Source organism: Variovorax sp. OV700, assembly GCF_900099805.1.
In the GTDB taxonomy this organism is placed as follows: domain Bacteria; phylum Pseudomonadota; class Gammaproteobacteria; order Burkholderiales; family Burkholderiaceae_C; genus Variovorax.
In genome coordinates this window covers 336,077-391,038 of sequence record NZ_FNDR01000002.1, presented here as the reverse complement: position 1 = coordinate 391,038, position 54,962 = coordinate 336,077, and the positions used below count along the sequence as shown (strand labels likewise).

The window sequence follows — 54,962 nt, the reverse complement described above, 5'->3', positions numbered from 1 at the left end:
ACATGATCTCGTTCACCGGCTCGACCCGGGCCGGTGTGCTGGTGGCCCAGGCGGCGGCCCCGACGGTCAAGCGCGTGGCCCAGGAACTCGGCGGCAAGTCGCCCAACCTGATCCTGCCGGATGCGGACCTCTCTGTGGCCGTGCCCAAGGGCGTGGCATCCGCCTTCCGCAACGTCGGCCAATCCTGCAGCGCGCCCACACGCATGATCGTGCCCCGCGCGCGCCTGCCGGAGGTGGAACGGCTCGCGCTCGAAGCGGCATCGGGCTTCGTCGTGGGCGATCCGCGGTCGCAGCAGACCACGCACGGGCCGGTGGCCAACCGCGCGCAGTTCAACCGGGTGCAGGAAATGATCGGCGTCGGCATCGCCGAAGGTGCGCAGCTGCTTTGCGGCGGCCTGGGACGGCCGGAGGGCCTGGAGCGCGGCTTCTACTGCCGGCCAACCATCTTCAGCGCGGTGCACTCCCAGATGCAGATCGCACAGGAGGAGATCTTCGGCCCGGTGCTCGCGATCATTCCCTACGACAGCGTGGACGAGGCGGTGGAGATTGCCAACGACACCGTCTATGGCCTGGGCGCCCATGTGCAAGGCCAGGACCTGGCCGCGGCGCGTGCCGTGGCGGCGCGCATCCGCTCCGGGCAGGTGCACATCAACTACCCGGCCTGGAACCCCAACGCCCCCTTCGGTGGCTACAAGCGCTCGGGCAATGGCCGCGAGTACGGCATCGAAGGTTTCGAGGAGTACCTTGAAACGAAAGCCATTCTCGGCTTTCAGGATGCCTCGGCACCCAGCAACAACTGACCGACTTTCAGTGAAGACATCGCGCATCGCGCAGGAGCAATCATGACCGTGGCCCTAGTACTGCATCGCGCCGATGGCGCGCCCGTTTCAACCGCTTTCCGCAGAGCGCCGTTCGGCAAGGACGATCCCTTTGCGCGGCATCGCGAGATCGCGTGGGAAGGACCGGGCGAGATGAGCGCCGGCCGAACCAGCTTCATTGGTGAGCTGGAAGTCGCGAGCTATCCCCACATCGAAACCATCGTCGTGGTCGAAGGCGAACTGACCCTGACGGCGGCGGGGAAAGCCCCGCTGGTGGTCGGTCCCCAAGCGGGTGCCGTCATCGGAAGCGGCACCTCGCTTCGTATCGAGGCCGGATCCCGTGTGCGCTTCGTGTTCTGCGCGGCCGCCTGCGACAAGCCGACGAAGCGCGGCGTCTTTCCCTTGCACGCCGACGCCAACTTCACGCCTACCGGCACGCTGCCCGCCGAAGTGCTGCTGGGCCCCATGCCGGAGTGCCGCAGCGACAAGGTCTTCACCGATGACGCCGCGCAGTACCTTGCGGGCGCCTGGGATTCGACCCCCTACCACCGGATCGTTCGCGCGCATCGCATGAACGAGTTCATGCATCTCGTGGCGGGCAGCGTGCGCTTCGCCGCCCCCGACGGCGGCGTGCTGTCCGTTGGCACGGGCGATTCGCTCTTCGTGCCCCAGGGCGCATCGATCGGGTGGGAAAGCAGCGATCGCGTGGCGAAGTTCTACGTGTGCCAAACCGTCCCGGCTTGAACAGGCGAGCGAGATTCATCATGTCGCCTCCGCTGCAACACATCAACACCTCTCCCAAACCACCGGCTTCGGCGGACGTCGTCGTCATCGGCGGCGGCATCATCGGCGTCTTCACCGCCTACTACCTGGCCAAGCGCGGCCTTTCGGTGGCGCTGGTGGAAAAGGGCCGGATCGGCGCCGAGCAATCGAGCCGCAATTGGGGCTGGTGCCGGCAGCAGAACCGCGACGCCCGCGAACTGCCATTGGCGAGCAAGAGCCTCGACCTGTGGGAACAATTTGCCGCCGAGAGCGGTGAAGACACGGGCTTTCATCGCTGCGGGCTGCTGTATCTCAGCAATGACGAAGCCGAGATCTCCCGCTGGGCCAGCTGGCGCGATTTTGCGAAGACCGCCGGCGTGACGACCCACATGCTGAGCAGCCGCGAGGCCGCCGAGCGTGGTCAGGCCACCGGCCGCGCCTGGAAAGGCGGCGTCTTCTCGCCCAGCGATGGCACCGCCGATCCTGCCAAGGCTGCGCCGGCCGTGGCCGCTGCGCTCATTAAGCTCGGAGGCAGCGTCCATCAGAACTGCGCCGCCCGCGGCATCGAGACCGAAGGCGGTCGGGTCAGCGCTGTCGTGACCGAAGCCGGCGTCATCAAGACCAAAACGGTCGTGATGGCTGGTGGCGCCTGGGCGTCCTCGTTCTGCCGTCAGCTGGGGATCCGCTTTCCGCAGGCCTCGATTCGCCAATCCATCCTGAGCGTGTCCGCCGTGGAACATCGCTTGCCGGATGCCGTGGTGAGCGCCGGCGTGTCCGCCACGCGCCGCAACGACGGACGCTACGCACTGGCCATCAGCGGCCGTGCGCGCGTGGATCCGACAGGTCAGTTCCTGCGCTTCGCTCCGCAGTTCGTGCCCATGTTCGCCAAGCGCTGGCGCAACCTGCGTCCGGGCGGTTTGGAAGCCATTCGGAGTGGCCATGAAACGCTGGCGCGGTGGCGGCTCGATGCGCCAACGCCCATGGAACGCGTGCGCATCCTCGATCCCAAGCCCGATCCCGTGAGCATCAAGGACACCCACCGCCGCGCGATCGAACTGCTGCCCCAACTTCGCGACGCCAAGATCACGCACGCGTGGGCTGGCTACATCGACAGCACGCCGGACGGTGTTCCCGGCATCGGCGAAGTGCCGGGGCTGCCGGGATTCATTTTGGCCGCAGGCTTTTCCGGCCACGGCTTCGGTATCGGCCCCGGCGCCGGCCACCTGATCGCGGACCTGGCCAGCGGCGGCGAACCGATCGTCGATCCCGTGCCGTACAGGCCGGAGCGGTTCAGTGGCTCGGCATGGGGCAAGGTCGCTGAGTTCTAGCATCGATGTTCTCGAGCGATGTGATCGTGGTCGGCGGCGGCCTGGTCGGCACGGCGGTTGCCTATGGACTGGGCAACTCGGCAAGAAGGTCACAGTCCTGGATGAAGGCGACGATGTGTTTCGCGCATCACGCGGGAACTTCGGCCTGATCTGGGTCCCCGGCAAGGGCCGCGGCTTTCCGCAATATGCCCGCTGGACCCGGCGGGTGCCGAGCTGATCGTTTTCACGTGCTCGTCGACCTCGCCGGCCATCGATATCGCGCGCCAGACGGTGAGTCTGCCGATCCTCAAGATCGACGATCCCCTCTACGCCTGCGTGGCAAGCGCGCCGGGCCGCGTCGGCCTGGTCTGCACGGCCTCGTCGACGGTCGCACCGAGCCAGGCACTGCTGGCTGCGCACGCGAAGGGCGCCGGCCGGGATATTGCAGCGGAGAGCGTCCTGTGCGCGGCCGCCTTCGACGCGCTGGCCAGTGGCCGGCGGGACCTGCACGATCGCCTCGTGTGCGAGGCCGCGGCAGAGTTGGCGCCGCGCGTCGATCGCATCGTCCTGGCGCAAGCCTCGCTGGCGCACCTGGCTGAACCGCTCGCCGCTCAACTGGGGCTGCCGGTGTTCGCGAGTCCGGAATTGTTGGTGCAAGAGGTGGTCTCCCGGGTGCGGGGATTCGGCCTGATTTGCCCGCCACGGCCGAAGCTACCGCCGCCCGCGGATGGCGGCCTGAGACCCGTCGTCATCGCGCGGTTCTTCGTCTCCAGGGTGGCGGCGCAAGAGATTGGCGCAGCATCGTCAGAAAGGCCGTTGCCCGCGCGCTTCGCCCGAAGCGGGTGCCCAGCATGGCGACGACGTCGGCGGGAGGAACCTCCCAGCTCGCAAGCACCCGTTTGAGCCGACCGGCTGCCAGATCGGCGGCGACGTTCCACTCCGACCGGATTGCGACGCCCCGGCCTGCCACCGCCCACTCGCGCACCACCGCGCCGTCATTGCTGCACATGGTGGGACGGATGCGGACGGTCTCCGGCTCGCGCGAAGCGTGCACGAAGCGCCACAGCGTGACGTCCTCGTCGTTCTCTCTCACCACCAGGCACCGATGCCGCAGCAAGTCTGAAGGCGACTGAATCGGCGAAGCACTGGCGAGATAGTCCGGGCTGGCGCAGAGGATGCGTCGGTTGGGTGCCAGCGTCGTGACGATCTGGTTCTGGGCACCAGGCGGTCCGATGTGGACGATGACGTCGCTGCTCTCGAGCAGGTGCGCACCGGGATGGTCGGCAAGGTCCAGGGTGACCGTCACGCCAGGATGCGCTTTTGCAAACGCATCGACCACGGGTGAGACATGCAGCCGCCCGAAACCATGCGGGGCGGCTATGCGTAGATGGCCGCTGACGGCCTTCTTGCGATTGGCCAATGCCTCGGACAGCGCCTCCATCGCGTCGGCCACGATTGTTCCGTGCGATGCGACCAGATCGCCTTCATCGGTCAGGACCATCCTGCGGCCGGAACGGTCGATCAGCCGGATGCCGATTCGTGCTTCCAGCGCTTGCAGGCGCTGGGTGACGGCCGGCGGCGTGACATCCATCTTCCGGGCAGCTTCAGCGAGCGACGCGGACCGGGCCAACACGTTGAAGAAGCGCAGATCCTCAGAGCTGATCATTTAGTTGAACCTTAACTCGCTATGCAGGTTCGATAAATTGTAGGTTCAATCGATCAGGCGCAACATCCGGCTATCTGACTTGGTCGGTGCCGGTCCGCATCCCGCAGGCCGCATCGGACAAGCACAACTCGGAGCCCGACATTGGTCCAGGCCATAGCCATGAAGCAGACGCAAGCCGAACAGATCGTGGTGCTGGTCCCGTTTGCCACGGAACACCTTGAAGGCGCCCTCCAGCTTTCGCAGGAGATGTCCTGGCCCTATCGGCTCGAGGACTGGGCCATCGCGCTCGAGCTCGGCCAGGGCTTCGTGCTCTGCGACCGCGCCGGTCAAGTGATCGCGACCGCGGCCTGGTGGGCCTACGGCGAAGATCATGCGTCATGCGGGATGATCATCGTCTCCAAGGCTGCTCAAGGCCGTGGCTACGGGGCGCGGCTGATGGATGCGCTGCTGGCAGCGGCGCACCCGCGGACCATCACGCTCAACTCGACGGCCGAAGGCCTGGCGCTTTATGAAAGGCGCGGCTTTGTCCGCATCGGCGTCATCCAGCAGCATCAAGGCGTTCCTCACGAGCGCCACCAGGCGCCACCGGCCAGCCTGGTCAGGGCGATGGCGCCATCGGATGTCGAAGCAGTCGCGCATCTGGACCTGAAGGCCTCCGGCTGGGCCAGGCGGCAGATGCTGGATCGGCTCATCCAGGCCGGTAACGGCCACGTGCTCGTGCGTGACGGCGAGCCGCGCGGCTATGCCATTTCACGCCCGTTCGGTCGTGGTCACGTCATCGGTCCCGTGGTCGCCGAAAGTGCGGCCGATGCGCGCGCCTTGATCGAAGCCGCGCTCGCACGTCTCGGCCAGGTTTTCGTCCGCGTCGACACCTCGGCCACCTCGCAGCTCGGGGACTGGCTCGAAAGCATCGGCCTCTGCCAGGTCAGTGACGCCACCACCATGGTCAAGGGGCCGCACATCCCGCCGGCGGGGCCGGCACGCATGTTCGCGCTGGCCAACCAGTCGTTCAACTAGGAGACATCACGATGACGCGCTCGAAGACACCGGAAACGCCGACAACTTGGGAAACGCCGCTATGAAGCTGGCCTCGTATTGGCTCGACACCTCGGAACCCTTCCGCAGTGCCACTGCAGGACCGGTGCAGGGCAGCTGCGACGTGGCGGTGATCGGCGGCGGCCTGACCGGCTGCTCGGCTGCGCTGGCGCTTGCCAAGAAAGGTGCACGCGTCGTGCTCCTGGAAGCCGAGACCATCGGGAACGCCGCCTCGGGTCGCAACGGCGGCATGTGCAACAACGGCTTTGCCCAGGACTACGGGATGATGTCGGCCAAACTCGGCAAGGATGTCGCCGACCGGCTCTACCGGGCCTTCGATGCCGGCGTCGATATGGTCGAGCGCCTGGTGGCCGAGGAGAACATCGACTGCAGCTTCGCGCGCGTCGGCAAGATCAAGCTCGCGGCCAAGCCCGAGCACTACGACAAGCTGGCGCGCAGCCAGGAACTGCTGGCGGCCAACGTCGACCCCGACACGGAAATGGTGAGCCGCGCCGACATAGCCCGCGAGGTCGGGTCGGACCGCTTCTACGGCGGACTGATCTACCGCAAAGGCGCCGGCATGCATGTCGGGCGCTTCGTGCGTGGCCTGGGCGAAGCCGCGGCGCGGCGCGGCGTGGAGATCCACGAGCATGCGCCGATGACCGGCTTGCGACCGGCCCCCGGCGGAGGGCACCAGATCGAAACGCCGAAGGGCCGGCTCCATGCCAAGCAGGTTCTGCTGGCGAGCGGAACCTCGCAGACGGGGCCACTGGGTTGGATCCGACGCCGCATCGTGCCGGTCGGCGCGTTCCTGATCGTCACCGAGCCGCTGCCAACAGAGACGCTCGATCGGCTGTTGCCGCGGCGCCGGATGGCGGTCGATACGAAGAACCTCGTCAACTACTTTCGAACGACGCCCGACAACCGGCTGCTCTTCGGTGGACGCGCCCGCTTCGCCGTCTCCAACCCGAACTCGGACGAGAAGAGTGGCGCGATCCTCAAGGCCGCGCTGCACGAGGTCTTCCCCGAGCTTCGCTCCGCGCGCATCGACTATTGCTGGGGCGGCATGGTCGACATGACGCGTGACCGCCTGCCGCGCGCCGGCGAGCGCAACGGCATCTACTACTCGATGGGCTACAGCGGCCACGGCACCCAGATGTCGACCCTGATGGGGACGATCATGGCCGAGGTCATGGACGGGCGCGCCGAACTCAATCCCTGGAAAGACTTCGACTGGCCGGCGATCCCGGGCCATGTCGGACCCCCGTGGTTCCTGCCGCTGGTAGGGGCCTATTACCGGCTCAAGGACAAGCTCGCCTGAGCCCATCTCTCGCCACTCACAGATCGAGGAGACAACCATGAACGAGCACCAGAATCTCAACCGCCTGATCGGCGCCGAGGAAAGCACGCGTCTGATGGGTCAGCTGCAGCGCGGCGCCAGCCGCCGCGACGTGCTGGCGATGCTGGTGGCCGGCGGCATGCAGGCCACGCTGGCGGGCAGCGTAGCGATGCTGGCCACCACGGCAAATGCGCAGACGCCGCGCAAGGGCGGCCGCATCCGGGTCGCGGGTACCTCTTCGGGCGTGAACGACACGCTCGATCCCGCCAAGCAGGCCAACGGCACCGACTACGCCCGCGGCTTCATGTTCTACAACGGCCTGACTTACCTGGACGGCAGCCTCGCCGCGCAGCCGCAGCTGGCCGAGGAGTTCACAACCAAGGACGCCAAGACATGGGTCTTCAAGCTGCGCAAGGGCGTGAGCTTCCACGACGGCAAGCCGCTGACGCCGGCCGACGTGGTGTTCTCAATCATGCGGCACAAGGACCCCGCGACCGCGTCGAAGGCCAAGGTCCTGGCCGACCAGATCGAACAAGTCACCGCGACCGGCCCCAACGAGGTGACCTTCCGCCTGACCTCGCCCAACGCCGACCTGCCCGTGATCCTGGGCACCTACCACTTCCACATCGTCAAGGAAGGCACGACCGACTTCAGTGCCGGCATCGGCACCGGCCCCTACAAGCTCAAGGAGTTCAAGCCCGGTGTGCGCTCCATCGCCGTGCGCAACGAGAACTACTGGAAGCCGAACCGTCCGTATCTGGACGAGATCGAGTTCCTGGCCATCACCGATGAGTCGGCGCGCGTCAACGCGCTGTTGGGCGGCCAGCTGGACTTGATCAGCGCGGTCGACCCGCGTTCGGTCGAACGCGTGAAGGCCACCGGCCAGCACGCGATCTTCGAGTCCAAGGCGGTCTCGTACACGGACTTGATCATGCGCATCGATCGCAGCCCGGGCTCCAACCCGGATTTCGTGCTGGCCATGAAGCACCTGTTCAATCGCGAGCAGATGCTCAAGACCATCGCGCAGGGCTATGGCGTGGTGGCCAACGACCAACCCATCGGCCCGGCCAGCCGCTTCCACTTCAAGGGCCTGCCGCAGCGTGCGTACGATCCCGAGAAGGCCAAGTGGCACCTTCAAAAGGTCAACCTGGGCAGCACCCCCGTTCCGGTGGTGGTCTCGCCCGCCGCGGTCAACTCGGTGGAAATGACGCTGCTGCTGCAGCAGGCGGCCCAGCAGATCGGACTGAATCTGGAGGTCAAGCGCATGCCTGCCGACGGGTACTGGTCGACGCACTGGATGAAGCACCCGGTGGGTTTCGGCAACGTCAACACGCGCCCCAGCGCCGACCTGGCGTTGACCTTGTTCTTCAAGTCCGAAGCGCCCTGGAACGAAGCGGGCTGGAAGAACGAGAAATTCGACCAGCTGCTGGTGGCCGCGCGCGGCGAAACCGACGCGGCCAAGCGCGCCCAGATGTATGCGGACATGCAGGTGATGATTCACAACGAAGGCGGCATCGGGATCCCGATGTTCATCTCCAGCATCGATGGCCACGTCAGCAAGCTCAAGGGCCTGTCGCAGATTCCGCTCGGCGGGATGATGGGCTCCAGCTTCGCCGAACACGTCTGGCTGGAAGCATGACTTTGCTGGGTTGGCCACATTTGAGCGAATGTCGGTCTCAGGTTTCTCCCGGCTTCCAGTCTGGGCTGAAGCCACCCAGTGTGGGGTGGTACATCTCGTCGCCATCGTGCTGAGTGAACTCGACGTTCAATCGGTCGTCACGTAGGCCCAGCAGCTCGATGCAATGAGCGCACAACGCTTTGGCTACCGCCATCCGAAGTTCGGCTGGCCGGCCCCGGCGGATGTCCAACATCAGCAAGGAAACGGGAACAGGAACCTTGCCCACTTCGGCGATGCGCCAGATACCGCCTGCGCCCAATTCCCGAATTGCTACGGATATCCGCCGAATATCAACGCTCATCATCGAAGCATAGGTCTCGCACATCCGAGCCGCGAGCTGTTGCTTCAAGTCCTCGGGATAGCTGTCGTTGACGTCGAGTTGCAGGTAAGGCACAGGATTTCCTTGGAAAATCTAACGCTCGGCTTTCGAAAGCAGGTCGCGGATATGGGCCTCGAGAGTCGTCGCGCCCCGCAGCGCGTCGTCGGGCATGTCGAAGCCGCCGTCAAGGCTGACCGCTGTCATGCGCGCGTAGGAGTCCGCAGCAGCCTCGGAGAAGCCGAGGCCCTGGAACGCCTCTTTCCACTCGTCGCGCGAGATGACATCGACGCCCACGGGCGCGCCAAGCGCCTGCGAGAAGGCCTTCGCCACGTCCGCCGAGGAATACCGTCTCGGGCCCCCCACATATCGGATGCCGATGTCGTCCGGCGCAGACACCAGTCTCTGCGCTGCGATCTCGCCCAAGTCGAGCGGCGCGACCATCGGAATGAGCAAGTCGGCGGGGTACATCGTCTGCAGCGTTCCAGTCTTGCGAACAGCGTCGAGCTGGCCGTCCCAGTTGCTCATGTAGTACGCGCCACGGTTGATCGCCGCGGGGATCGGTTGCCGCCGCAGCCCTTCTTCGAGTTCCCACAGCACGTTGAGGTCGCCGATGCGATCGCCGGGCTGCGCGCCAGCGGTCGATGCCGCGACGACCTTCTCCAGTCCCGATCCGTCCAGCGCGGAAAGTATGTTCGCGACCGTTCGCCTCTCGACTGCATCGGTGTCCGCAGAGGTATCGGCGTTTGGGTTGAGCAGGAAGGCACGACTACCGCGCCGGAATGCAGCGCGCAGTGACGCCACTTCGTTGACGTTCGCCTCCACGATTTCGGCGCCTTCCCTGAGCCACGCGCCAGCGCGGTTCGCGTCATGCGTGACGATCGCTACCTGTTCGCCGCGCGCAAGCAGAGCCGCCGCTGTCGCCGAGCCGACGTGACCCGTTCCACCCATGATGACGTACATCTGCGCTTCTCCTGTTCGTCGCGTGTATAGGAACGGATAGCTTTGTGGCTAAAGGGCGTCTCGTCTGTAGGCGTGATTCGACAACCGGTGATCTGCTTGCACCGGGGCTCGTTGCGCGCAGCGACGTGATGTCCGGACGCTTACTCGCCGCCATCTGCAGACCCTCGGAGTGAAACTGCCGAGTAGCTTCGGCTTGCTCGAAACGAGGGGCGGTTTTGGAGAATTCTGTACAGCCGCTTTGGGCCCAGAACAGTCCTTTCCTCCGTCCAGTAAGCCGACGCTCAGATCCGCCAGTAGGTTGGCGCTTGGCTCACGGAAGCCTTTTGCCCCTGCGGTAGTGCACCGGCGAGAGCCGTTTGATGGGATCGAACTGCGCCATGTATTCGGAGACCTCCCACAGCCACGCCTCCTGAACTTCATACCTCGAGTCGTACAGGATCCAGACGAGGAAGTCCCATTCGTAGTTTGTCGCCTTTGGCACCCAAGTCACAAAGCTGCCCGGCTTCCCGCTCGGCCGGTTGCCCTTTACTTGATAACGCTTGCCCTGGAAAACGAAATCGTAGCCCTTCTGCACAGCCGTCGCACCATACATGCATGCGGAGTACTGCTCCGGCGTAAGCCCCAACAACATTGCCGCATCGTATTCGGACAGAGTTGAGGTAATCGAGGGCGCATTGCCGAACGCCTGCTCCCACTTGAGAGCCGTCTGGACGAGTTGCTGACGGAGTTGCTGCATAAGCGCCCTACCTAGATTTAGCCATAGGCATTTCAGGGACCTATTCGGAAACCTCAGGCGAACTGAGCACTGGGACGCTCTCAAGGTCGCACATGAGCACGGCGTGATCAGAGATAGAGTTAGCCTGACCGCAAAGGGAGAATTCACCGATGGTTGTCAGCACGACTGGATGCGTCGCCCGACATTGGCGTGTAACCAGCACATGGTCAATCTCGCTGCGCACTCCGTTGTGTCCATGGTACGTTGCCCCTACCGTTGCCACGCGGGTCCACCCGTTTGCCAGGATGGCCTGGAGGTGCCTGCCCTTCTGATACCCAAGAGATTTCAGGGAAACGTTCAGGTCCCCCAGAATGACCGCTGGCTGCTCACAAAGTCGCGCTGCCAGGTCCGAAGCCCACTCCCATGCCGCGAGCAGATGCGCCGCCTCAAGACGGTCGTAAGCCGGGACGCGCATACCCACAAGCGTGATTTCGTCCGTGCGGACGCCAAGGACATTTGTGCGCAGGTGAGGTTCGTGCGTCGGTACCTGCAAGTCGACCTGCTCGATGGGCTTACGAGACGCAATAAGTACCCTGTTCGCATGTACTCCACTCGGGGCTGCAGGTGAGATGAGCTGATGGCAGTACCCCGATTCGAACAGCACTCGCCTAAAGGATTCTTCTTCGCTCTTCGGATAGAACTCGTTCAAGCAGATGAGGTCCGCGTCCAGGGCGCAAGCAGCATGCGCCGCCTCCGGTCTGAAAGTCGTCCGGCCAACCCTATGATTGACATTCCAAGTGGCTATTCGCATGCGGTTCCCGTTCATCATCCCGCCGACCCGGTTGCAGCGAAGCATGTCTCCCGAGCCGAAACTCGGGACAGAACTTTTCTCCTTCGCTACCTCGTATGCACACGATAGTTGAAGCTCACCGTCCCTGGCGAGGGGCATTTGTCATGTCTTCGAACATGGCGACGGCGGCGGGAACACGCTCGGGTACGCGCCTCGAAACTCGGCTCCCAAGCGAATTGGGCCTCGTCGGTGAATGTCGGGTTGTGGCCGATTGTTGCCCGCCGTGTGGTCTGTGCGCACGCGTTCCGGAAATGGCCTACGCGACTTTGCTTAGTCGGAGCTTGCTCGCGGCCGTCCTTGCCCAGAACCGCTAGGTCCCGACCTCCTGGCACAAACGTCAAGCCCTCACAAGCCGGCTGACCGCCAACACGTCCGCAGGGGGGACTGGCCGGCGGATGTTCGTCTCTGCCTCCCAAACATGCGCGTCAGGCCGGACGGTGCGGTGGTATGCGCTCAGAAGCGGTAGCGCCAAGCGCAGCGGGGCCGTCGTCCCGGGTTGCAGGCGCGCTTCAACGACGACCGGGGTCCCAATTAGCCCCAGCTTCAGAGCAATAGTGGGATGGTTTTTCAGCGGCATGAACACGGCCTCCCCACCGAAGTGGTCGAAAAAGACCCGCGTCCCGTTTGCTCGCGCGCTGCATTCAGTCAGGCAAAACCAGAGCATCCCGTTTCGCGCTCGCTCTTGACCGGTACCGACGAAGTAGCTGCTCCACGCGCGGCGCATGTCCTCCTTTTCGCTGTCGGTGAACAGGTGACCCCACTGCGCGAGGAACTCCGCCTGGTGGCTTGCGATGTCGGTCAAGCGAAGATCATGGTTGCTGAAGTAGCCCGGCATCGGCTCGCGTGTGCAGTGGTACCCACGGACGGGCTGAGTCCGCAAGTAGTCTTCCAGGTCGTATTGCAGGCGCCCCGCGAGAGGGTCCTGCGTGAGGGAGTCTATGTACTCGTGCTGCCTAAAGAGGTGCTCCAAAGGCTTCAGGCGCGCGAGGAACGCGGCCGGCATGGCTTCAACATCGTCGAGCCGAATCGGCTTCATCTCGGGCATCTGCTGGCCGAGGCCTGGCGGGACCTCGCTGCCCCAGCGACGGAAGCAATTGCCACGGCTTTGAGCCTGGACGCCGCCTTGGAAAAAGATGCGCCCGAGTTCGCACAGACCGCAAGCTGCTGGAACGAAACGTGAATCTCCGGGGTGATGAACATGTTGAGCGACTGCTTCATGGCGCATTCTGCATCGGCCTCGAAGTTCCGGTGTTGGCCGATATTACCCATTCCCCACTCACACGAACTGATCGAACGTCAGCAGCCATTTCATCTAGAGTAGGCTGAGGAGCCGAAGGGCGTCAACAAGTTGAACACCAGGAGGTGGCAAATGGGGAACCTGCTTATCCGGTCAGGTAACTACATCCGAGACCGAAGAAATTTTCTCAATTTTGCCGTCGTGTGCTTCGGCACAGTTGCTTCTGTTCTCGCACTTATCATTTTTGGCTCCTACGGCGGATGGGTATTGTGGGTCTCACTCATCATTGCCTCATACGCGGGCGGATATCTTTGGGGTGTCGTTTTTTGGGCTGTATTTCTGAAGAATATCTTTCGTCAGAAATGAACAAGAAACGGCGTGCGAGCAGCGACCCGCGTAATTTGCCCGTCGAAGGTGAACCTGTTGTGGACCCTCACCTTTGGGACACCTCGCGAGTGTGCCCATTGATGCGCTGGTCGGTGAATTAGACGGGTGCATCGAAGATCCGCTTTTGGCCGCACCTGCCCGTCACGGCTTTGAGCGGGTGAAGAGACTCAGTTTCTGCTTAGACCTGAGCTGCTGATGTTGCAGTTCATCGACGAACAGCACCCCGACGTCGATGCCGTATGGTTCATGCAGCTCGCTCGCAAGTCGGTCTTCGGCGAGGTACACCTCATCAAGGTCGAAGATTCCTATTGGGCTTATGTTCATTCGATGCCCCGGACCGTCATGGTTCGCGTCGCCCAAGCCTCCCAGCATCTCCACCGCACGGCCTTAGGCGGCCTCCGCGTCATTCGCTGCGAACAACTGCGACGAGATGTAGGAGCGTTCCTCTCGACGAGTAACGTCGTACGGCGGTTGCTCGTTCAGCCAAAGGTTCTCCTGCTTCATGAGGAAGTAGGCAATGTATACAGGCATCAGTGAGGACCTCTCAACCGGAGGGTTGCAATGAACTTTCGGTTTTGGCCGAGAGCAGCATCAGGGGGCTGCAGCCAAAGACACACCTGAACGCTCCAACCGGTAGCTCAAGCGGTCGGGGACCAACTGTGCTCCTAACCGCTCATAAAAATCGATTCCTCTAGCGTTGGAAGATTTGACCGTCCAATCAATTCGGCAGCAACCATGGTCAATTGCGAACCGGGCGACCCATTCCATCAAAGCACGCCCGACCCCTCGGCTACGTTCCTCAGGCGCGACGAAGAGCTCCTTCAACGCGCATTGCAGCCGCTTATCTGGCTCCGGCTCCACCAGCGAAGCAACAAGGTAAACGGCTGCGAATCCGAGCAAGCGGTTGTCCTGGGATGCCGTAACCAGGTGAAGCTGCGAGTCGCCGCTGCACAGGCGCTGTAGATGCGCGTTGAACGTCTCCCGCGCCAAGCGAGAGCCGGGGGGTTGTAGTGGGCGTGCAACTGCGCGAGCAAGTCGACCATCTGGTCATGCTGCTGATGGTGAGTAGGCCGAGATGCAACGTTTCCGCTCCGCTGGTTGGGCTGATGGGCGATTTTGTCTCTTCAGCGCTTATCTTTGAATGTCTGGTTGTGGCCGACTGTAGCCGGTCACGGCCTTGGAGCTTCGGACCCACAAGAGACATAGCAGCATCTCTGAAAAAGTCATTCAAATTGCGGAGACCTCCGCTTGACACTGGCAGCCCACCTGAAGAAGACGGCGATGGCCAGCAATCCTGCAAAGGCAACTCCTTCGAGCCATGCCTCGCCCAAACGGCCATCGAGACATGTCCCTTGCTGTTGGTCAGTGGCGACTACCCAATTTTGGTACTCGTCGTGGTCCGGGAGCCTTTTGTTCTGATCGATGAAAGTCCGTGCGTAACGGGACACGACCTCGATGTGATCTTGATCGGAGGGGCTGATTCGGTGCGTCAGGTGCGTGGCATCAAAACACGCGATGACAAAAATCGGTGCCGCGAGGATCAGAGCGAACCAAGAGATCGCCACGCAAAGGGGCTCCAGCAGGCGTGCCAAGATCGGCGTTCGGTAGCCGTCAACTTGCCGAGTTTGTGCCATTTGGTTTGAGCCTCCGTGCAAAGGGCGAAATTGCTGCCGCAGGCTATCGCGGGTTGGTTCGAGCTTGATGAACTCCGAATGAAATCTTGCGGCGCATCCGGTGAACCGCAAGGTGCCCTGCAGCCTCTAAAAATCAGCCACCTTGCCCCACGCCGACTTGTTGAACCGGTCCGGCCGGAACGGCGCGGCATCGAAGATCGGTGCTGCGCCGGTGACCAGGTCGGCGATCAGGTGGCCGGCGCCTGGACCGATGCCGAAGCCGTGCCCGGAAAAGCCCGCGGCAAGGATGAATCCGGGCACCCCCGGCACTTCTCCGACACCGGGGACGCCGTCGGGCGTGCTGTCGATGTAGCCCGCCCAGGTACTGGCAATGGGAGCCTTGCCAAGTGCAGGCAACAAGTCGACGGCACGGCGGTGGGTCTCGCGCACGCTCGCGGGGTCGGGCTTGGGATCGAGGATGCGCGCCCGCTCCATGGGCGTGGGCGCGTCCAGCTTCCATCGCGCGCGGGTTTCATGACCCCAGCGAATGCCTTCCAGGCCGCCGGGAAACACATTGCGCCAGCGCTTGGCGAACATAGGCAAGAACTGCGGCGCGAAGCGCATCAGCTGCGGCGTCGGGTCCACGCGCCCACGGCCGCTGATGGCCAGGATGTAGCTGTTATCGGGGCGCCGGGTAACGGCGACACGCGGGCCCGCCAGGGCGTCCGGCAGGCGCTGTTCGAGCGGGGACACGCGCACGATGGATTGGCGCACCGTGGCGAGCGGGAACTGCACGCCGAGCTGGTGGCAGAACGATGACGCCCACGCACCCCCTGCGAGAACAGCAGTGCGGGTCTTGATGGTCCCCGCTTCGGTGATCACGCCGCTGACCCGGCCGCCCTCAAGCTCGATGCCCCGTGCTGCGCAGTTTTGGTGGACGCTGCCGCCCAGCTTCATCAACGCAGCTGCCACGGCGGGCGCCGCCTTGGCGGGATCGGCAGTGCCGTCGGTGGGCGAGAACACGCCGCCCCTCCATGCGCGGCCGGTCGCCTGACCCCGCTGCGAGGCCTGCCGGCCGCTCAGCATGTGCGTGGTCACGCCCGCCGTCTTCGCGAAATCGCGCCAGCGGGCCCAGCGGGCGATTTCGTCGTCGTCGTCGCTCAGGTAGAGCAACCCGTGGCGGTTGAAGCCCGTGTCTTCACCCGTATCCGCGGCAAACTGCTCCCACAGCTCCAGGCTCTTCGTGGCCATCGGCAGTTCGCGGGCGTCGCGATTCTGCTGGCGGCACCAGCCCCAGTTGCGGCTCGATTGCTCGGCGCCGATGCGGCCCTTTTCAACCACGGCGACCGACAATCCCCGTCGGGCCAGGTAGTACGCGGTAAACACACCGATGATTCCGCCGCCGATCACGACGACGTCGGCACTGGCCGGCAGGTTGGGCGAAGTCTCGACGAGGCGCAGTGGCTGTGACATGGCTGAAGTCCGATCGTTCAGCAAGTATCGGCGGCAACGCGGCCCAGATGGTTCACGGTCGACAAAAGCACCACTCAAAAATGCCAGCCCCCTGCGGATTGACAAAGAAACTGCTCGGGATCCGCAGCGATATGGCATCTCCTGCAATGGGGGCAGTCCTAGACTTGTTTCACCTCAACGCAGCAGGTCTACCATGATCTTCAAACCCAAATTCATCAGCTTCGATTGCTATGGCACGCTCATCAACTTCGAGATGGGCCCCACGGCAAAAGTCCTGTTCAAGGACCGCGTCTCGGCCGACCGGATGCCGGCGTTCCTGAACAGTTTCAAAGCCTATCGCCTCGATGAGGTGTTGGGCGAATGGAAGCCTTTCTACGACGTGGTGGAGAACGCCATCCAGCGTGCCTGCAAGGCGCACGGCGTCGAATGCCTGGCATCGGATGCAGCCTCTCTGTACAACGCCGTGCCGACCTGGCAGCCGCACCCGAACGTGGTTGAAGTGCTGGAGGCAATCGCGCCGCACGTGCCGCTGGTGATCCTGTCGAACTCGATGGTCGACCTCATCCCTCACAGCGTCGCGCACCTCAAGGCGCCGTTCCACGCGGTCTACACCGCCGAGGAAGCGCGCGCGTACAAGCCGCGCATGCAAGCCTTCGAGTACATGTTCGACCGGCTCGGCTGCAGGCCCGATCAGATGATGCATGTCTCGTCGAGCTTCCGATACGACCTGATGACGGCGTCCGACCTGGGCTTCATGGCCAAGGCCTTCATCGACCGGGGTCACGAGCCTACGTCGACCGAATATGGCGTGAGCCGCCTGACCGACGTTCGTCAGCTTCCCGCACTGCTCGGACTCTGATGTTCAGCCCTGACCCCCGACCGGGACCTCAGAGGGCGATGCCTGACGAACGCCCGAGCGAGGTTGCCGCGCTGAGCACCGCAGCGCCCAACCTCGCGCCAGCCGAGGTGCAGGCACTGGTGGCGCGCCTCTACGGCATCGACGGCCGTGTGAAGTCGCTGGCCAGCGAGCGCGACCAGAATTGCGCTGTGGAGTCCACCGATGGCACGCGCTACGTGTTCAAGATCAGCAACCCGTCAGAGCCGGTGGCGCTGGTCGATTTCCAGATCGCGGCCCTTGAGCACATCGCCCGCACGTCGCCCAGCCAGCCGGTGCCCCGCGTCGTACGGACGCTGGACGGCCGCACGCGCGACACCGTGACGTTGGCTGACGGCGCCTCGACCACCGTGCGCATGCTCACCTACCTGGAGGGCATCCAGATCCGGGAGACACCGCGCACAGCCGCGCAGCGCGTGGCAATGGGCAAGGGACTGGCCGAATTGAACCTGGCCCTGCAGGGCTTCACGCACCCCGCGGCCAAGCACGATCTGCTGTGGAACGTGTCTGCCGCGCACCGCCTCACCGTGCAGCTCGACAGCCTGGTCGAAGGACCGCGCCGCGCACTGGCCCAGTTGTTCATGGCGCGCTTCACTGACCACGTGCTGCCCCGCCTTGCGTCGCTCCGCGCGCAGGTGATTCACAACGACTATCACCTCTACAACGTGCTGGTGGCGCCGGACGACCCGGCGCGCATCACCGGCATCATCGACTTCGGCGACATGCTCCATGCGCCACTGGTCGGCGAGGTGGCGACGGCTGCCGCCTTCCACATGACTGGCAGTGCCGACCCGTTCGAGGGAGCGGCGCAATTCGTCAGCGCCTACCAGGCCGTTCTGCCGCTGACCGATCCGGAGCAGGACATCGTCGCCGACCTGATGGCGACGCGCCACCTCATCACGGCGTTGATCTCGGAGTGGCGCGCCCTGCGCTATCCCGAGAACCGCGCCTACATCATGCGTCACAACCCCGCGGCCTGGGAGGCGCTGTCGCAGCTGGCAGACCTCTCCCGCCACGAAGCGCGCAGCCGCTTGTTGACCCCAAAACGAAACGGAGCTTCCTCATGAAAACCACCGCTGACTTCAACATGGTCAACGCCTACATCCCCGGCCGCGCCAACGTCGGGCCCGCCACCGAGGCCATGATCGCGCGGCGCAATGCGCTGCTCGGCCCGGCCTACCGGCTGATGTACGAACACCCGTTGCACATCGTGCGCGGCGACGGCGTGTGGCTGCTGGACCCCGAAGGCCGCCGCTACCTCGACGTCTACAACAACGTGACCTCGCTCGGCCACTGCCACCCCGCGGTGACCGAGGCGATCTGCCGCCAGGTGCAGACGCTCGCGACCAACACGCGCTACCTCCACGACACCATCCTCGAGCTGGCCGAACGTCTGATCGCCAGCGTGCCCGGCACCGACTTGGCCCACCTGATGCTGACCTGCACCGGCAGCGAGGCCAACGACCTGGCCTATCGCATCGCCAAGGTACGCACCGGCGGCACAGGGGTGATCGTCACCGACACGGCCTACCACGGCATCACCGACGCCGTGTCGCAGTTCTCGCCGTCGCTGGGCGTGACCGTCGACCTCGGCCCGCACGTCCGTCTGGTGCCGGCGCCGCGCCAGTACCACGCCGAAGGCGTCGACCTTGGCGAGCGCTTCACGCGCGACGTGGAAGCAGCGATTGCCGACCTGCAGCGCCACGGCATCAAGCCGGCAGCCTTGATCGTCGATTCGCTTTTCACGAGCGACGGCATCCTGCCCGAGCCTGCGGGCTTCCTGAAGGGGGCGGTCGAAGCGATCAAGCGCGCCGGCGGCCTGTTCATCGCCGACGAGGTGCAGCCCGGCTTCGGCCGCACCGGGGAGCACATGTGGGGCTTCCAGCGCCACGGCCTCGTTCCCGACATCGTCACCCTGGGCAAGCCGATGGGCAACGGCCAGCCGATCGCAGGCCTCCTCGCGACGGCCGACGCCCTGGCGGAATTCGGCAAGCACTCCCGCTACTTCAACACCTTCGCGGGCAATACGGTCTCGTGTGCAGCGGCCCTGGCAGTGCTGGAGACCATCGAGCGGGAACGGTTGGTGCCGCACGCCGCCAAGGTCGGCAAGGTGCTGCTCGACGGCATCGCCGGGCTCGCCGCAAAGCACGAGGCCGTTGGCGATGTGCGGGGGGCCGGGCTCTTCGTCGGCGTGGAGCTCGTGTCGGACCGGACGACACGGGCGCCGGACCGCGGCCTCACCAGCAAGGTGGTCAACCTGATGCGCGACAAGGGCGTGCTGCTCAGCGCCTGCGCCCAGGGGCACAACGTGCTCAAGATCCGTCCGCCGCTGGTGCTGTCGGCGGAGCAGGCCGGCATGGTGATCGAAGCGCTCGATGAATCGCTTGCCGAGGCGCAGCGCATGCCGCGGACTTGACCGTACCATGACGCCATGAGCTCGGCAGTTCCGTTCGACAGGTTTGACCTCAAGATCCTCGTGCATCTACAGCGCGAGGGACGCTGCTCGAACGTCGATCTGGCGGCGTCGCTCGGCCTCAGCCCCAGCCCGTGTCTGCTGCGCACCAAGCGGCTACAGGAGTGCGGGCTGATCCGCGGCTACGGCGCCGACATCGCGCTGGAAAAGCTGGGGGATCACGTCACCGTGTTCTCGGAGGTCACCATCAGCAGCCACCGGCCGCATGATTTCCGCAAGTTCGAGCAGGCCGCCTCGAAGTACGAGGAGATCGTCGAGTGGTACAACGTCAGCGGCGGCTACGACTACCTGCTGAAGATCGTGGCACCCGGCGTTGGCTATTTCCAGGCGCTGATGGAAAAGATGCTGGAAGACGATATCGGCATTGAACGCTTCGCCAGCCGCATCGTCCTGCGCCAGTCGCTGGGACGCCGCGGCTACCCGCTGGGTATCATCGCAGCTCAAAAGCGATGGGAGTGATGGTTGTGTGCCTCAGTCGAGCTTCATCCCGGCACTCTTGATCAGAGGGCCCCACTTGTCACGCTCGCTGCGCGCGAAGCGGTCCAGACTGTCTGGCGTTCCGCCCGCAGCCTCGTGACCGAGGTCCAGGAGACGCTGTCGCGCCTCGGGCAGTGCCAAGATTTTTGCAATCTCTGCGTTGAGCTTTTGAACAATGGCGGGAGGCGTCCCATGGGGCGCATAGAGCCCGTTCCAGGCAATGACCTGGAAGCCCTCCAGTCCTTGAGACGTTGCCGGCTGGGTGCCTGGCAGAAGCGGCGACTCCTTGAGGGACGTCACCGCCAACGCCTTCAGCTTGCCACTGGCAACAAAGGGCCGCGCCGCGCTCGCCGTATCGATGGCCACCAGCACTTGTCCGCCCATGAGATCGGTCATCGAAGTGCCAGAGCCTTTGTACGGCACGGCCCGCATGAGAGCGCCACTTTGCTTCTGGATGAGTTCCTGCACCAGGCGCGAAGTCGTGCTCGGGAGCCCGACATTGATTGCATCAGGCCGCGCCTTCGCATCGGCCAGCAGATCCGCCATGGTCTTGTACGGCGCGTTGGGGTTCGCAAGAATCACCATGGGGAACGTGCTGATCAACGCCACCGGCTCGAAGTCCTTTGCCGGATCGAATGGCATCGAGGGATAGAGGAACTGATTCAGCACATGCGTGCCATTGGTGCCCATGAGCAGGGTGTAGCCATCGGGAGCGGCTCGCGCAACTTCCGCGGTGCCAATGTTGCCGCCCGCGCCCGCACGGTTCTCCACGACCAGAGGCTGCCCCAGCGCGCGACCGAGATGCTCAGCCAGATAGCGCGTTGCGACGTCGGTCCCCTGCCCTGCCTGGTAGGGAACGACGATGCGTATCGGCTTGGTGGGATAGGTCTGAGCCAAAGCAGAATGGCTCGAGAACGCCAGCAGGGCCAGCAAGATTCCAGTGATGCGCTTCATGACATAGTCTCCAGATATTGTTGTGCGGGCTGTTCGCCCTGCCTCGAGGCACTGCTACGGGCAGACGCCGGTTACCTGCAAGTGGTTGATGTGTTCTTCATCAAATCCGGCCTCGCCGAGGACTTCTCTCGCGTGTTGTCCAAAGCGCGGAGGACGCCCGGTTGGCCGGCCGGGTGTTTGCGATAGGCGAACGGGAACACCGATGCCTTGGTAGCCATCGAGCTTCACCTGCATGCTGCGGTGCACGGCATGCGGTTGCGAGAAGGCCTCGAGCACCGTGTGCACCGGTCCCACCGGCACGCCACTTCGCATGAGCGTGCTGCACACCGCCTCTCTCTGCCATCCTGAAAGTACAAGCTCGATGCGGCTTCGCAGCTCGTCGCGGTGCTGCAGCCTCGCAGAGTTGCTCGCGAAGCGCGGGTCTTCGATCAGCTCCTCGAGCCGCATGACGGTACAGAACTTCGCGAACTGACGGTCGTTGAGGATCCCGAGAAAGACCAGTCCGTCCTGGCACTGAAACTTGTCGTAGGGAGCGATGTTCGGGTGCGCGCTGCCCAGCAGGCCCGGAACCTCGTCGGAGTACATCCAGTTTGCCGCGTGCGGCACCAGCAAACTCAGGGCAGTGTCGAACAGCGTGGCTTCGACGCGTTGACCGGAGCCTGTCCGATCACGGTGGTGCAGCGCCAGCAGAATGCCCGTGAGGGCGCTGTAGCCCGTCAAGTGATCGACGATGGGAATTCCCATACGCGTCGGTCCCGACGACGGGTCGCCGTTGACGCTCATGATGCCGCACATCGCCTGCAGCACCGCGTCATAGCCCGGCAATCCACCCAAGGGACCGTCTGCGCCAAAACCCGAGATGGCGCAGTAGATCAGGCCGGGAAAGCGAGGCTTCAATTCGTCCTCGAAATCCAGCCCCCACCGCTGCATCGTGCCGGGGATGAAGTTCTCGACGAGCACATCGGCATCCTTCAGGAGATGCAGCAGCGTCTCGCGGCCTTCGGGATGGGCCAGGTTCATTGCCATACCGCGCTTGCCGCGGTTCACCGCCGTGAAATAGGCCGCGTCGCCCTCCTCGTTGAAAGGCGGGCCGAGTGTGCGGGTCTCGTCGCCCGCTGGCGGTTCGATCTTGATCACTTCGGCGCCATGATCCGAAAGGATCTGGGTGCACAAGGGTCCAGCCAGAACCCTCGACAGGTCGATGACGCGCAGCCCGGCTAGCGCGCCGTGCCCATTGGCACTTCGCTTTGACGAATTTGGCATGGCCGATCTCGAGAGGCACCGCCGTGGTGAACTGACGTGAGCCAGCCGCCAGGGCGATCCCGTTTTGCAAATCATCCGCACCCCGTGCGGGGTGCGATGGCTCAGCCGCGCGTGGGCAGCTCGACCACTCCGGAGCCGAGCACGGAAAGCTCGTCGTCCTGGTTGTGGGCTTCCTGGGAAATCTCCACCAGGTGACGTCCGTTCTCGACGAATTTGCGCTTGACGTGTCCCTTGATGAACAGCATGTCGCCCTCGGGGTTGTGCCGCCGGATCTTGCAATGCGCCTTGCGCAGGAAGCCTTCGTCACCTGCCCAATTGGTCAGGTGGTGCGTGAGCCACGAGGTGCGTTCCGGGCCGTAGTCGTAGGCACCCGGCGCGCCGACTTCCAGTGCGAAGTCCTCTTCCCAGTGCACGCGCTCCGGCACATCGGGAATGCCAAAGCGATTCGTGATGCCCACACCCGGGTGAGCGTCGATCAGCTTCCACGCCAGCTTGTTCGCGCGGATGTACAGCCCGCCCCATCCTTGGGCATACGCGATGAAGCCCGTGACGGTCATCGGTCCCTTGAACATGGTTGGCAGCGCCTCGCCCTCCTTCACGTCCTCCCAGTAGCGCGGCGTGCTGCCGCGCACCTCCTCCTTGGCGTAGAGCCTGTAGGCCTCCTGGATTTCTTCGGTCGAATAGCGGCGCGGCGCCTTCGCACGCACTTCCTTGTACTTGCTTCCCTGCTCGCGCGCATGGTCTCGCTCGGTCCGGAAGCACCAGCTGTCCGCCTCGGCGACCTTGTCGCCGTGCTGATTGAAGAAGTCGACGTGGTAGGTCTGTTGAACCGCCCGGCCGGCGAACTTGGTCTGATGCACGACCAGATCCTTGAGATAGGCTTCGGTACGGATCGTGTCGTTGCGATTGACAGGCTTGTGCCACTCCCAGTCCGCGCCCGACCACATGGCGTGCACACCCGGCAGGCCGCCGACATACCCGGAGACGATCCGGCTTGTTGAGAACAGGAAGCTCGGCAGCGCGATGATGCCGCCGTATTTCGACTTTGCCGCGTAGTCGGGATCGCACCAGAGCGGGTTGTCGTCGCCGATGCCGTGCGCGTAATGCCGGATGTTGTCGCGGGTCGCTTCATAGCACCACGGTTCGGCGGTGGCGCCGATCTTCTGGCCGATGCGCTCGCGCAGCTCGTCCAGGCCGTTTTCAGTGATCTTCGGGAAGGTTCTTTCGGTGGTGGTGGTGGACATGCCGTCTCCTGTTGAATGAAAGGAATGAAGGGGTGGGTCAGGAACTGGTTGCGACGCTGGCGGCTTCTTGCTCGCGCAGCATTTTTCGGTGGATCTTTCCGGCGGGCGTCTTCGGCAGCTCTGTGACGAAGCTCACCTGCCGCGGGTATTCGTGCTGGCTCAGCCGGGTGCGGACCGCGTCCTGGATCTCCTCGACGAATTTCTCTCCGGCTGGACGATCCGAAACAACAAAGGCCTTGACGACCAGGCCGCGAAGGGCATCGGGTACGCCGATGGCCGCAGCCTCCTTGACGTCGGGGTGCTTCAAGATGGCGTCCTCGACCTCGACCGCGCCGATCGTCCAGCCCGCCGAGATGATCACGTCGTCGGCCCGGCCGCCGTGCCAGAAGTAGCCGTCCTCGTCGATCCGGCCCAGGTCCTTCGTCGCGACCCATTCGCCGCGGCGCCAAAGCTTCAGCTCGCCGGTTGCACCGGGCGCGCAAGGCTTGCCTTCGGTGTCCTGCACCTCGACGCGAAGCCCTGGAATAGGCTTTCCGAGCGAGCCGGCCTTGACGGGAAAGTCCGGTGCACCGGGATAGGACACGAGGCACACACCGATCTCGGTCGTGCCGTACATGCTGCAGGCCTTGTGGCCGAAAGTCGCCTCGATGAACGAGGCGGTCTCGCTGTCGATCGGCTCGCCGGTGAAGGACACCTTCTCGAGCAAGTAGCGATACTTCGAGGCCGCGCCCGAGTTGCGCATCATCCGGTAGTGGGTCGCCGCGGCCGACAAGGTGTTGAAGCGATGCGTCTCCAGGGCCTGCAACAGCCGCTCGCCGCTGAACTTGCCGGCATAGGCGCCAATCGTGACACCCATGGCGAGCGGTGCCAAAGTCCCATGCCAGAGGCCATGGCCCCACGCCGGCGACGACGGACACATGAACCGGTCGCCAGGCCTCACGCCCGTGCCATACAGCGCCGCGAGCATCAGCGTCACGATGGCGCGATGCGTGTGCTTGACCGCATCGGGCAACTCCCTCGTGGTCCCGGATGTGTATTGAAAGATGGCGAGGTCGTCCGCTCGCGTATTGACCAGGAAGTTGGGCGAGAAGCGGCCGAGTGAAGCGAGGAATGCGTCGTCTGCCACGAGCACCTTCATGTCGTCGCTGGCGGGAACGACTTCCGACTTTTCGGTGTTGGTTACGACCAGGCGGGGCTTGCAGTCTTGGACCCGCAGGCGAATTCCATCCGGACCAAACAACGTGAACATCGGGACCGCAATGGCTCCCATCTTCATCGCGCCGAAGATCGCCACGTAGAACGCCAGCGAAGGCTCGAGCATCACGGCGACGCGATCACCCGCCTGCACGCCCTCCCCGACAAGAAAGTGAGCGAACCGCGAGGAGGCCTCGGAGATCTGCCGAAAGCTGATCGATTCGTTCTCGCCCGACGCCCGGACGAGCACGACGGCCTCGCCCGCATCGACATGGCGATCGATGCACTCATGCGCAATGTTCATGACCTGCGCGTCTCCATCGAAAAGTTCCCACAAGCCGGCCGCGCTGCAGTGGGCTTGCGCATCCGCGTAGGAGGTGTAGTGCGTCAGGTTCGTCATGGCCGTCTCTCGTCTTGCTTACTGATGAAGAGACTTTGCGCGCCGGTCGATTAATTGTCAATAGCGTCTATGAATTGTCTATGGACAATTGCTGCCAGAAACTCCCCTTGAAGTCATGTCGGAATCGGCGGAATGTTCACCGGGCAAAGCGTCGTATGCTTTGCAAAACTTGTGACCTCTACCCGTATGCCTGCTGCTGTTCCAGTACCTCCCCCTGCCAACAAGGGGCCTCGCGTTCGCCCCGTGCCGGCGGTTTCTCGCGCGCTGGCCATCCTTCAGTTGCTGGCCAGGTCCCCCGAACCGTTGACGCTCAAGTCGATTTCGGAAGGCCTCGACCTGGTAACGAGTACGTGTCTGCACATCCTGCGTGTCCTTGTCGACGAAGGCATGGTCAAGGTCGAGCCGGGAACGAAGCGGTACAGCCTGGACGTCGGGGTGCTCTCGCTGGCACGCAGCATGGCTGAGAACAATCCGTTCCCAGCCCGCATCCAGGCCGCACTCGATCGGCTGTCCGAGGCGTGGAACGTCACCACGATTGGCGTCAAGGTCTCCGGGGTCGACGACCTTGTGGTGCTTTCGCTCGCTCGCTCGCGCGGCCCTTTTCGCCTCTATGTGGAGGTAGGCAGTCGGTTCCCTGCACTCACCAGCGCGACGGGACGACTCGTCTCCGCCTACGCCGATCTGTCGGATGCGGAGTTGGCCCGCCGTTTCAAGACCCTGGCCTGGGAGAACCCTCCCGAGCTTGAAACCTGGAAGAAGGAAGTGCGTGCGGCGCAACGCAAAGGATTCGCCATCGATCGCGGCAACTACATGAGCGGCATCACGGTGATTGCCGTTCCGATCTTCGACGCCCAGAAGCGCATGACGCACGCACTGGTCGCGCTCGGTGTGGCAGATCAGCTGACGAGCGAGCGCACCAAGTCGCTGACCGTGGACCTGGTGCGAGAGGCAAAGGCATTGTCATGACCGGCGCCGAGCCCACAGGCGAGCGCGATGGTGTGATCACCGCATTGCAAGACGCCGGCTGGCGGCAGCGCGCCCTTCGCGGCTTCGCAGAGCGCATGGGGCCCTTGTGGACCCGAAAGGAAGCAGAGGGATGGGCGTACGGCATCCTCGCGACTCCGGACCATTTGAATCCGGGGGGGTTTGTCCATGGGGGCGTGCTCTGCGCCCTCTTCGACCATGTCGTCAGCGCCGTCGCCTGGGAAGCGGTGGACCGCCGCGCATGCGTGACGGTTCACCTCAACACACAGTTCCTCACGGCGGCTCGCGAGGGACAGTTTCTCGAAGCACGCGGTAGCGTTGTACGCGTGACATCCACGCTGGTCTTCGTGGAAGCCGCGCTGAATTGCGGCGACGCGGAGTTGCTACGGGGTTCCAGCGTGCAGAAGATCATGGGCTGAATCCAGCGAGCCTGAACTGGTTCGTTCAGGGCTGAAAGCCCGAGCGCCGCACCACCGGCTCCCACTGCTGGCGAAAGCTCTTGAGCATCTGCGCGGTCTCGGCCTGCGTGCTGACGATGGGCGTGATGTAGGCCGCATTGGCGGCCTTTTGCAGCGCCGGGTCCTGCATGACGTCACGGATCGCGATGGCCAGCTGCTGCACCTTGGCAGGCGGCATCGCGGCCGGGGCGAAGAAGGTGTTCCAGCCGTCGGCATCGATCTTCATGCCGGCCTCGCGGAAGGTGGGAATGGCGGGCGCGAAGCTCACGCGCTTCTTGCCCGAGACGGCCAGGATGCGGATCTTGCCGGCCACGTGCTGCGCGTAGAGCGAATCGAGCGTGTCGATGGCGATCGGCAGGTTGCCGCCGGTCAGGTCGGCCGAAAGCGGCGCCGATCCGCCGTAGCCCTTGATCTGCGGCTGCACGCTGAGCGCGTCGCCCACCATCAGGCCGAAGAAGTGAGGCAGGCTGCCGGTGGCGGGCACGCCGAAGACGGCCTCTTCCGGATGCGCCCAGAGCCGGCCCACGAGGAACATCGCGCGGTCGAGCTGCAGCTTGTTGCCCACGGCCAGCGCGAAGTCGTAGCTGCTGACCTGCGACACCGGCACGAAGTCCTTGTCGGGGTCGTAGCCCAGATCCTTGAACACGAGCGGCGCCACCACCATGACCGCGGGGTTGCCGAGCATCAACACGTTCTGTCCGGCGGGCGCGCGCTTGGTCTCCTTGGCGGCCAGCCGGCCGCCTTCGCCCGGTCGGTTTTCGACCGTCACCGCCACGCCGAGCCTCGGGCCGAGCCGCTCGGCGACCAGGCGGGCGATGCGGTCGGTGCTGCCGCCCGCGGTGTAGCCGACCACCAGCGTGAGCGGACCGTCGAAGATCGGCGTCTGGGCGTGGGCCAGCGGCGCGACGCATGCGGCACACGCGGCGAGCGCGAGGCACCATGTGGTGAGCTTGCGCCGGGAAAAGAATGCGGTCATCGGATCTCCTGCTTGCGGTGGTGGCATCGACACGGGCGCGCGCAGGCCTTCGCGGCGACAATCGCCGGCCTGCGTTTGTTTCATCCCGTGTAATTTGTTACCGTTTATACGCACGCCACAAACAGTTGATCTAATCCATCACTTGCCTGCCGAGGCGCGCGGGCCACACCCTTTTCACCGCTTTCGATTTCCTATTTCCGCTCGCCATGCACGGTCCGCAAGACATGCCCGCTTTTCCCGACGCCAGCGCGGTGCTTGCGCCGAACTCGCTCGACGACCTGCTCCTGTACCGGTTCTCGCGCGCGGTGCGCGCCAGCAACGGCATGGCCACGCGCCTGGTCGAAGGCGGCTTCGGCATCACGCGGCGCGAATGGGGAATGATCGCCACGCTTGCGCAGCAGGGCGAGATCCGCTCCTCGGCGCTGGCCGCGCACCTGCACCTGGACCGCGTGCGCACTTCGCGCGGCCTGCGTGGCCTGGTCGACAAGAAGCTGGTGGTGCGCCGGCAGGACGCCGAGGACCGGCGCGAAGTGCACGTGCGGCTGAGCCCCTCGGGCCGGCAGCTCTTCGACCGCGTGTTTCCGCGCATCGCAGAACTCAACGTCGATCTGCTCGAGGGCATCGCGCCGGCGCACCTCGACATCTTCCTGCAGTGCCTGCAGCACCTCGAACAGCGCGGCAACGCTTTGAGCGCGCAGGGCGTGGTGGCTGAGAAAGCCGACCGGCGATCTGGCGGCACGCGGCACCGGTGGCCGGAATCGCGCCAGGTTTAGCGGTTTAGCGGCACCGCGCTCTCAGCGCAGATCGAACAGCGCAGCCGCGTTGCCCCACGCAATGCGCCGCGCCACGTCGGGCGGCAGTTCGCCAAGCCAGGTGCGATAGCCGCGCATGATCTCGTCGTAGGCGCTCCAGCGCTGGTTCACCCAGGTGTCGGAGCCGATCATGAAGCGCTCCGGATACTTGAGGATCAGCGCGCGCCACTCGGGGCACAGCCTGCCGCCTTCGCAGGTGAGCCCCGGCCGGTACGACAGCTCCCCCATCAGCAGCGGGTAGCGTTCCAGCAGGGCCTGCACCCGCTCGATGGGTGCGCCGCCGATGCCGGTGTGCGCCCAGATGAGCCGAAGGTTCCGGCCCTTCGAAGGCGCGTTGGCCATCAGCAGGTCGATCGCCACGTCGTCGACATGCGCGAGCACCGCGAGCTTCTGCCGCTCCGCGAGCGCGATCAGTTTCCTGGCCACCGGCCCATTGGCATTGGCGCTCTCGTACAAGTGGAACTCGCCGATCCCGCGGTAGGGCCCGCTCGCGGTACCGCGTGCCAGCTCGGCCAGCACCATCTCGTGGATGGTCTCGTCGCGGAACCAGTTGCTGTAATCGTCGCGATTGCGGTACAGCCGCACGAAGGGCACCACGGTCACGCCCGCGGCGCGGGTCTCGCGCGCCGCGGCCAGCGTCTGCGTGCCGGCGTTGGGCCGCGAGTTGGCCACGATCGCCGTCACCTGGTTGCGCTGCATGCGCGCGAGCGCTTCGGCAGGCGGATAGGGCCCGGTGTTGCCGTCCCAGGCTTCCTGGTTGTAGTGCAGGTGCGTGTCGAACAGCGGGCCGTCGTAGGCCTGCGGACCTTGTGCGGCCTGGCCATGGGCTAGGGGCAAGCAGGTGGCCAGGACAAATGCCGCGAAGGGCGCAATGGCTCTCATGTGATTGCTGAAGATGGAACGCATGTCGATCGGTCGGTCGTCTCATTCTGGACCCGTCCTCGATTCAGCGCGAGCGCGCCTGCGGAGCCTCGGTGGGTCAAAACGCCCAGTTCCCTTTTCGGCCGCCCAGCCGTGTAATAGAACCGCGTGACCGGCTCCCGCGTCCGCGCCATGGAACACGATATGGAACCTCTCATCCTCGCCCGCGTCCAGTTCGGCTTCACGATCTCGTTCCACATCATCTTTCCGGCGCTGACCATCGGGCTCGCGAGCTACCTGGCCGTGCTCGAAGGCCTGTGGCTGCGCACCGGCCGCCAGGTGTACATCGACCTGTACCAGTTCTGGATCAAGATCTTTGCCGTGGCCTTTGGCATGGGTGTGGTGTCGGGGCTGGTGATGGCCTACCAGTTCGGCACCAACTGGAGCAACTTCTCGCGCTTTGCCGGCGGCGTGACCGGACCGTTGCTGGCCTACGAGGTGCTGACCGCGTTCTTTCTCGAAGCGGGCTTTCTCGGCGTGATGCTGTTCGGCCGCGAGCGCGTGGGGCCGGGCCTGCACTTCGTCTCGACGCTGGCCGTGGCCGTTGGCACGCTGGTCTCGGCCACCTGGATCCTCGCATCGAACAGCTGGATGCAGACGCCGCAGGGCCACGAGATCATCGACGGGCGCGTGGTGCCGGTCGACTGGTTCAAGGTGATCTTCAATCCGTCCTTCCCCTATCGCCTGGCGCACACCGTCACCGCAGCCTACCTTGCAACGGCGCTGATGGTGGGCGGCGCGGCGGCCTGGCACCTGCTGCGCGGCAACGACAACACGCGCGTGCGCACCATGCTTTCGATGGCCTTGTGGATGCTGCTCGCGGCGGCGCCGCTGCAGGCGCTCATCGGCGACCAGCACGGCCTCAACACGCTCGAGCACCAGCCCGCCAAACTGGCCGCGATCGAAGGCCACTGGGAGCGCACGCCGAAGGGCGAAGGCGTGCCGCTGATTCTTTTCGGCTGGCCCGACATGAAAGCCGAGGTCACGCGCTTCGCGATCGAGATTCCACGCGCGGGCAGCCTCCTGCTAGCGCACAGCTGGGACGGGCAGATTCCGGCGCTCAAGGACTTCGCACCGGAAGACCGGCCGAACTCGGCCATCGTGTTCTGGACCTTCCGCGCGATGGTGGGCCTCGGCGTGCTAATGATCGCACTGGCCTTCTGGGGGCTGTGGCTGCGCCGCGGGCAGAGGCTGTATTCGCAGCGCGCGTTCCTGCGGCTTGCGGTGGCGCTCTCGCCCGCGGGCCTGGTCGCCATCCTGGCCGGCTGGTTCACCACCGAGATCGGCCGCCAGCCCTGGGTCGTCTACGGCCTCATGCGCACGGCCGATGCGGTCTCGCCGCAGCATTCGACCTCGCAGGTCGGGTTCACGCTCGCACTGTTCGTCATCGTGTACTTCGTGGTGTTCGGCGCAGGCACGGCCTACGGGCTGCGCCTGATCGCCAAGGGCCCCACGGGCGACCATGGCGATCCGCCCATGCATGGAGGGCCCGGGGAACCGCGGCAGCCCATGCGCCCGCTTTCAGCAGCACCGGAGTCCGACGATGGGCATTGATCTTCCCCTGATCTGGGCCGTGATCATCCTGTTCGGCATCATGATGTACGTGGTGATGGACGGCTTCGATCTCGGCATCGGTATCCTCTTTCCGTTCTTGCCGGCCAAGGAAGACCGCGACGTCATGATGAACACCGTGGCGCCGGTGTGGGATGGCAACGAGACCTGGCTGGTGCTCGGCGGGGCCGGGCTACTGGCGGCGTTTCCGCTGGCCTATGCGGTGATCCTCAGCGCGTTCTACCTGCCGCTGATCCTCATGCTCGTGGGGCTGGTGTTTCGCGGCGTTGCGTTCGAATTCCGCTTCAAGGCGCGGGCGGGCAAGCGGCGCTGGTGGGATGCGGCCTTCATCGGCGGCTCGTTCACCGCCACCTTTTTCCAGGGCGTGACGCTGGGCGCGTTTCTCAACGGCCTGAAGGTGGTGGACGGCAATTTTGCCGGCGGCTCGTTCGACTGGGTCTCGCCGTTCTCGCTCTTCACGGGACTCGCGCTGGTTGCGGCCTACGCGCTGCTCGGCGCCACCTGGCTCGTGATGAAGACCGAAGGCCGTCTGCAGGTGCGCATGCGCAGCCTGGCGCGGCCCCTGGCGTGGCTCATGCTCGCCGTCATCATCGCGATCAGCATCTGGACACCGCTCGCGCACAAGGCGATTGCAACGCGGTGGTTCAGCCTGCCCAACCTGCTGTACTTCGCGCCGGTGCCGCTGCTTGTGGCGCTCGTGGTGTACAAGCTCTTGCAGGCGCTGCGCGGCGACGGGCACGCGTCACCTTTCGTTCTCACGCTGGCCCTGCTCTTTCTCGGCTACACGGGGCTGGGCATCAGCCTGTGGCCGAACGTCATTCCGCCGGACATCTCGATCTGGCAGGCGGCAGGGCCCGCGCAGAGCCTGGGCTTTGCGCTGGTGGGAGCGCTCCTGATCATTCCCATCATCCTGATGTACACGGCTTGGAGCTACTGGGTCTTTCGCGGCAAGGTGCGGCATGGCGATGGCTACCATTGAAGACCCAGGCCCAGGCAGGCGCAAGTGGTTGCGCCGCCTCGGCTGGCTCGCGGCCATCTGGCTTGCAAGCGTGGTTTCGCTTTACCTTCTTTCCCTGGTGCTTCGCTTTGTCATGAACGCCGTCGGTCTCGGCCGCTGAACGAGGGCGACCCCCTGCCGCCTACCCAAGGCGTCGGCGCCGTCCGACAGGGGGTGTCCCGCCCAGGCGCACGCTGGGGACATGGAGAAGTGCGCCACCATGATTCGCAGCCAGGTAGAACGCAGCGGTTCCAAACAAGCCAAGGACCATGAAAAACCAGACGGCTCATGACCCGACCGTCACCCTGAAGTTGCCGTCGAGCGTGATGGGCCGTGCGCTGGTCCAGGCGCTTCGAAACGCCGGCATTCCCGTCGATGCGATTGGCAGCGTGACCTCGGGCTATCTCTTCGTACGGACGACGGGCCGCTTCGGCAAGCGGGCAAATACCTTTCGATGGTTTGCCGCCGGCAGCAGCGAAGCGTCGGTGGCTGTGTTCGCTTTGCCACATACGGAAGAGGAGGCCGAGAACCATCCCGCGGCGGACGGCAGGCATGGCTTCGTTCTTCCGGTCACGCAGCGGCGCGTGCCCACGACCGTGACTTACCTGCGCGTTTGGAAGGAACTTGAGCAACATGCGCGCCGCGCCGAGTACGACCTGCATGCAAAACGGATTGCTTACTTTCGTGGTCTCGGACCGCCGCCCGATGCCCTCGACCGGGAGCTGGTGAACCGCGCATGGGCCACCGCGAACCAGTGTCTCGCGGCCGCGACCGACGAGATGAGCCAACGGGCTTCAACGAGCGGACCGCCCGCCGGTCCTCTTGGATCTTCGGCAGGCGATTCCGCTGCTACCGGTAGCGATTCGTACTGACCCACGTCCGACCCGCGCCTCGCTATAGAACTTTTCATGTAAACACTTGCGCGACTCGCGCGAGACCATCGGTTTGCTGCAGGGATATCCCGCATGGAATGAGTCGGCGGCGACAATCCATCGAGGGTCTAATGAGCTTCACGGCTCAGTCCGAACAAACCGTTTGGCATGAAAAAATCACTCCTGAGGCTTGTCGCGGCATGGGGCTTTGCAGCGCTCGCACCGGCGGCGCATGCCGAGCCCGTCGTGTTGTCGCTGGTGCACGCCGCAACCACCACGCACCCGGCGCATCTGGCGGCACTCCAGTTTGCGAAGCGCGTCGAAGAGCGCACGCGCGGGCAGGTAAGCGTGGAGATCTTTCCCGCGTCTCAACTCGGCAGCGAGAACGAACTGCTGCAGAAGGTCAGGCTCGGCGCCGTCGACATGGACGTGACCTCGATGAACTATCTCATCAAGTACGAGAAAACGTTCTCCGTTGTCATTCTTCCGTATCTGTTCGACAGTTATTCGCACGCCCACCGCGTGCTCGATGGCCCGGCGATGAAATGGCTCGCACCGCTTGCCGAGAAGCAGGGCTTCATCATCTTGTCCAACTGGGAATGGGGATTCCGCAATCTCACCAACAACAAGCGCCCGGTCAACGTGCCTGAAGACGTGCGGGGCCTCCGGGTGCGCGTTCCGCCCGTCGCCGAGCTCGAGGCCACCATGGAAGCGCTGGGTGCCCAGGTCAGCAAGGTGGGCTTCAAAGAACTTCCCCAGGCGCTGTCGCAGGGCGTGGTCGACGGCCAGGAGAACCCGATCAACGTCATCTACTACAACAAGTTGTACGAGGCCCAGAAGCACCTCGCCTTGACGCGCCATGTGTACTACAACACGCTTCACCTCATGAGCGCCACGAGTTGGGCAAAGCTCACGCCGGCGCAGCAAGCCATCGTGCGGGAAGAAAGCAAGGCGGCAGGCGACGGCATGCGCAAGAAAATCATCGCCGAGGAGGAGCAGCTCATCGCCAGGATGGCCGCCGCCGGCGTGAAGGTCACGCGGCCCGACCCCGCGCCGTTTCGCGCCGCCACGCAAAGCGCCCGCGCGGAGATCGCGCGCTTTGCCGGCGAAGAGAACGTGCGCACTTTTCTGAAGATGGTCGATGCAGAGCGAAAGCGGTGAGGCGCCTCGCCAGCGAGGACCGCGGAGTCGGCCGCATTTGAGCCAATTGCTGGCCGGCTTCTCGTGGCGGAAACGATCGCTCAGCCTGCGGGTAGAGATCGCTCTGGGGTTCGGCGTCGTCATCGCGCTGATGCTCGCACTGGGCGTTGCCTTCTATCTGAGCGAACAGCGGTCCTCGGCCGCCATCGACAAGTTGTTGAACAGTGACAACCGGATGGCGGACCTGAGCTTGCGCAGTTCGCTGGCGATGTACAAGGCGCGCGAAGCCGAAAGCGAGCTCCTGCTGTCGGCGGATCGGCTCGGCGTGGCGGAGGCCAGCACGCGTTCGCTGCCCGCCATGCAGAACCATTTGCTGGATATGCGCGAGTACCTGGCCAGCCTGCGAATCGTCTCGACCGATCCGCGGTTTCGGGACCAGGTCGATCGGATCGAGGCCCAGACCCTGCAATACGAGAACGGGTTTCTCGCGTTCATCAAGCAGCATGGCAAGGAGGGCAATCTCGGCGCGGCACGCGCGTCGCGCCAAGGCTACGTCGATGCGGCGGTTGCCATCGAGTCCTCCGTGGAGGCGCTGCACACCGCGGCAAGCAAGCGAGCGCTTCAAACGCGAAGCGACGTCGCACGTGCAGCCAGTTTCTCGCGCTGGGCCGCCATTGCCATGATTGCGATGGCCGCTGTCATGGGCGTCGTGATCGCAAGGATCGTCTCGCTGCGCATCACGGGCTCCATCACGCAGCTCATCGCCTTCTCCCGGCGCGTTGCCTCGGGAGACTTCAGCGCAAGGGCGCAGCAAGGCCGCGACGATGAGTTCGGCATCCTGGCAAGGGCCATGAACCAGATGGCCGAGTCGATCGAGAATTCCAACGTGCTGCTGGAAAGCAGCGCCGACACCCTGAAGCACCAGGCCACCCACGATGCGTTGACTGGGCTCCCGAACCGCGCGCTGCTGGAAGATCGGCTCAAGCAGGCCATTTCGTATGCCGATCGATACGGGCGGCTGATGACGGTGGTGTTCATCAACCTCGATGGTTTCAAGCTGGTCAACGACAGCCTGGGCCGCAAAGCCGGGGACGATTTGCTGAAGGTCATGGCCGGACGCATGAGCCAGTGCCTGCGCAGCGTGGACACGGTGGTGCGAACGGGCGGCGACGAGTTCGTGATCGTGCTGTACGACCAGCCGGGCGACGGGGCAGAGATCGCTCCGGCACTGCGAAGGCTGCTCGAGGCCATCGCGTGGCCGATCCAGATCGGCAGCCAGGCGGTCCAGGTCACGGCCAGCATGGGCGTGGCCACCTATCCCGCGGATGGCGCCGACGCCGACGCCTTGGTCATGAATGCCGATGCCGCGATGTCGCGTGCCAAGGCCTCGGGGCGCAACACCTTCCGGTTCTATGCGTCCGAGATGAACGACACGGTCCGCGACAAACTCGCCATGCGCGAAGGGCTGCGCAATGCCATCGCCCGGGGCGAGTTTCACCTCGTGTACCAGCCCCAACTGGAGATGAGTTCGGGTCAGGTGATTGGCGCGGAGGCATTGATCCGTTGGAACCACCCCGAGCGTGGCTTGATACCGCCGGCAGACTTCATCCCCCTGGCCGAAGAGACGGGGCTCATCGTTCCCATCGGCGAATGGGTGCTGCGCGCCGCTTGCTTCCAGAACAAGGCCTGGCAGCATGCGGGCCTGCCCGCATTCGCCGTTTCGGTCAATGTGTCCGCACGGCAGTTCAGGGAGAGGACCCTGATCGAGCAGGTCGCCCGGGCGCTCGCGGAAAGCGGGCTCGAAGCCCGGTTTCTCGAACTCGAGCTGACCGAAAGCCTGGTGATGGAAGATCTCGACAGCGCCCTGCTGTCGATGAAGGCGCTGCAGGGGATGGGCGTGCAGCTCTCCATGGACGATTTCGGAACCGGCTATTCCAGCCTGAGCGCCATCAAGCGCTTTCCGATCGCCCGGCTGAAGATCGATCGAGCCTTCGTGCGCGACATTCCGGATGACGAAGAAGACAAGGCGATCGCCAAGGCCATCATCTCGCTGGGGCACGAACTCAGTCTGAAGGTCATCGCGGAAGGCGTCGAGACCGAGCAGCAGCTGCAGTTCCTGCTCGCCAACGGCTGCGACGAGATGCAGGGCTACCTCTTCAGCCCCCCTGTCTCACCCACCGAACTCGCCGCCCTGGTCAGAACACGTTTCGCCACTGCACACGCGCCGAGCGCGCTGCCTCGGTCGATGCGCGGCTAGCCGCCGAAGCGCCGCAGCTCTACAACCCGGGCCGCCAGCTCCCGTGAAAACCGAACGGCACGCGGTGGGGCAAGCGGGCGACCGCAACGGGTCCCGCGGGCAGGTTCCTGGCATCGAACACCAGCAGGTCGCTGCGCTTTTCGTGTTCGCGCCAAGCCACGGCGAGCAGCCATCCATCGCCCTCGGCCGCATCCGTGGCGCGCGGAACGAACACCGGTTCGGACACGACGTCGCCATGCGGGAGCGTGTGCATGCTGCGCTCGCCGGTATCGAAATCGAAACGGGCCAGACTGTCGTAGAGCACGCTCTCCGAATCGTCCCTCGCGCGCGCGGTCGCATGGCAGGTGTAGAAGCCGTAGCGATTGCGCCGGCCGGTGTACCGCTCGTCGATGCGAGGGAACTCGGCAACCAGGTCGTCCAAATACTCGCGCTGGAACCCGGTGCCCTTGCCGGCCATGTCGAAGGTCCAGCGGCACAGGCGCGCGGCCATGGCCTGGGGGTCGCCGGGGCGGCCTTCGGCATCGGGCAAACCGGGCGCCGTGTCCGACTGCATCACAAGGGCCACGATGGTGTCGCCCTCGTCCCAGGCATTCATCACGTGGAACACATGGCAGGCGTCGGTGTCGAACCAGCGCAGGGTGTCGGCGGCGCTGCCGCGGCGCATCACGCCCACGTGCGTGCGCTTGGCGGCATCCCATGCGAGCAGCGGCTTGCCACGCATGGCGCGCTCCACGCTGAGCGTCAGCGGCGTGACTGGAAAGAGCACGTGTCCGCGGGTCAGCATGAAGTCGTGCGCCATGCTGGCATACGGCGCCATGAACGACTGGAGTTGCGTGACCTCGCAGTGCTTGTCCATCACGCCATAGAGCATGGTCGGCGAACAGGGGCCGTCGGGTGAGTACGCAAAGAAATGCAGTTCGCCGCTCTCGGGGTCGAGCTTCGGGTGCGCGGTACAGCGCGAGGTCAGGCGGTCGCCAAAGCTCTGGTGTCCCTTGGAAGCCAGCGTGAGGGCATCGAGCTCGAAGGGCTGGTGCGACTCTTCGAGAGCGAACAGACGGTCGCCGTGCCACAGCATGCTGGTGTTGGCCGTGCCGCCGTTTCGGCCCTGCGTCAGGGGGTCGCTGGTGGCGGGGTTGCCGAAGGTGCCGAACAGCGCGCGTCCGGCTTCATGCTCGAGCTGCCACTTCGGCGTGCGCACCCAGCGATTGCTGTACGACACCTTGCCCAGGCCGATGTGGAAGGCATGCACCATGCCGTCGCCGGAGAACCAGTGGTAGTTGTTGTCGCGCGGCGCGTACTGCGGGCTCGGGCCGACGCGGTACAGGCTACCCGACAGCCCGCGCGGCAGCGTGCCTTCGATGTCGAGCGCCGCAATGTCGTGCTCCTCGGTCAGAGGCGCGTAGTTGCCGGTGAAGAAATGCGCGTTCGTCTGTGTTGCTGCGTTCACGTGGAGCCTCGGTTCATTCAGGAGGACGACGTGGCGTTCAGGTGCGCGACGGCCTGCCCGACATAGGTGGCCAACGCCTCGTCGATGCCCGAACCGACCCGCAAAGCCACGTCCTGGCGGAACGCTTGCTGCAGCTTCGCGTGCAAGGTGGCATCGCCGCCGACCTTGGCCAGCGATAGCGCCTGCCAACGCATCGCCAGCGCGCGCATGGCAGCGCCATCCGTGGGTGCGGGCGCCAGCATCCGCTGCCGAACTTCGGCGATGAGCGGCGGCCACGCGTCGGTCTGGGCGACGTAGTTCTGGCGCAGCGTGGCCATGTCGTCAGCGCTGCAGTACGGCGTGTAGAGCTGCAGGCGCGCGAACGCCATTGCGTGCGAGATGAACCGGATGCCGACGCGGTCCACGCCTGTCAGCGCGTGCAGCGATGGCTCGTTCCAGTGCATGGTGTAGAGCTTGATCAGCAGGCCTTCGTCGCCGCCGGCTTCTTCGAGCAGCATCGCAATCCAGCGCCGTGCCAGGGACTGCGCCTGCGGGCTCTCGGGCGATGCGCCGGCCGCGACGAGGCTGTGCAGCCACGTCGACAATTCGGCGCGCTCAGGCGCCATCGCATCGGTGAATCCGTCACGCCGAGTGTTGAGCGTGCGCTGTTCGTCGTCGCTGAAGTACTTCGCGCCCGCGACCATGTTTTCGAGCGCCAGCAGCCAGTCGTCGATCTCGGGCTCTTTGCTGGCCTGCAACTGGCCTTGCACTGAAAGCAGATGGGTTCGCAGTGCCGATGCCTGCATGATTTCGCGGTCGAGTTGCGCGACCTGTCGGGCCACGACTTCGGACATATCGCCGGCCGGGTTGTCCAGGAGGCCTTGTATGTCCGCCAGCGGCAGATCGAGCCGGCGCAGTGCCTGGATGCGGTAGAGCCGCGCCACATCCTTCCGGCCGTACAGCCGGTAGCCGCCACTGGATCTTTCGGAAGGCACCAGCAGTGCGATGTCGTCATAGTGGCGCAATGCGCGCACTGTCAGCCCGGTGCGCCGGGCAAGTTCACCAATCTTCAAAAACATGCCTTCCCTCTCAAGTTGAAGGCATCCTAGACTCTGCCGCCACGAGAGGGTCAAGCCCTGCAGCAGAGAATTTGCAAGCAGGGAATGGAATGGATTTCGTCAGGCCGGCGCGCGCTTGGCCAGTTCGAGCTTGGCGATCGCGTTGCGGTGCACTTCGTCGGGCCCGTCGACGATGCGCACGGTGCGCTGGTGCGCATAGGCTTCGGCAAGCCAGAAGTCCTGGCTCACGCCGGCCGCACCATGCGCCTGGATGGCCCAGTCGACCACCTTGCACGACATGTTGGGCGCCACCACCTTGATCATCGCGATCTCGGCGCGCGCTTCCTTGTTGCCCACGGTGTCCATCTTGTAGGCCGCATTGAGCGTGAGCAGGCGGGCCTGGTCGATGAGGCAGCGCGACTCGGCGATGCGCTCGTGCCAGATCGATTGCTCCGCCAGCGGACGGCCGAAGGCCACGCGGCTGCGCAGCCGGTCGCACATCAGTTCGAGCGCGCGCTCGGCCGCGCCGATGGAGCGCATGCAATGGTGAATGCGCCCCGGGCCGAGCCGGCCCTGTGCGATCTCGAAGCCGCGACCTTCGCCCAGCAGGATATTGGCCACCGGCACGCGCACGTCTTCCAGCAGCACTTCCATGTGGCCGTGCGGTGCGTCGTCGTAGCCGAACACCGAGAGATGGCGCAGCACGGTGATGCCCTTGGTGTCGCGCGGCACCAGCACCATCGACTGCTGCGCATGGCGCGGTGCGTCGGGGTCGGTCTTGCCCATCACGATGAAGATCTTGCAGCGCGGGCTGCCCGCGCCCGAAGAGAACCACTTGCGGCCGTTGATCACGTACTCGTCGCCTTCGCGGCGGATGGTGCACTGGATGTTGGTGGCGTCCGACGATGCGACAGCGGGCTCGGTCATCAGGAAGCCCGAGCGGATCTCGCCGGCCAGCAGCGGTGCCAGCCATTCGTCCTTGTGCGCCTCGGTGCCGTAGCGCTCGATGGTTTCCATGTTGCCGGTGTCAGGCGCCGAGCAGTTGAACACCTCGCCCGACCACGAGACGCGGCCCATCACTTCGCACAGCGGCGCGTAGTCGAGATTGGAGATGGCCGGCACATCGCGGTGCGGGTGGGGCAGGAACATGTTCCAGAGGCCGGCCGCGCGCGCAACGGGCTTCAGCTCCTCGATCAGCGGCGAGACCTGCCAGGCATTGCCCTGGCGGCGGAAGGCGTCCATCTCGTGGTGGTAGCGCGCTTCGTTCGGATAGATGTGCTGGTCGAAGAACTTGTTCAGGCGTTCGAGCAGATCGCGGGTCTTGGTGGAGGGTTCGGCAAACATGAAGCGTCCTTTTTGCGGGGTTTGGACAATTCAAACACCGCGGACCGTTGCGAGCCGTCTCGAAAGTGACGCTAGAACAAGTGCGCGCGGCTACCGCTGCATGCCTCTTGCATGCATCGCGGTACCCTTTTCTCTCAACGCCCAGTCGCGCCCTGCGGCAGCAGCACGATCTTGCCGAGCGTGCTTCCGCTGTCGAGCAGTTCGTGCACGCGGCGCGCATCCGCGAGCGCAAAGCAGGTGGCCGGCGGCGCATGCACGCGGCCTTCGGCCATGAGGGCGATGGCGGCCTGCATGAGCCCGCGCCGCTGCGGCACGTCGTCGTCCACCGAATGGATCGAGAAGGTGCGCACGGCCAGGCTCCGGCTCAAGAGCTTGCGCAACTCTGCGAACACATCACCGGCCGGCGGGCCGTTCACGATGTTGTAGGAGACCACCATTCCGAACGGCGCCAGCGCGCGCAGGCAGGCAATGAAGAGCTCGCCGCCAAGATGATCGAAGGCCAGGTCGACACCGCGCCCGTTGGTGAGCTGCATGACCTTTTCGGCCAGGCCGGACACGTCGCTCTCGACGATCTCGTGCGCGCCGTTGGCCAGCGCGAAGTCGCGCTTCTGCGGCGTGGAGGCGGTGCCGAATACGCGCAGGCCGCGGTCGCGCGCCACCTGCGCCAGCGCCGTGGCCACGCCGCCCGCCGCACCGGGCACCAGGATCGATTGCGCGGGCAGGTTGCCGTTGCTCGACAGCATGGCCAGCGCCAGCTGGAAGTTGCCGAGGCTCACCGCATCCTCGAAGCGGATCGCATCGGGAAGGATGAAAGGCGCGGCTTCGGGCACGCAGATGGCTTCGGCGTAGCAGCCGCCGCGCTGCTTCAGTTCACGCGCGCTCACCAGCACGCGCTGGCCGACCTGCAGAGCCGTGACGCCGGCACCGACCGCATCGACGATCCCGGCCATCTCGTTGCCGGGAATCGCCGGCATCGGCGGCATCCACTTGTAGGTGCCGTTGCGGATCAGCACGTCCGGGCCGCCGGCACCGATGGCCATGGCCTTGACACGCACTTCGCCCGCCTGCGGCCGCGGCAGCGGGAGTTCCACCAATTGCAGAACCTCGGGGCCGCCGGGCGCCTGGAGCTGGATCGCCTTCATCGTGGTGTGCGTCATCAGCGCTGCCCGTCGTGCACGGACACCTTGTCCTTGGTGAGCCCACCCAGGCGCGCATGCACCCGCCCGCCCGTGCCCATGACCAACGCGAACAAAATCTCGTTCGGCCGCGGCGCGTCCTGGATGCCGATCTCCATCGAGTTGTAGTGGCTGCGCACGTACGCGGCATGGATGTAGTGCAGCGGCACCATGAGCCGGTAGCCCGTGGCGGCCACGGCCTTGGCCGAAGGCACGATCGCCTTCGGTTCGCCGAGCACCTCGCGCATGGCCCAGCCGCCGGCCTCGTGCCAGACCGCGCCGTGCTCCAGCTCTCCGTTCACGCCGACGATCGCGGCCTTGCTGTAGACCTCGACGTTATCGCGCCCGAGCACCTCGATCAGTTCGGTCGCCAGCAGCGTGCCGAGCGAGCGCAGCTCGGCCATGAAGGGCATCAGGTCCGGCTCGTAGCGGCCTGCGTAGGGGTTGTGGATGACCGCGCAGGCGGCGGCCAGCCTGAGCGGCGTGGCGGCCGGCGGACCGCCCTCGTGGTAGATGGTCTCGATGGAAAGGCTGCGCTTGCGGATCTCGATCAGCGACATGGATGGGTCCTCACTGTTTGGGTATGCGTGCATCGTTCACCACGGTGGTCCACCGCTTGAGCTCGGTGGCCACCATGGTGGTCATTTCTTCGGGTGTGCTGCCGCGCGCTTCGCCGCCCATTTCTTCGAGCCGCGCGCGCACGGCCGGCACCTGCAGGGCCTTGAGCGTCTCGGCATGCAAGCGGTCGACGATGGGGCGCGGCGTGCCCGCGGGCGCCATGAAGCCGGCCCAGGAGCGCACGTCGTAGCCGGGCACGCCCTGCTCGGCCACTGTTGGCAGCTCGGGCATCTGGCTCCAGCGCTGCGCGCCGGTGGTGGCCAGCGCGCGGAGCTTGCCGGCCTTGATGTTGGCCAGCACGGCCGTCGGCGGCGCGATGATCATCGGCACCTCGCCGCCGAGCAGCGCCGCGACCGACGCCGCATCGCCGCGGTACGGAACGTGCAGCAGTTCGACGTTGGCGCTCTTCACCAGAAGCTCGCCGGCCAGGTGGTGCGTGGAGCCGATGCCGGCCGATCCGTACGACACGCCGCGCGCATCGGCACGCGCAGCCGCCAACATCTCGGAAAGCCCGCGGTAGGGCGAATCGGCGCGCACCACCAGCAGGAACGGAAAGTAGGTGATCGTCGAGACCATCTGGAAGTCCGTCACCGTCTGGTAGCTGAGCTTGTTGTAGAGCGCGCCGGCCACCGCATGGCCGCCCGTGGCCAGCAGCAGCGTGTAGCCGTCGGGCTTGGCACGCGCCACCGTGCCCGAGGCAATGGTGCCACCGGCACCGGTCTGCGCCTCGACCACGAAGGGCTGGCCCAGCCCCTTGGCCATCTCCGTGCTGACCACGCGCGCGATGGTGTCGGCGTTGCCGCCGGCGGCAAAGCCCTGGTAGATCTTGATCGGCTTGTCCGGGAAGCCCTGGGCCAAGCCGTGTAAGGGTGCCGCGCAGGCCAGGGTCAGGCCTGCGGCAACGAGCAATCGTCTGTGCCACATGGTTTTGTCTCCAATGGTTGTGGATGAAGGCCGCGGCTTGTGCCGCCGCGGTCCGGTCCGGGAGCTTCAGTCCTGCTGGACGATGGGATTGCGCAGCACGCCGATGCCTTCGATCTCGACCTCGCACACGTCGCCCGGCTTCATGAATCGCGGCGGCTTCTTGCTCCAGCCCACGCCGGCCGGCGTGCCGGTGGCGATGACGTCGCCGGGGGCGAGCGTGAAGATGGTCGACGAGTAGCTGATGAGCTTCGGAATGCTGAAGATCATGTGGCCCGTGTGGCTGCTCTGCACCACTTCGCCGTTGAGCCGAGTCTCGAGTTTGAGTTCGCGGCCGGGCGCGATCTCGTCGGCCGTCACCATCCAGGGACCGAAGCCGCCGGTCGATTCGAAGTTTTTCCCCGAGGCGATCTGCTTGGCATGGAACTGCCATTCGCGCACGCTGCCGTCGTTGTAGCAGGAGTAGCCCGCCACGTGGTCGAAGGCATCCGCCTCGGCGATATTGCGGCCGCCCTTGCCGATGATCACGGCAAGCTCGCCTTCCCAGTCCAGCGATTCCGACACGTGCGGCCGCACGATGGGCTGGTTGTGCGCGCACTGCGAGCGCCACACGCGCAGAAAGATCGGCGGCTGCTCCGACAGTTCGCGGTGCATGCCGGCGGCCAGCACCTCCTGGTGGTGGTCCATGTAGTTGCGCACCGCGCAGACGATCTTCTCGGATTTCGGGATCGGCGGAAGAAAAGTGATGTCGGCCAGCTTGGCCGCGATGGGCAATCCTTCCACATGCTGCGCCGCCTGCAGGTACTCGCCCGTGGCGATGTAGTCGACCAGGCCCGCATGCTGCGGACGCGCCTTTCCGAGATCGACCACGCCGTCGCCGACGACGGCGCCCCAGGTTTCGCGGCCTTGATGGACATATGACAAAAGCTTCATGGGAACTCCGGTTGGGATGTGAGGGTGGAAAAAATGGTGGCCGGGTCAGGCGGCAGGTGTCACTGGCGTCACTGCGTCACTGGCGCGCGCGATTCGAACTGCGCCTGCCACTGCGCGAGCGGCATGAAAGTGGGGTCCTTGCGGCAGGCCTCCTCGGTCTCGCGCATCAGTGTCTCGTCGTCCTTCGAAAGATCGAGCGGATCGCCATGCGGCTGCGCGATGTAGAACGGCGTGTCGATGTAGATCTCGACCGTGTTGCCTTCCGGGTCGAGCATGTAGACCGAGAGCGCATTGCCGTGGTTCAGGCCGCGGATACTGGTCGCGCCCCGAGCCTCGGCCCGCGCCGAGATGTCGCGCAGGTGCTGGATGCTCGGCACCACGAAGGAGATCTGCATCACGGTGCTGAACTTCGCCTCCGGCGGCCGCCCCGAGGCCAGCACCAGCTGGTGGTGCTGGTCCGGGCTCGCGCTGGTGAACACCAGCTGGTTCTTGAAGGTGCGGCCTTCGCCGCGATCGGTGATCGTGAGGTCGAAGGACTCGGTGTAGAAGGCCACCATCCGTTCCAGGTCGGTGACGAAAATGCCGAAATGCGAAGGCGTGGGTCGGGCGACCTTGAGCATGCTGTCTCCAGGGTGAGGGGGTGGGGCTTCGCGCCCCTAGGTTTGCGCGGCCTCGGCGGCCCTGAGCGCGGCCAGCACGTTGCGTTGCGTGCTGAGGATGTGTTCCTCGAGCAGCGCACAAGCCGTGTCCGTGTCGCGGCGCAAGGTGGCGTCCATGATCTTTCGATGCTCGTTCGACTTGCGGCGTGCGGTCTTCCTGTGGCGGGCAGAAAACCGCCGGTAGCGTTCGGCCTGGTCGAACAGGCTCGCGCCCCACACGCGCTGGCGGAGCGACGGGCACGCGGCCAGCAGCGACAGGTGAAAGGCGCGATGAAGCTGCGACCAGTCGTTGTCCAGAATGACGGGGCCATCGCTCAGGCGCGACTCCACCTTCTCGAGCCGGTGGAAAGCGGCCAGGATGGCGGCCTCCCAAGCGTCGTCGCCGTGGGCAATAGCTTCGCACAGCGCGGGCACGTCGAGCATCACGCGCATGCGTGTGATGTCGGCCAGGTCGTCTTCCGAAATGGGCGCCACGCGAAAGCCGCGACGCTCGTCGGCGCGCACGAGCCCTTCTTGCGCCAGACGGCTGAGCGCCTCGCGCAGCGGGCTGCTCGAATAGCCGTAGGCGGTCTGTAGCTCGTCGAGCTTGAGCTTGGCGCCGGCCTCGAAGGTGCCGGCGAGCACGTCCTGCCGCAGGCGGGTGAAGGCCTGCTCGACCAGCGGCGGTTCGTAGGCGGGGGAGATTTCTTGTTTATGCATGGAAATCATTTTATGCATCGCCTCTTCATGCGCCGTCGCCTGCTCGCCTGGCGCCCACGAGCACGAACAGCATGGTCGCGTGCTTGTCGCCGAGGTTGCGCCATGCGTGCCGGTTGCCGTGCTGCACGGCCACGTCGTGCCGGCGCAGCAGCACCTGCGCGCCGTCGTCCAGCTCCAGCGTGATCTCGCCTTCGAGCACGATGTCGTAGTCGATGCTGTCGGTGGTGTGCATGCCCGGGTGATCGGGCTCGAAGGTCTCGGCCAGGCCCGGCACGAGGCGCCCGGCCTCGGCGCCGAAGGCGGCCGCATCGAAGTCGGCGCGCATCATGACCGCGTCGGGCGGGAAGGTGACCATCATGACGCGGGTGCCGCCCGCAGCCGGCGCGAACCCTGCCTCGCCCGTGCGGTCGCTTGCAGTACCCGCGCCCACGGTGTCGGCGGCCTCCGTCGCCCACAGCAGCGCTGCGCCATGGCCGGGCAGGGTCGTGAACTCCACGCTGCGCGGCGCAACGCCATCCGAGAGCACCCGGGCCTTGCCATCGGCGCCCGTGCCTGCCACCACGCGTCTGATTTTCATGGCGTGCCTCAGGGGTTGATGACGAAGTTGCTGAAGCCGCCGTTGCGGCTCGCGATGCCCGAGATCGCCTCGTTGATGCGGTCGAGCGGATAGCACACATGCTCGAACACCGAGAGGTCGAGCGTGCCGGCCTCGGCCATGTCGGCCATGTCCTGGCCTTCGCCGGCGGTGAACCAGGCCGAGCCTTCGATGCTCTGCTGCTCGTCCATCATGGTGTGCAGGTCCATGCCCACCATGCCGGCGATGGCGCCGATGTTGAAGGCGCGGCCGCCGCGCTTCAATGCGCGCACGCCCTGCTGGAAGGTTTCATGCGGCGCGCCGGGGCCCAGTGCGTCGATGAAGGTGTCTACGCCGAGGCCGTCGGTGCGGGCCTTGGCCCATGCGTCGATCGCCTCGCCGTCGGCATTGGAAAAGACCTCGATCCGGTCGGGCGCGAGCGCCTTGACGCGCTCCAGCAGTTCGCGGTTGCGCCCGGTGCCCAGGATGCGCGTGGCGCCCATGGCCAGCCCGAAGAGCGCGCCGCCGATGCCCAGCGTGCCGCTGATGCCGTTGATCAGCACGCTGCGGCCGGGGCCGACCTTCGCCTTGCGCATTGCGGAGTACATGGTGCCCAGGTAACCGAAGCGCGCCGCCTGGTTGAAGCTCACGTTGTCCGGCAGCTTCACCAGCGCGTATTGCGGCGCGATCATGTATTCGCACAGGCCGCCGTAGGGGTAGTTCTTGTACAGCTTGAGCGAGTTCTGCGAGAAACCGAAGTAGCCGCTGAACGCGTAGTGCGTGCAGTTGATGAGATCGCCGTTGCGGCATGCGCGGCAGCCGCCGCAGTAGAGGCTGGGGTTCACGTAGACGCGGTCGCCCGGCTTCCACGTGTGCACGTGCGAGCCGACCGCCGTCACCTCGCCGGCCGGGTCCAGCCCGAAGACCGCGGGCAGCGGCGGAAGCGGCAGCTCCGGAAACCAGGTCGTCCAGTTGGCCAGGATGTTGCCCAGGTTGGGCACGATGCCGCAGGCACGCACCCGCACCTGCACGTCATTGGCGGAAGGCTGCGGAATCGGCAGTTGCTCGACTTCCATCGGGGCGCCGACCTTGTGCAGTCGGGCGGCTTTCATCGTCGTCATGGTGTGTGTCTCCTTGCTGGGGTTGTCTGGAATTTCTAATGCACAAATCGCGTTTTATGCATTCTTTTCGACCCAGTGGCACGACGCCATCGGGGACAACCATTGGTGCACGGAAGTATGTTTTATGCACAATTCTATGTTCATGCATTTGAAAGATACCATGCTTCAACAAGATCCCGAATCCGTCGACGTGGCCGTCATCGGCTTCGGTCCCGTCGGCGCCACGCTCGCCGCATTGCTGGGCCGGCGCGGCCTGCGTGTCGCGGTCTGCGACAAGTCGGATCAGATCTATCCGCTGCCGCGCGCCTTTGCGCTCGACCACGAGGCGCTGCGCGTGTTCCAGGAAATCGGCATCGCCGGCACGCTGGCGCCGCACATGACGCCCTACCGCCCGACGATCTACCAGGGCAGCGACCGCGAACCCATCCAGCATTTCGACATGGGGCCCTCGCCCTACCCGCTCGCGTGGGCGCCGTCGTACACCTTCAACCAGCCGGCGCTCGAAGCCTCGCTGCGTGAAGCGGTCGGCAAGCTCCCCAGCGTGTCGGTCCATCTCGGGCACGAAGTGCTGCAGCTGAGCCAGTCGCCGGACCATGCGCTGCTCGGCGTTCGCCGGCCCGACGGCACCGGGGCGCAGCTGCGCGCGCGCTACGTCGTGGGCTGCGACGGCGGCACCAGCCCCACGCGCAAGCAGATGGGCCTGAAGCTCAAGAGCCTCGACTTCGACGAGCCCTGGATCGTCGTCGACATGCACGTGGATGAAGACAAGCTCGACCGCCTGCCCGCCACCAACGTCCAGTACTGCCATCCGTCGCGGCCCTGCACCTACGTGGTGGGCCCGGGCACGCATCGGCGCTGGGAGTTCCTGCTGCTGCCCGACGAGGCCGAGCAGCGCGAGATGCCGCACGAGTCGATCTGGAAGCTGCTCGCTCCCTGGCTCACGCCCGCGGATGCACGCATCTGGCGCGCCGCGACCTACCGTTTCCACGCAGTGGTGCTCGAGCAGTGGCGCAACGGGCGCGTGCTGCTCGCGGGCGACAGCGCGCACCAGATGCCGCCCTTCCTGGCCCAGGGCATGTGCCAGGGTTTGCGCGATGCGATCAACCTGGCGTGGAAGCTTCAGTGGGTGCTCGAGGAGCGCGTGCCCGAGAGCCTGCTGGACAGCTACGGCGACGAGCGCGGCCCGCAGGTCGAGGAGGTGACGGCAACCGTCAAGCGCCTGGGACAGATCATCTGCGAGCGCGATCCGGTGCGCGCGGCGGAGCGCGACCGCCGCCTGCGCGACGAGCAAGGTGGACAGGTGCGCATGCAGCTGCGCCAAAGCCTGCTGCCCGGCGTACACCACGGATTGATCGACCGCGACGAGTTGCCCGTGGGCACGCCCTTTCCACAGGCCATCGGATCGATCGAAGCCGGCGCGGCGCCGCAGATGATGGATGACCTGCTGCCGCACGGCTTTCTGCTGGTGCTGCGCCATGCGCCCGATGCGGCGGTGCTGCGTGCCCTGTGCGAGCCGGCGGCAGCCCTTGACGTGCAGCTGCTGTGCATCGATGTCGCAGCCGCATCGTCCGGTGTGGCAACACTGGTGGAAGCCGACGGCATCCTTGCCGCATGGTTCGAGCGCCACCAATGCGAGGCCGCGCTCGTGCGGCCGGATCACCTGGTCTACGGCGTGGCTCGCGACGCCGAAGACATCGAGGCCTTGATGCGGCGCGCCTGCAAAGCACTCGGCGCCACGCTGGGTCGCAGCGCCACCACCCTGCAGGAACCCGCATGACCGAAGCTTGCACCGACACCGAAGCCCTGCTGCTCGAACTGGAGACCGAGCGCTGCGATGCCATGAAGCGCGCCGACTTTGCGCGGCTGCGCGAGATCCTTCATCCCGCGCTCACGCATGTCCATGCCAAGGGTCAGATCGACGACTACGAAAGCTACTTCCGCTCGGGCGGCACGCATGTCGACTACCGGCAGATCGACCGCTCCGAACTGAAAGTGCATGTGCTCGGCAACACCGCGCTCATGACTGGCCGACAGCTGCTGGTGGCCGTGCGCAAGGACGGCAGCGGCACCGTGCGCATCGACTCGCGCGTGATGCAGGTCTGGACCGAGCACGAGGGCCGTTGGCGGCAGCTGGCGTTCCAGACCACGCCGCTTGCGATGAGCGTGAGCTGAACGTCTCGGAAGAAGCGCCCGTCTTCTTCAGGTGCCTGACGGCTGGCGTTGCATCTCGACCAGAGCGCGCAGCGCGGCCAGGTAAGACTGCGGACCCAGCCCTTGAACCGTGCCCCTGACGGCCGGCGAGATGATCGAATGCGCCCGCCAGGCCTCGCGCGCGGCGATGTTCGACATGTGGACCTCTACGGTGGGAAACGGCATCGCCTTGATCGCGTCGTGCAGCGGAACGCCGTGCTGCGTGAGGCCGGCGGGGTTGACCAACGCGCCCTGCGCGTCGTCGATATGGGCATGCAGGAAATCGATCAGGTCGCCTTCGTGGTTCGACTGGATCGTGTCCAGCGTCACGCCGAGTTCGTCCGCGAGCTTTTGCAGCCACGCGTCGATCTCGGCCAGCGTGGTCGTGCCGTAGATGTGGGGTTCGCGGCGGCCGAACAGGTTGAGGTTCGGACCGTGCAGGACGAGGATCTTCATGGGGGGCTCGCGTGGCTGCTGCTCATTTGCGGATGCGTGCGAGCTCGTCGCCGTAAAGCTTGACGATGGCGGGGTCGTAGCTGGCGGCAAAGCGGTCGACCACCGGCTTGGCGATCTGCCGCATGCGCGCCTGTTCGGCTGGCGCGAGCTCATTGAACTGTGCGCCCTTGGCCTGGAGCTCGCCCACCGCCCTTTGCGCGGCGGCGCGGCTCACCTGCCGCTGGTAGCCGCGCGATTCGTCCGCGGCCTCGCGCATCATCCTCTGCTCGGTGGGGCTCAGTGAGTCCCAGAACTTCTTGCTGACCAGCACGATGTTGGCCGCATACACGTGGTTGGTGGCGCTCACGAACTTCTGCACTTCGAAGAACTTGTTCGAAAGGATCACCGAATACGGGTTCTCCTGGCCGTCCACCGCCTTCGACTCGAGTGCGCCATACAGCTCGGCAAACGGCATCGGCACCGGGTTGGCCTTGAAGGACTTGAAGGTCTCCAGGAACACCGGGTTCGGAATCACGCGGATCTTCAATCCTTCGAGGTCCTCGGGCTTCGTGATCGGTCGCTTGCTGTTTGTCACGTTGCGAAAACCCAGGTCCCAGTAGCCGAGCGCGACCAGGCCCTTCTCCGGCAGCCTGGCGATCAGCGCCTGGCCGAGCGGGCCGTCGAGCAGCGCATCGGCCTGTGCAAAGTTGCCGACGGCGAACGGAAAGTCGACCAGGCCGAACTCCTTCACGATGCCCGCAAGCGAGGTGGTGGCCGGCGCCGACATCTGCTGCACGCCGCCCTGCAGCGCCGATTGCTGCTGCATCTCGTTGCCCAGCTGCGAGGCCGGGAACTCCTGCACCTTCATCTTGCCGCCGCTCTTGGCCGCGAGCAGTTCGGCAAAGCGCTTCACGCCAAAGCTCACCGGATGGTCCGCATTGTTGAGGTGGCCGAAGCGGATGACGCGCTCCTGCACGTCTTGCGCAAGCGCGGGAACGGCCAATGCAAAGGCCAGGCCGGCGGCGGCCAGCGAGCGATGAAGCTTTCTCAAGATGATCTCCGGCAGAAGTGGTGCGACGCGATCTTATGAGCAAAGTGGAAACTCTTTCCACTAGTGAAAACACTTGGCAAAAGAGCTAGAGTGGCGTCTGCCCATCCTTCGAACCACATGACCGCCATACTCGAACGCAGCTTCAAGGTGCTTGAGCACCTCGCCGGCCACCCCGAGGGCCGCGCCCTTTCCGCGCTCTCGGCCGAGCTCGACATGCCGCTGAGCGCCACCCATCGCCTGCTGAGCGAGCTGATCCGCTGCGGCTACGTGCGCCAGGACCAGAGCCACGGCGACTACATGCTGACGATCAAGCTCGTGTCCCTGGGCTTGAGCTTCCTGAGCAACAGCGGCATCGTGGACGTGGCGCAGCCGCTGCTCGACCGCCTCGCGGGCGAAGCGGGCGAGCTGGTGCGGCTCGCGGTGGTCGATGGCGACGAGCTCACCTTCGTCGCCAAGGCGCAGGGCGCCATGCGCGGCCTGCGCTACGACCCGGACATGGGCCTCTCGGTGAATCTGTCGTGCAGCTCCGCGGGCCATGCGTGGCTCTCGACCATGACCGACGAGCAGGCGCTGCAGCTCGTCGCCAGGCAGGGTTTCGGCAAGCCCGAAGACTACGGCCCGAGGGCGCCCACCAGCGTCAAGGCGCTACTCGCCTACCTGCGCGCGGCGCGCAAGCGCGGCTTCGCGATGATCACCGAGGTTTTCGCGCCCGGCATGACCGCCATGGCCGCCCCCGTGCACGGCGGCCACGGCGCGGTGATCGGCGTCATCACCATTGCCGGGCCGCTGGTGCGCCTGACGGAAGAGCGCATGCTCGAACTCGGGCCCGCTCTTCTCGCGGCCGCCGAAGATGTGGCACACGCCAGCGGCGCGTCGGCGCTTTTCAGGCGCAGGGCCTGAGGCTAGGACGGGCGGCCAGTGACGAGCGCATCCCGAAGGATCTGCCGAACAAGATGACGGACATGTGGACCGACGGGATGACTTACGCCAAGGCGCAGTAGATCCCCCGATGTCGATGTCGATGTCGATGTCGATGTCGATGCCGTCGCCCACGCCTAAAGCTTCAGGTTCACCTCCACCCGCGAATCGCCCGGCTCGGATTGCGCGACCACCACAATGCGCTCTTCCAGCCGCTGGAAATGCAGGTCCACCCGGGCGTCGCCGACCCGCAGCTGCCGCACGTGCAACTGGTCGATATCGGCCGGCAGCCTCGGGTGCACGATGGTCACCTGGCGCCGGATGCCGTCGACCTGCAGGCCGAGGCAGGCTTGCAGCAGCATGAATGCCGAGCCCGCCGCCCAGGCCTGCGGCAGGCAGGCCACGGGATACGCGATCGGCGATTGGCCGGGCTGGCGGTCGAATCCGCAAAACAGTTCCGGCAGGCGCATGCCGAAGTGCGCGGCCGACTCGAACAGGTTGTCGAGAATTCGCACCACGCCTTCGCGTTCGCCATAGCGCGCCATGCCGGCCGCGCACAACGCGGCGTCGTGCGGCCATACCGATCCGTTGTGGTACGACATCGGGTTGAAGCGCACCGCCTCCACGGGCAAGGTGCGGATGCCCCATCCCGACGCGAAGGCCGGCGATAGCAGCAGGCGGCCCACGGCCATGGCCCGTTCGACGATCGGGAGGCCGGTGAACAGCAGATGTCCCGCGTTGGAGGCGCGCACGCGGCAGGGCTGGTTGCGGCCATCGATGGCCAGCGCATAGAACTGCAGGTCGTCGAGCCAGAAGCGATTCTCGACCGCGGCGCGCATGTCCGCCGCACGCCGACGCCAGTGGCCGGCGCCGGGGTCGACGCGCCACTCGGCAATCGCCGCCATGCCAAGAAAGGCCGCATACACATAGCCTTGCACCTCGACGAGCGCGATCGGCCCTTCGGGCGTGCGGCCGTCGATATGAAAGATGGAGTCGTGGCTGTCCTTCCAGCCCTGGTTGACGAGCCCGCTGGTTTCACCGCGCTGGTAGGCGAGCAGGCCGTCGGGGTGGCGCGCCATGTTGCGCTCCATCCACTCGCAGGCAGCGAGCAGCGCGGGCCAGATCCGGTCAATGGTGGCGTGGTCTGCGGTGCGCTGCGCATAGGCGCCCGCCAGTGCCACAAAGAGCGGCGTGGTGTCGACCCCGCCGTAGTACTGCCCGAAGGGCAGCTCGTCGACCGCGGCCATCTCGCCCTTGCGGGTCTCATGCATGATTTTTCCGGGCTCCGCATCTCGGAAGCTCGAGGTCTGGCGCGACTGCCGCGCTGCAAGGAACTCGAGCACGCCCTGCGCCAGCCTGGGATCGATCCACAGGGTCTGAAAAGCCGTCACGATGGCATCGCGGCCGAAGGGCGTCGAGAACCACGGAATGCCCGCGTACGGATAGGGACCGGTGGGCAGGTCGGTGGTGAGCAACGCCAGGTCGGCGCGCGAGCGATCGAGCCATGCCTGAAACAGGCGGCCCGAACTCTCCAGCCGCGAACCGCGCCGCTGCCGCGCGCGCATGCGCCATCGCGCGAGCACGCCGGCTTCCCTGAACCGTTCGGGGCCGGGCCTCGCGGGCTCGGTTCCCACTTCGACGTAGAGCGTCCACTCGCCGTGCGCCGCGAGCGGCACGCTGAAGTTTGCGGTGCCGGCGTCCAGATGCTGCGGCACCTGCGAGAAGCCGATGCAGGCCCGCCGCAGCACCGTGTCGAGCCCCTCGTAGCTCAGCTCCACGGCCTGCACGCCGACGACCGGCGCATCGAACTCGCCGCGCCGCGCGCGCTGCTGGCCGCGCACCTCGAACATGTCGCGGAAGTCGGCGCCGAACTGCAGCGCGAGCGGTGCCTCTGCGGGCTGGTCGCTGTAGTTCACGAGCCGAAGCCGCTCGAACAGCCGCGCTCCCCAGAGAAAGCGCTTCCGCTCGAGATGGATCACGCCCTGCGGCATCGACGTGGAGCCCAGCACCGGCAGCGGACGGTTGGTGAGGTTTGCGGTGAAGAACACGTTGTCCTGGCTGACGCCGCTGGACAGCATCGACGGCCGCGCGCCGTTCAACCGCAGCACGAAGGTCGACAGCATGCGCGTGTCATGGTGAAAGAGTCCGTCCACGCCCCCGTCCACGTCGCCATGCGCATCCATCACGAAGTAGGTATCCCCCTCCTTGAGCACGAAGGCGTGCTGCACCGCGCGTTCGGTCGCCGGCTCGGCCTGTTCGGTTGCAGGCACTTCCTGGCTCATGCTCACGCCGCCTCGGGGTAGAGCTCGCTCTGCGGCGGAAGCACGCTGCCGCCGATGAGGCGTGCGTACTGTTCGACATAGGCGCTGGCCATCGTATGCGCCGAGAACCGTCTTTCGAACACCTGCCGCACGCGGCCGCGATCGAGCCCGCCGACGGCGTGCACCGCTTCGACGGCCTGCGCCTCGTCTTCGACGATGAGGCCGCTCACGCCGTGCTCGATCACTTCGGGCACCGAGCCGCAGCGCCATCCGATCACCGGCGTTCCGCAGGCCATGGCCTCGATCATCACCAGGCCGAAGGGCTCAGGCCAGTCGATCGGAAAGAGCAATGCCCGCGCACCGCCGAGAAACGCGGCCTTGTCTTCATCGCCGATCTCACCGATGAACTCGACCAGCGGGTTTGCGAGCAGCGGCCGGATCTCCTGCGCGAAATAGCGTGCATCGACCGCATCGACCTTGGCCGCGATCCTGAGCGGCATGCCGGCCCTCGTCGCGATCTGGATGGCACGGTCGGGCCGCTTTTCGGGCGAGATGCGCCCGAGGAAGGCCAGGTAGCTGCCGGGGTTCGGTTCGAAGGCATAGGGCGTCTCGTCGAGCCCGTGCGAAATGGTGGCGAACCAGTTGGCAAAGGGCAGCGGCTTGCGCTGGTGCCGCGAGATCGAAACCAGCGGGTATTGCTTCCAGCGCATGTAGGCACCGGGCAGGTCGGCGATGTCGAGGCGGCCATGGAGCGTAGTGAGCGTTCGGGCGGCCATGTCCTCGAAGAACGGAAAGTGCAGCAAGTCGACATGGAAATGCAGCACGTCGAATTCGTCCGCCCGCCGCCGCACCTCATGCAGCATGTTCAGGTGGCTGGCCAGGTCGGACTTCAGGGGCGCCGGGTCCAGACGCAGGGCCTGTGCCCGCGTGGGCGCCAGCTGGGCCCGGGTCTGCGTGTCCGCGGAGGCGAACAGCGTGACCTCGTGGCCCTGGTCGACCAGCGCGTTGGCCAGGTGGGCGACAACCCGTTCGGTGCCGCCATAGAACCGTGGCGGCACGGCTTCGTACAAGGGGGCGATCTGCGCGATCTTCATCGTCAAGACAGTCTCCTCGAGAGGAAATGAATGAACAGCGAAGAATGGAAGCGTGCAGCTTCCGTGCGCCCATTTTGGACCGCGCGTTCCCGAATGCAAGGGGGATCATGTCAGCCGCCGCCGCAGTTGCGTGCAGCCCGGGGCTTGTTGCGGATTTTCTCTTGCGTGACAGAAGGTTTTTTCGGGACGGCGCGGACCGCAGAAATGCGATCGACGGCCGCAGTCGGGCCACAACCGGGCATTGACGACGCCCGGCTGGGGATCCGGGCTACGTCGGCTTTGATGACGATCAGTCGATCCGTTGCTGGAAGGAAAGCATGGCCACGCTCCACTTGTGGCACTGGCTAATAGTCTTGGTCGTAATCGCGATCATCTTCGCGATGCCAAAGAACTTGCCATGAGCGACGCTTCCGTAGCTGGATTCGACGGCGAAGCCG

At 65.3% G+C, this 54,962-nt stretch carries 55 protein-coding genes and 2 pseudogenes (2 of these 57 running past the window's edge); 26 read left to right on the top strand and 31 right to left on the bottom strand.

Annotation, left to right across the window (positions count from 1 at the left end; all coding sequences use genetic code 11):
• The 5 genes and pseudogenes from BLR24_RS05455 to BLR24_RS30970 form a co-directional block, all read left to right on the top strand.
• Positions 1-800: the 3' portion of an aldehyde dehydrogenase family protein gene (locus BLR24_RS05455; protein WP_093013811.1), read on the top strand. 682 nt of this gene lie to the left of the window's left edge; the window shows 800 of its 1,482 coding nt (coding positions 683-1,482); the start codon falls outside the window, past its left edge; it ends in the stop codon at positions 798-800.
• 42 nt (positions 801-842) lie between these two features.
• Positions 843-1,562 (top strand): cupin domain-containing protein, encoded by a 720-nt coding sequence (locus tag BLR24_RS05450; RefSeq protein WP_093013808.1) that lies wholly within the window; start codon positions 843-845, stop codon positions 1,560-1,562.
• A 20-nt stretch (positions 1,563-1,582) separates the two neighbouring features.
• On the top strand, positions 1,583-2,908 hold the full coding sequence (locus BLR24_RS05445) for an NAD(P)/FAD-dependent oxidoreductase (protein ID WP_093013805.1): 1,326 nt from the start codon (positions 1,583-1,585) through the stop codon (positions 2,906-2,908).
• Positions 2,909-2,913: 5 nt separating this feature from the next.
• Positions 2,914-3,104, top strand: a pseudogene (locus BLR24_RS30975) (FAD-dependent oxidoreductase); the annotation flags it as partial.
• A pseudogene (locus tag BLR24_RS30970) lies at positions 3,035-3,487 on the top strand (aspartate/glutamate racemase family protein); the annotation flags it as partial. The pseudogenes BLR24_RS30975 and BLR24_RS30970, both read left to right, overlap by 70 nt.
• A gap of 148 nt (positions 3,488-3,635) precedes the next feature.
• On the opposite strand, the gene BLR24_RS05430 reads toward BLR24_RS30970, so the two are convergent.
• Entirely contained in the window at positions 3,636-4,553 is a 918-nt protein-coding gene (locus BLR24_RS05430) for a LysR family transcriptional regulator (protein WP_093013802.1), read from the bottom strand.
• Between the two features lie 159 nt (positions 4,554-4,712).
• Here BLR24_RS05430 and BLR24_RS05425 point away from each other — a divergent pair, with 159 nt between their 5' ends.
• From BLR24_RS05425 to BLR24_RS05415, 3 genes are all read left to right on the top strand, one after another.
• On the top strand, positions 4,713-5,570 hold the full coding sequence (locus BLR24_RS05425) for a GNAT family N-acetyltransferase (protein WP_217636288.1): 858 nt from the start codon (positions 4,713-4,715) through the stop codon (positions 5,568-5,570).
• A 61-nt stretch (positions 5,571-5,631) separates the two neighbouring features.
• A complete protein-coding gene (locus BLR24_RS05420) occupies positions 5,632-6,909 on the top strand; it encodes an NAD(P)/FAD-dependent oxidoreductase (protein WP_093013799.1) in 1,278 nt (425 codons plus the stop codon).
• Between the two features lie 37 nt (positions 6,910-6,946).
• Positions 6,947-8,566 carry an ABC transporter substrate-binding protein gene (locus BLR24_RS05415; protein WP_093013796.1) on the top strand — a complete coding sequence of 540 codons (1,620 nt, stop codon included), beginning with the start codon at positions 6,947-6,949 and terminating at the stop codon, positions 8,564-8,566.
• A gap of 37 nt (positions 8,567-8,603) precedes the next feature.
• Here BLR24_RS05415 and BLR24_RS05410 read toward each other — a convergent pair whose 3' ends face one another.
• The 5 genes from BLR24_RS05410 to BLR24_RS05390 all read right to left on the bottom strand — a co-directional run bounded on the left by BLR24_RS05410 (position 8,604) and on the right by BLR24_RS05390 (position 12,251).
• Positions 8,604-8,999: a tautomerase family protein gene (locus BLR24_RS05410; protein ID WP_093013793.1), complete on the bottom strand. Its 396-nt coding sequence runs from the start codon at positions 8,997-8,999 to the stop codon at positions 8,604-8,606.
• An 18-nt stretch (positions 9,000-9,017) separates the two neighbouring features.
• Positions 9,018-9,884: an NmrA family NAD(P)-binding protein gene (locus BLR24_RS05405; protein WP_093013790.1), complete on the bottom strand. Its 867-nt coding sequence runs from the start codon at positions 9,882-9,884 to the stop codon at positions 9,018-9,020.
• A gap of 310 nt (positions 9,885-10,194) precedes the next feature.
• Positions 10,195-10,620, bottom strand: a complete 426-nt coding sequence (locus BLR24_RS05400; RefSeq protein WP_093013787.1) for a hypothetical protein — start codon at positions 10,618-10,620, stop codon at positions 10,195-10,197.
• 40 nt (positions 10,621-10,660) lie between these two features.
• The gene (locus tag BLR24_RS31230) at positions 10,661-11,410 is read right to left on the bottom strand and encodes an endonuclease/exonuclease/phosphatase family protein (RefSeq protein ID WP_175543186.1); all 750 of its coding nucleotides are present in this window, start codon (positions 11,408-11,410) and stop codon (positions 10,661-10,663) included.
• A gap of 376 nt (positions 11,411-11,786) precedes the next feature.
• The gene (locus BLR24_RS05390; protein ID WP_139188721.1) at positions 11,787-12,251 is read right to left on the bottom strand and encodes a hypothetical protein; all 465 of its coding nucleotides are present in this window, start codon (positions 12,249-12,251) and stop codon (positions 11,787-11,789) included.
• 9 nt (positions 12,252-12,260) lie between these two features.
• On the opposite strand from BLR24_RS05390, the gene BLR24_RS30865 reads away from it, so the two are divergent.
• A complete protein-coding gene (locus BLR24_RS30865) occupies positions 12,261-12,629 on the top strand; it encodes a hypothetical protein (RefSeq protein WP_139188720.1) in 369 nt (122 codons plus the stop codon).
• Between the two features lie 639 nt (positions 12,630-13,268).
• Positions 13,269-13,610 (top strand): hypothetical protein, encoded by a 342-nt coding sequence (locus BLR24_RS30285; protein ID WP_139188718.1) that lies wholly within the window; start codon positions 13,269-13,271, stop codon positions 13,608-13,610.
• Positions 13,611-13,664: 54 nt separating this feature from the next.
• On the opposite strand, the gene BLR24_RS05375 is transcribed toward BLR24_RS30285, so the two are convergent.
• The 3 genes from BLR24_RS05375 to BLR24_RS05365 form a co-directional block, all read right to left on the bottom strand.
• Positions 13,665-14,063, bottom strand: coding sequence for a GNAT family N-acetyltransferase (locus BLR24_RS05375; RefSeq protein ID WP_254787177.1), 399 nt, complete (start codon positions 14,061-14,063; stop codon positions 13,665-13,667).
• A 233-nt stretch (positions 14,064-14,296) separates the two neighbouring features.
• A complete protein-coding gene (locus BLR24_RS05370) occupies positions 14,297-14,665 on the bottom strand; it encodes a hypothetical protein (protein ID WP_139188717.1) in 369 nt (122 codons plus the stop codon).
• Positions 14,666-14,833: 168 nt separating this feature from the next.
• A complete protein-coding gene (locus BLR24_RS05365; RefSeq protein ID WP_093013769.1) occupies positions 14,834-16,159 on the bottom strand; it encodes an NAD(P)/FAD-dependent oxidoreductase in 1,326 nt (441 codons plus the stop codon).
• A 193-nt stretch (positions 16,160-16,352) separates the two neighbouring features.
• Here BLR24_RS05365 and BLR24_RS05360 point away from each other — a divergent pair, with 193 nt between their 5' ends.
• The 4 genes from BLR24_RS05360 to BLR24_RS05345 are packed head-to-tail and all read left to right on the top strand — an operon-like array spanning position 16,353 to position 19,986.
• Positions 16,353-17,018: a haloacid dehalogenase type II gene (locus BLR24_RS05360; RefSeq protein ID WP_093013766.1), complete on the top strand. Its 666-nt coding sequence runs from the start codon at positions 16,353-16,355 to the stop codon at positions 17,016-17,018.
• Between the two features lie 38 nt (positions 17,019-17,056).
• On the top strand, positions 17,057-18,121 hold the full coding sequence (locus tag BLR24_RS05355; RefSeq protein ID WP_093013763.1) for a phosphotransferase: 1,065 nt from the start codon (positions 17,057-17,059) through the stop codon (positions 18,119-18,121).
• Positions 18,118-19,470, top strand: a complete 1,353-nt coding sequence (locus tag BLR24_RS05350; RefSeq protein ID WP_093013760.1) for an aspartate aminotransferase family protein — start codon at positions 18,118-18,120, stop codon at positions 19,468-19,470. The genes BLR24_RS05355 and BLR24_RS05350 overlap by 4 nt, the downstream gene beginning before the upstream one ends.
• A gap of 15 nt (positions 19,471-19,485) precedes the next feature.
• Complete coding sequence (locus BLR24_RS05345; RefSeq protein ID WP_093013757.1) at positions 19,486-19,986, top strand: Lrp/AsnC family transcriptional regulator; 501 nt, start codon at positions 19,486-19,488, stop codon at positions 19,984-19,986.
• 12 nt (positions 19,987-19,998) lie between these two features.
• On the opposite strand, the gene BLR24_RS05340 is transcribed toward BLR24_RS05345, so the two are convergent.
• From BLR24_RS05340 to BLR24_RS05325, 4 genes are all read right to left on the bottom strand, one after another.
• A complete protein-coding gene (locus BLR24_RS05340; RefSeq protein ID WP_093013754.1) occupies positions 19,999-20,958 on the bottom strand; it encodes a Bug family tripartite tricarboxylate transporter substrate binding protein in 960 nt (319 codons plus the stop codon).
• A 54-nt stretch (positions 20,959-21,012) separates the two neighbouring features.
• The gene (locus tag BLR24_RS05335) at positions 21,013-22,221 is read right to left on the bottom strand and encodes a CaiB/BaiF CoA transferase family protein (RefSeq protein ID WP_093013751.1); all 1,209 of its coding nucleotides are present in this window, start codon (positions 22,219-22,221) and stop codon (positions 21,013-21,015) included.
• A 101-nt stretch (positions 22,222-22,322) separates the two neighbouring features.
• Positions 22,323-23,465, bottom strand: a complete 1,143-nt coding sequence (locus BLR24_RS05330) for an FAS1-like dehydratase domain-containing protein (protein ID WP_093013748.1) — start codon at positions 23,463-23,465, stop codon at positions 22,323-22,325.
• A gap of 37 nt (positions 23,466-23,502) precedes the next feature.
• Positions 23,503-25,059: an acetate--CoA ligase gene (locus BLR24_RS05325; RefSeq protein ID WP_093013745.1), complete on the bottom strand. Its 1,557-nt coding sequence runs from the start codon at positions 25,057-25,059 to the stop codon at positions 23,503-23,505.
• Positions 25,060-25,302: 243 nt separating this feature from the next.
• Here BLR24_RS05325 and BLR24_RS05320 point away from each other — a divergent pair, with 243 nt between their 5' ends.
• Together BLR24_RS05320 and BLR24_RS05315 are read left to right on the top strand one after the other, a co-directional pair.
• On the top strand, positions 25,303-26,025 hold the full coding sequence (locus BLR24_RS05320; RefSeq protein ID WP_254787176.1) for an IclR family transcriptional regulator: 723 nt from the start codon (positions 25,303-25,305) through the stop codon (positions 26,023-26,025).
• Positions 26,022-26,462, top strand: coding sequence for a PaaI family thioesterase (locus BLR24_RS05315; protein ID WP_093013739.1), 441 nt, complete (start codon positions 26,022-26,024; stop codon positions 26,460-26,462). Before BLR24_RS05320 ends, BLR24_RS05315 begins: the two co-directional genes overlap by 4 nt.
• 25 nt (positions 26,463-26,487) lie before the next feature.
• Here the strand turns inward: BLR24_RS05315 and BLR24_RS05310 are convergent, their stop codons facing one another.
• Complete coding sequence (locus tag BLR24_RS05310) at positions 26,488-27,477, bottom strand: tripartite tricarboxylate transporter substrate-binding protein (protein WP_093014734.1); 990 nt, start codon at positions 27,475-27,477, stop codon at positions 26,488-26,490.
• A 224-nt stretch (positions 27,478-27,701) separates the two neighbouring features.
• Here BLR24_RS05310 and BLR24_RS05305 point away from each other — a divergent pair, with 224 nt between their 5' ends.
• Positions 27,702-28,250 (top strand): MarR family winged helix-turn-helix transcriptional regulator, encoded by a 549-nt coding sequence (locus BLR24_RS05305; RefSeq protein WP_254787175.1) that lies wholly within the window; start codon positions 27,702-27,704, stop codon positions 28,248-28,250.
• A 21-nt stretch (positions 28,251-28,271) separates the two neighbouring features.
• Here the strand turns inward: BLR24_RS05305 and BLR24_RS05300 are convergent, their stop codons facing one another.
• Positions 28,272-29,195 (bottom strand): amidohydrolase family protein, encoded by a 924-nt coding sequence (locus BLR24_RS05300; RefSeq protein WP_093013733.1) that lies wholly within the window; start codon positions 29,193-29,195, stop codon positions 28,272-28,274.
• Between the two features lie 159 nt (positions 29,196-29,354).
• On the opposite strand from BLR24_RS05300, the gene BLR24_RS05295 reads away from it, so the two are divergent.
• The 6 genes from BLR24_RS05295 (at position 29,355) to BLR24_RS05270 (ending at position 36,048) form a co-directional block, all read left to right on the top strand.
• Positions 29,355-30,764 carry a cytochrome ubiquinol oxidase subunit I gene (locus BLR24_RS05295; RefSeq protein WP_093014731.1) on the top strand — a complete coding sequence of 470 codons (1,410 nt, stop codon included), beginning with the start codon at positions 29,355-29,357 and terminating at the stop codon, positions 30,762-30,764.
• A complete protein-coding gene (gene cydB / locus BLR24_RS05290; protein ID WP_093013730.1) occupies positions 30,754-31,761 on the top strand; it encodes a cytochrome d ubiquinol oxidase subunit II in 1,008 nt (335 codons plus the stop codon). The genes BLR24_RS05295 and cydB overlap by 11 nt, the downstream gene beginning before the upstream one ends.
• Positions 31,742-31,900 carry a DUF2474 family protein gene (locus BLR24_RS05285; RefSeq protein WP_139188716.1) on the top strand — a complete coding sequence of 53 codons (159 nt, stop codon included), beginning with the start codon at positions 31,742-31,744 and terminating at the stop codon, positions 31,898-31,900. Before cydB ends, BLR24_RS05285 begins: the two co-directional genes overlap by 20 nt.
• A gap of 148 nt (positions 31,901-32,048) precedes the next feature.
• Complete coding sequence (locus BLR24_RS05280) at positions 32,049-32,651, top strand: hypothetical protein (RefSeq protein WP_175543184.1); 603 nt, start codon at positions 32,049-32,051, stop codon at positions 32,649-32,651.
• Positions 32,652-32,819: 168 nt separating this feature from the next.
• Positions 32,820-33,812 carry a TRAP transporter substrate-binding protein gene (locus BLR24_RS05275; protein ID WP_093013727.1) on the top strand — a complete coding sequence of 331 codons (993 nt, stop codon included), beginning with the start codon at positions 32,820-32,822 and terminating at the stop codon, positions 33,810-33,812.
• 37 nt (positions 33,813-33,849) lie between these two features.
• Positions 33,850-36,048 carry a putative bifunctional diguanylate cyclase/phosphodiesterase gene (locus tag BLR24_RS05270; RefSeq protein ID WP_254787174.1) on the top strand — a complete coding sequence of 733 codons (2,199 nt, stop codon included), beginning with the start codon at positions 33,850-33,852 and terminating at the stop codon, positions 36,046-36,048.
• 19 nt (positions 36,049-36,067) lie between these two features.
• Here the strand turns inward: BLR24_RS05270 and BLR24_RS05265 are convergent, their stop codons facing one another.
• The 11 genes from BLR24_RS05265 to BLR24_RS05215 form a co-directional block, all read right to left on the bottom strand.
• Positions 36,068-37,495, bottom strand: coding sequence for a carotenoid oxygenase family protein (locus BLR24_RS05265; RefSeq protein ID WP_093013724.1), 1,428 nt, complete (start codon positions 37,493-37,495; stop codon positions 36,068-36,070).
• Between the two features lie 17 nt (positions 37,496-37,512).
• Positions 37,513-38,553 carry a MerR family transcriptional regulator gene (locus BLR24_RS05260; RefSeq protein ID WP_093013721.1) on the bottom strand — a complete coding sequence of 347 codons (1,041 nt, stop codon included), beginning with the start codon at positions 38,551-38,553 and terminating at the stop codon, positions 37,513-37,515.
• 99 nt (positions 38,554-38,652) lie between these two features.
• Entirely contained in the window at positions 38,653-39,876 is a 1,224-nt protein-coding gene (locus BLR24_RS05255; protein WP_093013718.1) for an acyl-CoA dehydrogenase family protein, read from the bottom strand.
• A 134-nt stretch (positions 39,877-40,010) separates the two neighbouring features.
• Positions 40,011-41,033, bottom strand: a complete 1,023-nt coding sequence (locus BLR24_RS05250) for a zinc-dependent alcohol dehydrogenase family protein (protein WP_093013715.1) — start codon at positions 41,031-41,033, stop codon at positions 40,011-40,013.
• Positions 41,033-41,611: an amino acid synthesis family protein gene (locus BLR24_RS05245; RefSeq protein WP_093013712.1), complete on the bottom strand. Its 579-nt coding sequence runs from the start codon at positions 41,609-41,611 to the stop codon at positions 41,033-41,035. Before BLR24_RS05245 ends, BLR24_RS05250 begins: the two co-directional genes overlap by 1 nt.
• A gap of 10 nt (positions 41,612-41,621) precedes the next feature.
• Positions 41,622-42,593 (bottom strand): Bug family tripartite tricarboxylate transporter substrate binding protein, encoded by a 972-nt coding sequence (locus tag BLR24_RS05240; protein ID WP_093013710.1) that lies wholly within the window; start codon positions 42,591-42,593, stop codon positions 41,622-41,624.
• A gap of 66 nt (positions 42,594-42,659) precedes the next feature.
• Positions 42,660-43,523, bottom strand: a complete 864-nt coding sequence (locus tag BLR24_RS05235; protein ID WP_093013707.1) for a fumarylacetoacetate hydrolase family protein — start codon at positions 43,521-43,523, stop codon at positions 42,660-42,662.
• A gap of 68 nt (positions 43,524-43,591) precedes the next feature.
• Positions 43,592-44,143: a VOC family protein gene (locus BLR24_RS05230; RefSeq protein ID WP_093013704.1), complete on the bottom strand. Its 552-nt coding sequence runs from the start codon at positions 44,141-44,143 to the stop codon at positions 43,592-43,594.
• A 36-nt stretch (positions 44,144-44,179) separates the two neighbouring features.
• Positions 44,180-44,899 carry a GntR family transcriptional regulator gene (locus tag BLR24_RS05225; protein WP_093013701.1) on the bottom strand — a complete coding sequence of 240 codons (720 nt, stop codon included), beginning with the start codon at positions 44,897-44,899 and terminating at the stop codon, positions 44,180-44,182.
• 7 nt (positions 44,900-44,906) lie between these two features.
• Positions 44,907-45,458, bottom strand: coding sequence for a cupin domain-containing protein (locus BLR24_RS05220; RefSeq protein ID WP_093013698.1), 552 nt, complete (start codon positions 45,456-45,458; stop codon positions 44,907-44,909).
• 8 nt (positions 45,459-45,466) lie between these two features.
• Positions 45,467-46,576, bottom strand: coding sequence for an alcohol dehydrogenase catalytic domain-containing protein (locus BLR24_RS05215; protein ID WP_093013695.1), 1,110 nt, complete (start codon positions 46,574-46,576; stop codon positions 45,467-45,469).
• A gap of 160 nt (positions 46,577-46,736) precedes the next feature.
• Between BLR24_RS05215 and BLR24_RS05210 the strand changes: the two genes are divergently transcribed.
• Positions 46,737-48,353, top strand: coding sequence for a bifunctional 3-(3-hydroxy-phenyl)propionate/3-hydroxycinnamic acid hydroxylase (locus BLR24_RS05210; protein WP_175543183.1), 1,617 nt, complete (start codon positions 46,737-46,739; stop codon positions 48,351-48,353).
• The gene (locus BLR24_RS05205) at positions 48,350-48,748 is read left to right on the top strand and encodes a nuclear transport factor 2 family protein (protein ID WP_093013689.1); all 399 of its coding nucleotides are present in this window, start codon (positions 48,350-48,352) and stop codon (positions 48,746-48,748) included. The genes BLR24_RS05210 and BLR24_RS05205 overlap by 4 nt, the downstream gene beginning before the upstream one ends.
• A 27-nt stretch (positions 48,749-48,775) precedes the next feature.
• Here the strand turns inward: BLR24_RS05205 and BLR24_RS05200 are convergent, their stop codons facing one another.
• A complete protein-coding gene (locus BLR24_RS05200; protein ID WP_093013686.1) occupies positions 48,776-49,222 on the bottom strand; it encodes a type II 3-dehydroquinate dehydratase in 447 nt (148 codons plus the stop codon).
• A 22-nt stretch (positions 49,223-49,244) separates the two neighbouring features.
• Complete coding sequence (locus tag BLR24_RS05195; protein ID WP_093013683.1) at positions 49,245-50,252, bottom strand: TRAP transporter substrate-binding protein; 1,008 nt, start codon at positions 50,250-50,252, stop codon at positions 49,245-49,247.
• A gap of 117 nt (positions 50,253-50,369) precedes the next feature.
• On the opposite strand from BLR24_RS05195, the gene BLR24_RS05190 reads away from it, so the two are divergent.
• Positions 50,370-51,152 carry an IclR family transcriptional regulator gene (locus BLR24_RS05190; protein WP_093013680.1) on the top strand — a complete coding sequence of 261 codons (783 nt, stop codon included), beginning with the start codon at positions 50,370-50,372 and terminating at the stop codon, positions 51,150-51,152.
• Between the two features lie 155 nt (positions 51,153-51,307).
• Here BLR24_RS05190 and BLR24_RS05185 read toward each other — a convergent pair whose 3' ends face one another.
• From BLR24_RS05185 to BLR24_RS30280, 3 genes are all read right to left on the bottom strand, one after another.
• Positions 51,308-53,452, bottom strand: coding sequence for an amylo-alpha-1,6-glucosidase (locus BLR24_RS05185; protein ID WP_093014722.1), 2,145 nt, complete (start codon positions 53,450-53,452; stop codon positions 51,308-51,310).
• Positions 53,453-53,454: 2 nt separating this feature from the next.
• A complete protein-coding gene (locus BLR24_RS05180; protein WP_093013677.1) occupies positions 53,455-54,525 on the bottom strand; it encodes a glycosyltransferase family 4 protein in 1,071 nt (356 codons plus the stop codon).
• A gap of 289 nt (positions 54,526-54,814) precedes the next feature.
• Positions 54,815-54,962, bottom strand: the 3' portion of a protein-coding gene (locus BLR24_RS30280) for a hypothetical protein (RefSeq protein ID WP_139188714.1). 50 nt of this gene lie beyond the right edge of the window; 148 of the gene's 198 nt are visible here — the last part of the coding sequence; the start codon falls outside the window, past its right edge — the gene reads right to left on this strand; its stop codon occupies positions 54,815-54,817.

What these genes read in the sequence shown, in the direction of transcription:
- BLR24_RS05220 (WP_093013698.1), bottom strand. Translation starts at nt 45,458, where the DNA reads ATGAAAATCAGACGCGTGGTGGCAGGCACGGGCGCCGATGGCAAGGCC.
- BLR24_RS30285 (WP_139188718.1), top strand. Translation starts at nt 13,269, where the DNA reads ATGTTGCAGTTCATCGACGAACAGCACCCCGACGTCGATGCCGTATGG.
- BLR24_RS05200 (WP_093013686.1), bottom strand. Translation starts at nt 49,222, where the DNA reads ATGAAGATCCTCGTCCTGCACGGTCCGAACCTCAACCTGTTCGGCCGC.
- BLR24_RS05360 (WP_093013766.1), top strand. Translation starts at nt 16,353, where the DNA reads ATGATCTTCAAACCCAAATTCATCAGCTTCGATTGCTATGGCACGCTC.
- BLR24_RS05230 (WP_093013704.1), bottom strand. Translation starts at nt 44,143, where the DNA reads ATGCTCAAGGTCGCCCGACCCACGCCTTCGCATTTCGGCATTTTCGTC.
- BLR24_RS05300 (WP_093013733.1), bottom strand. Translation starts at nt 29,195, where the DNA reads ATGCGTTCCATCTTCAGCAATCACATGAGAGCCATTGCGCCCTTCGCG.
- BLR24_RS05405 (WP_093013790.1), bottom strand. Translation starts at nt 9,884, where the DNA reads ATGTACGTCATCATGGGTGGAACGGGTCACGTCGGCTCGGCGACAGCG.
- BLR24_RS05445 (WP_093013805.1), top strand. Translation starts at nt 1,583, where the DNA reads ATGTCGCCTCCGCTGCAACACATCAACACCTCTCCCAAACCACCGGCT.
- BLR24_RS05330 (WP_093013748.1), bottom strand. Translation starts at nt 23,465, where the DNA reads ATGTCCACCACCACCACCGAAAGAACCTTCCCGAAGATCACTGAAAAC.
- BLR24_RS05235 (WP_093013707.1), bottom strand. Translation starts at nt 43,523, where the DNA reads ATGAAGCTTTTGTCATATGTCCATCAAGGCCGCGAAACCTGGGGCGCC.
- BLR24_RS05355 (WP_093013763.1), top strand. Translation starts at nt 17,057, where the DNA reads ATGCCTGACGAACGCCCGAGCGAGGTTGCCGCGCTGAGCACCGCAGCG.
- BLR24_RS05415 (WP_093013796.1), top strand. Translation starts at nt 6,947, where the DNA reads ATGAACGAGCACCAGAATCTCAACCGCCTGATCGGCGCCGAGGAAAGC.
- BLR24_RS05350 (WP_093013760.1), top strand. Translation starts at nt 18,118, where the DNA reads ATGAAAACCACCGCTGACTTCAACATGGTCAACGCCTACATCCCCGGC.
- BLR24_RS05295 (WP_093014731.1), top strand. Translation starts at nt 29,355, where the DNA reads ATGGAACCTCTCATCCTCGCCCGCGTCCAGTTCGGCTTCACGATCTCG.
- BLR24_RS05250 (WP_093013715.1), bottom strand. Translation starts at nt 41,033, where the DNA reads ATGACGCACACCACGATGAAGGCGATCCAGCTCCAGGCGCCCGGCGGC.
- BLR24_RS05255 (WP_093013718.1), bottom strand. Translation starts at nt 39,876, where the DNA reads ATGTTTGCCGAACCCTCCACCAAGACCCGCGATCTGCTCGAACGCCTG.
- BLR24_RS05335 (WP_093013751.1), bottom strand. Translation starts at nt 22,221, where the DNA reads ATGCCAAATTCGTCAAAGCGAAGTGCCAATGGGCACGGCGCGCTAGCC.
- BLR24_RS05215 (WP_093013695.1), bottom strand. Translation starts at nt 46,576, where the DNA reads ATGACGACGATGAAAGCCGCCCGACTGCACAAGGTCGGCGCCCCGATG.
- BLR24_RS05180 (WP_093013677.1), bottom strand. Translation starts at nt 54,525, where the DNA reads ATGAAGATCGCGCAGATCGCCCCCTTGTACGAAGCCGTGCCGCCACGG.
- BLR24_RS05240 (WP_093013710.1), bottom strand. Translation starts at nt 42,593, where the DNA reads ATGTGGCACAGACGATTGCTCGTTGCCGCAGGCCTGACCCTGGCCTGC.
- BLR24_RS05275 (WP_093013727.1), top strand. Translation starts at nt 32,820, where the DNA reads ATGAAAAAATCACTCCTGAGGCTTGTCGCGGCATGGGGCTTTGCAGCG.
- BLR24_RS30865 (WP_139188720.1), top strand. Translation starts at nt 12,261, where the DNA reads ATGGTTGCTGAAGTAGCCCGGCATCGGCTCGCGTGTGCAGTGGTACCC.
- BLR24_RS05260 (WP_093013721.1), bottom strand. Translation starts at nt 38,553, where the DNA reads ATGTTTTTGAAGATTGGTGAACTTGCCCGGCGCACCGGGCTGACAGTG.
- BLR24_RS05325 (WP_093013745.1), bottom strand. Translation starts at nt 25,059, where the DNA reads ATGACGAACCTGACGCACTACACCTCCTACGCGGATGCGCAAGCCCAC.
- BLR24_RS05420 (WP_093013799.1), top strand. Translation starts at nt 5,632, where the DNA reads ATGAAGCTGGCCTCGTATTGGCTCGACACCTCGGAACCCTTCCGCAGT.
- BLR24_RS05340 (WP_093013754.1), bottom strand. Translation starts at nt 20,958, where the DNA reads ATGAAGCGCATCACTGGAATCTTGCTGGCCCTGCTGGCGTTCTCGAGC.
- BLR24_RS05210 (WP_175543183.1), top strand. Translation starts at nt 46,737, where the DNA reads ATGCTTCAACAAGATCCCGAATCCGTCGACGTGGCCGTCATCGGCTTC.
- BLR24_RS05345 (WP_093013757.1), top strand. Translation starts at nt 19,486, where the DNA reads ATGAGCTCGGCAGTTCCGTTCGACAGGTTTGACCTCAAGATCCTCGTG.
- BLR24_RS05190 (WP_093013680.1), top strand. Translation starts at nt 50,370, where the DNA reads ATGACCGCCATACTCGAACGCAGCTTCAAGGTGCTTGAGCACCTCGCC.
- BLR24_RS05305 (WP_254787175.1), top strand. Translation starts at nt 27,702, where the DNA reads ATGCCCGCTTTTCCCGACGCCAGCGCGGTGCTTGCGCCGAACTCGCTC.
- BLR24_RS05425 (WP_217636288.1), top strand. Translation starts at nt 4,713, where the DNA reads ATGAAGCAGACGCAAGCCGAACAGATCGTGGTGCTGGTCCCGTTTGCC.
- BLR24_RS05285 (WP_139188716.1), top strand. Translation starts at nt 31,742, where the DNA reads ATGGCGATGGCTACCATTGAAGACCCAGGCCCAGGCAGGCGCAAGTGG.
- BLR24_RS05205 (WP_093013689.1), top strand. Translation starts at nt 48,350, where the DNA reads ATGACCGAAGCTTGCACCGACACCGAAGCCCTGCTGCTCGAACTGGAG.
- BLR24_RS05450 (WP_093013808.1), top strand. Translation starts at nt 843, where the DNA reads ATGACCGTGGCCCTAGTACTGCATCGCGCCGATGGCGCGCCCGTTTCA.
- BLR24_RS05430 (WP_093013802.1), bottom strand. Translation starts at nt 4,553, where the DNA reads ATGATCAGCTCTGAGGATCTGCGCTTCTTCAACGTGTTGGCCCGGTCC.
- cydB (WP_093013730.1), top strand. Translation starts at nt 30,754, where the DNA reads ATGGGCATTGATCTTCCCCTGATCTGGGCCGTGATCATCCTGTTCGGC.
- BLR24_RS05280 (WP_175543184.1), top strand. Translation starts at nt 32,049, where the DNA reads ATGAAAAACCAGACGGCTCATGACCCGACCGTCACCCTGAAGTTGCCG.
- BLR24_RS05225 (WP_093013701.1), bottom strand. Translation starts at nt 44,899, where the DNA reads ATGCATAAAATGATTTCCATGCATAAACAAGAAATCTCCCCCGCCTAC.
- BLR24_RS31230 (WP_175543186.1), bottom strand. Translation starts at nt 11,410, where the DNA reads ATGCGAATAGCCACTTGGAATGTCAATCATAGGGTTGGCCGGACGACT.
- BLR24_RS05315 (WP_093013739.1), top strand. Translation starts at nt 26,022, where the DNA reads ATGACCGGCGCCGAGCCCACAGGCGAGCGCGATGGTGTGATCACCGCA.
- BLR24_RS05245 (WP_093013712.1), bottom strand. Translation starts at nt 41,611, where the DNA reads ATGTCGCTGATCGAGATCCGCAAGCGCAGCCTTTCCATCGAGACCATC.
- BLR24_RS05310 (WP_093014734.1), bottom strand. Translation starts at nt 27,477, where the DNA reads ATGACCGCATTCTTTTCCCGGCGCAAGCTCACCACATGGTGCCTCGCG.
- BLR24_RS05185 (WP_093014722.1), bottom strand. Translation starts at nt 53,452, where the DNA reads ATGAGCCAGGAAGTGCCTGCAACCGAACAGGCCGAGCCGGCGACCGAA.
- BLR24_RS05400 (WP_093013787.1), bottom strand. Translation starts at nt 10,620, where the DNA reads ATGCAGCAACTCCGTCAGCAACTCGTCCAGACGGCTCTCAAGTGGGAG.
- BLR24_RS05365 (WP_093013769.1), bottom strand. Translation starts at nt 16,159, where the DNA reads ATGTCACAGCCACTGCGCCTCGTCGAGACTTCGCCCAACCTGCCGGCC.